This is a genomic window from Microbispora rosea (genome assembly GCF_044460045.1).
Classification (GTDB): Bacteria; Actinomycetota; Actinomycetes; order Streptosporangiales; family Streptosporangiaceae; genus Microbispora; species Microbispora rosea.
In genome coordinates this window covers 1-57,671 of record NZ_JBITJO010000020.1, presented here as the reverse complement: position 1 = coordinate 57,671, position 57,671 = coordinate 1, and the positions used below count along the sequence as shown (strand labels likewise).

Annotated in this window: 45 protein-coding genes (1 of these 45 running past the window's edge); 28 read left to right on the top strand and 17 right to left on the bottom strand. The window is 70.1% G+C overall.

Annotated features, from left to right (window positions below; all coding sequences use genetic code 11):
- From ACIBK1_RS40335 to ACIBK1_RS40325, 3 genes are all read left to right on the top strand, one after another.
- Nucleotides 1-598: the 3' end of a lectin gene (locus ACIBK1_RS40335; RefSeq protein WP_396740910.1), read on the top strand. It extends 1,835 nt beyond the left edge of the window; the window shows 598 of its 2,433 coding nt (coding positions 1,836-2,433); its start codon lies beyond the left edge, outside the window; the stop codon is at nucleotides 596-598.
- A gap of 169 nt (nucleotides 599-767) precedes the next feature.
- The gene (locus tag ACIBK1_RS40330) at nucleotides 768-3,635 is read left to right on the top strand and encodes a lectin (protein ID WP_396740908.1); all 2,868 of its coding nucleotides are present in this window, start codon (nucleotides 768-770) and stop codon (nucleotides 3,633-3,635) included.
- 114 nt (nucleotides 3,636-3,749) lie between these two features.
- Nucleotides 3,750-5,570: a lectin gene (locus ACIBK1_RS40325; protein ID WP_396740906.1), complete on the top strand. Its 1,821-nt coding sequence runs from the start codon at nucleotides 3,750-3,752 to the stop codon at nucleotides 5,568-5,570.
- Between the two features lie 128 nt (nucleotides 5,571-5,698).
- Here the strand turns inward: ACIBK1_RS40325 and ACIBK1_RS40320 are convergent, their stop codons facing one another.
- Complete coding sequence (locus tag ACIBK1_RS40320) at nucleotides 5,699-6,691, bottom strand: sugar kinase (RefSeq protein WP_051762786.1); 993 nt, start codon at nucleotides 6,689-6,691, stop codon at nucleotides 5,699-5,701.
- A 123-nt stretch (nucleotides 6,692-6,814) separates the two neighbouring features.
- Between ACIBK1_RS40320 and ACIBK1_RS40315 the strand changes: the two genes are divergently transcribed.
- Complete coding sequence (locus ACIBK1_RS40315) at nucleotides 6,815-8,809, top strand: right-handed parallel beta-helix repeat-containing protein (RefSeq protein WP_396740904.1); 1,995 nt, start codon at nucleotides 6,815-6,817, stop codon at nucleotides 8,807-8,809.
- 139 nt (nucleotides 8,810-8,948) lie between these two features.
- Here ACIBK1_RS40315 and ACIBK1_RS40310 read toward each other — a convergent pair whose 3' ends face one another.
- Both ACIBK1_RS40310 and ACIBK1_RS40305 read right to left on the bottom strand, forming a co-directional pair.
- Nucleotides 8,949-9,704, bottom strand: a complete 756-nt coding sequence (locus tag ACIBK1_RS40310) for an SDR family oxidoreductase (RefSeq protein WP_396740902.1) — start codon at nucleotides 9,702-9,704, stop codon at nucleotides 8,949-8,951.
- Entirely contained in the window at nucleotides 9,701-10,729 is a 1,029-nt protein-coding gene (locus ACIBK1_RS40305) for a zinc-dependent alcohol dehydrogenase (RefSeq protein WP_363426020.1), read from the bottom strand. The genes ACIBK1_RS40310 and ACIBK1_RS40305 overlap by 4 nt, the downstream gene beginning before the upstream one ends.
- A gap of 273 nt (nucleotides 10,730-11,002) precedes the next feature.
- On the opposite strand from ACIBK1_RS40305, the gene ACIBK1_RS40300 reads away from it, so the two are divergent.
- From ACIBK1_RS40300 to ACIBK1_RS40270, 7 genes are all read left to right on the top strand, one after another.
- The gene (locus tag ACIBK1_RS40300) at nucleotides 11,003-12,229 is read left to right on the top strand and encodes an ABC transporter substrate-binding protein (protein ID WP_197042957.1); all 1,227 of its coding nucleotides are present in this window, start codon (nucleotides 11,003-11,005) and stop codon (nucleotides 12,227-12,229) included.
- 1 nt (nucleotide 12,230) lies between these two features.
- Nucleotides 12,231-13,166, top strand: a complete 936-nt coding sequence (locus tag ACIBK1_RS40295; RefSeq protein WP_030512202.1) for a carbohydrate ABC transporter permease — start codon at nucleotides 12,231-12,233, stop codon at nucleotides 13,164-13,166.
- Between the two features lie 82 nt (nucleotides 13,167-13,248).
- A complete protein-coding gene (locus ACIBK1_RS40290) occupies nucleotides 13,249-14,100 on the top strand; it encodes a carbohydrate ABC transporter permease (RefSeq protein WP_030512203.1) in 852 nt (283 codons plus the stop codon).
- 28 nt (nucleotides 14,101-14,128) lie between these two features.
- Nucleotides 14,129-15,316, top strand: coding sequence for a mandelate racemase/muconate lactonizing enzyme family protein (locus ACIBK1_RS40285; protein WP_030512204.1), 1,188 nt, complete (start codon nucleotides 14,129-14,131; stop codon nucleotides 15,314-15,316).
- The gene (locus ACIBK1_RS40280; protein ID WP_036409248.1) at nucleotides 15,313-15,657 is read left to right on the top strand and encodes an L-rhamnose mutarotase; all 345 of its coding nucleotides are present in this window, start codon (nucleotides 15,313-15,315) and stop codon (nucleotides 15,655-15,657) included. Before ACIBK1_RS40285 ends, ACIBK1_RS40280 begins: the two co-directional genes overlap by 4 nt.
- Nucleotides 15,654-16,484: an amidohydrolase family protein gene (locus tag ACIBK1_RS40275; protein WP_396740899.1), complete on the top strand. Its 831-nt coding sequence runs from the start codon at nucleotides 15,654-15,656 to the stop codon at nucleotides 16,482-16,484. The genes ACIBK1_RS40280 and ACIBK1_RS40275 overlap by 4 nt, the downstream gene beginning before the upstream one ends.
- The gene (locus tag ACIBK1_RS40270) at nucleotides 16,481-17,482 is read left to right on the top strand and encodes an aldo/keto reductase (RefSeq protein WP_396740897.1); all 1,002 of its coding nucleotides are present in this window, start codon (nucleotides 16,481-16,483) and stop codon (nucleotides 17,480-17,482) included. Before ACIBK1_RS40275 ends, ACIBK1_RS40270 begins: the two co-directional genes overlap by 4 nt.
- Before the next feature lie 71 nt (nucleotides 17,483-17,553).
- On the opposite strand, the gene ACIBK1_RS40265 is transcribed toward ACIBK1_RS40270, so the two are convergent.
- The 5 genes from ACIBK1_RS40265 to ACIBK1_RS40245 all read right to left on the bottom strand — a co-directional run bounded on the left by ACIBK1_RS40265 (nucleotide 17,554) and on the right by ACIBK1_RS40245 (nucleotide 22,993).
- The gene (locus ACIBK1_RS40265) at nucleotides 17,554-18,348 is read right to left on the bottom strand and encodes a FadR/GntR family transcriptional regulator (protein WP_051762791.1); all 795 of its coding nucleotides are present in this window, start codon (nucleotides 18,346-18,348) and stop codon (nucleotides 17,554-17,556) included.
- Between the two features lie 135 nt (nucleotides 18,349-18,483).
- Complete coding sequence (locus tag ACIBK1_RS40260) at nucleotides 18,484-20,109, bottom strand: GH39 family glycosyl hydrolase (protein WP_030512209.1); 1,626 nt, start codon at nucleotides 20,107-20,109, stop codon at nucleotides 18,484-18,486.
- A gap of 171 nt (nucleotides 20,110-20,280) precedes the next feature.
- Complete coding sequence (locus ACIBK1_RS40255; RefSeq protein WP_396740895.1) at nucleotides 20,281-20,991, bottom strand: maleylpyruvate isomerase family mycothiol-dependent enzyme; 711 nt, start codon at nucleotides 20,989-20,991, stop codon at nucleotides 20,281-20,283.
- Nucleotides 20,991-21,839 (bottom strand): fumarylacetoacetate hydrolase family protein, encoded by an 849-nt coding sequence (locus ACIBK1_RS40250; protein WP_030512211.1) that lies wholly within the window; start codon nucleotides 21,837-21,839, stop codon nucleotides 20,991-20,993. Before ACIBK1_RS40250 ends, ACIBK1_RS40255 begins: the two co-directional genes overlap by 1 nt.
- Complete coding sequence (locus tag ACIBK1_RS40245; protein WP_396740893.1) at nucleotides 21,836-22,993, bottom strand: cupin domain-containing protein; 1,158 nt, start codon at nucleotides 22,991-22,993, stop codon at nucleotides 21,836-21,838. Before ACIBK1_RS40245 ends, ACIBK1_RS40250 begins: the two co-directional genes overlap by 4 nt.
- A gap of 66 nt (nucleotides 22,994-23,059) precedes the next feature.
- On the opposite strand from ACIBK1_RS40245, the gene ACIBK1_RS40240 reads away from it, so the two are divergent.
- Nucleotides 23,060-23,836 carry an IclR family transcriptional regulator gene (locus ACIBK1_RS40240; protein ID WP_030512213.1) on the top strand — a complete coding sequence of 259 codons (777 nt, stop codon included), beginning with the start codon at nucleotides 23,060-23,062 and terminating at the stop codon, nucleotides 23,834-23,836.
- A 68-nt stretch (nucleotides 23,837-23,904) separates the two neighbouring features.
- Here the strand turns inward: ACIBK1_RS40240 and ACIBK1_RS40235 are convergent, their stop codons facing one another.
- Nucleotides 23,905-25,485, bottom strand: a complete 1,581-nt coding sequence (locus ACIBK1_RS40235) for a carbohydrate binding domain-containing protein (protein WP_030512214.1) — start codon at nucleotides 25,483-25,485, stop codon at nucleotides 23,905-23,907.
- 425 nt (nucleotides 25,486-25,910) lie between these two features.
- On the opposite strand from ACIBK1_RS40235, the gene ACIBK1_RS40230 reads away from it, so the two are divergent.
- The 5 genes from ACIBK1_RS40230 to ACIBK1_RS40210 all read left to right on the top strand — a co-directional run bounded on the left by ACIBK1_RS40230 (nucleotide 25,911) and on the right by ACIBK1_RS40210 (nucleotide 32,353).
- On the top strand, nucleotides 25,911-26,852 hold the full coding sequence (locus ACIBK1_RS40230; RefSeq protein ID WP_197042959.1) for a carbohydrate ABC transporter permease: 942 nt from the start codon (nucleotides 25,911-25,913) through the stop codon (nucleotides 26,850-26,852).
- 23 nt (nucleotides 26,853-26,875) lie between these two features.
- A complete protein-coding gene (locus tag ACIBK1_RS40225) occupies nucleotides 26,876-27,700 on the top strand; it encodes a carbohydrate ABC transporter permease (RefSeq protein ID WP_030512216.1) in 825 nt (274 codons plus the stop codon).
- A gap of 31 nt (nucleotides 27,701-27,731) precedes the next feature.
- Nucleotides 27,732-29,069 (top strand): ABC transporter substrate-binding protein, encoded by a 1,338-nt coding sequence (locus ACIBK1_RS40220; protein WP_396740890.1) that lies wholly within the window; start codon nucleotides 27,732-27,734, stop codon nucleotides 29,067-29,069.
- 10 nt (nucleotides 29,070-29,079) lie between these two features.
- Nucleotides 29,080-30,126 (top strand): LacI family DNA-binding transcriptional regulator, encoded by a 1,047-nt coding sequence (locus ACIBK1_RS40215; protein WP_396740888.1) that lies wholly within the window; start codon nucleotides 29,080-29,082, stop codon nucleotides 30,124-30,126.
- Nucleotides 30,127-30,280: 154 nt separating this feature from the next.
- Entirely contained in the window at nucleotides 30,281-32,353 is a 2,073-nt protein-coding gene (locus ACIBK1_RS40210) for an alpha-galactosidase (protein ID WP_396740886.1), read from the top strand.
- A gap of 51 nt (nucleotides 32,354-32,404) precedes the next feature.
- Here ACIBK1_RS40210 and ACIBK1_RS40205 read toward each other — a convergent pair whose 3' ends face one another.
- The 4 genes from ACIBK1_RS40205 to ACIBK1_RS40190 form a co-directional block, all read right to left on the bottom strand.
- Nucleotides 32,405-34,129, bottom strand: coding sequence for an RICIN domain-containing protein (locus ACIBK1_RS40205; RefSeq protein WP_051762797.1), 1,725 nt, complete (start codon nucleotides 34,127-34,129; stop codon nucleotides 32,405-32,407).
- Between the two features lie 627 nt (nucleotides 34,130-34,756).
- Nucleotides 34,757-36,736 (bottom strand): alpha-L-fucosidase, encoded by a 1,980-nt coding sequence (locus ACIBK1_RS40200; protein ID WP_396724629.1) that lies wholly within the window; start codon nucleotides 36,734-36,736, stop codon nucleotides 34,757-34,759.
- A gap of 443 nt (nucleotides 36,737-37,179) precedes the next feature.
- Nucleotides 37,180-37,812 (bottom strand): hypothetical protein, encoded by a 633-nt coding sequence (locus ACIBK1_RS40195; RefSeq protein WP_396740885.1) that lies wholly within the window; start codon nucleotides 37,810-37,812, stop codon nucleotides 37,180-37,182.
- 83 nt (nucleotides 37,813-37,895) lie between these two features.
- The gene (locus ACIBK1_RS40190) at nucleotides 37,896-41,441 is read right to left on the bottom strand and encodes a glycosyl hydrolase family 95 catalytic domain-containing protein (RefSeq protein ID WP_396740883.1); all 3,546 of its coding nucleotides are present in this window, start codon (nucleotides 41,439-41,441) and stop codon (nucleotides 37,896-37,898) included.
- A 616-nt stretch (nucleotides 41,442-42,057) separates the two neighbouring features.
- Between ACIBK1_RS40190 and ACIBK1_RS40185 the strand changes: the two genes are divergently transcribed.
- Complete coding sequence (locus tag ACIBK1_RS40185) at nucleotides 42,058-42,792, top strand: FadR/GntR family transcriptional regulator (RefSeq protein ID WP_051762900.1); 735 nt, start codon at nucleotides 42,058-42,060, stop codon at nucleotides 42,790-42,792.
- Between the two features lie 83 nt (nucleotides 42,793-42,875).
- Here ACIBK1_RS40185 and ACIBK1_RS40180 read toward each other — a convergent pair whose 3' ends face one another.
- On the bottom strand, nucleotides 42,876-43,589 hold the full coding sequence (locus ACIBK1_RS40180) for a FadR/GntR family transcriptional regulator (protein WP_076443234.1): 714 nt from the start codon (nucleotides 43,587-43,589) through the stop codon (nucleotides 42,876-42,878).
- Nucleotides 43,590-44,018: 429 nt separating this feature from the next.
- On the opposite strand from ACIBK1_RS40180, the gene ACIBK1_RS40175 reads away from it, so the two are divergent.
- Genes ACIBK1_RS40175 through ACIBK1_RS40165 form a run of 3 tightly spaced genes read left to right on the top strand, consistent with a single transcriptional unit; the run spans nucleotide 44,019 to nucleotide 47,718 of the window.
- Complete coding sequence (locus ACIBK1_RS40175; protein ID WP_030512505.1) at nucleotides 44,019-45,101, top strand: sugar ABC transporter substrate-binding protein; 1,083 nt, start codon at nucleotides 44,019-44,021, stop codon at nucleotides 45,099-45,101.
- Nucleotides 45,102-45,113: 12 nt separating this feature from the next.
- Nucleotides 45,114-46,679: a sugar ABC transporter ATP-binding protein gene (locus tag ACIBK1_RS40170; protein ID WP_051762903.1), complete on the top strand. Its 1,566-nt coding sequence runs from the start codon at nucleotides 45,114-45,116 to the stop codon at nucleotides 46,677-46,679.
- Complete coding sequence (locus ACIBK1_RS40165; RefSeq protein WP_030512503.1) at nucleotides 46,672-47,718, top strand: ABC transporter permease; 1,047 nt, start codon at nucleotides 46,672-46,674, stop codon at nucleotides 47,716-47,718. The genes ACIBK1_RS40170 and ACIBK1_RS40165 overlap by 8 nt, the downstream gene beginning before the upstream one ends.
- 179 nt (nucleotides 47,719-47,897) lie before the next feature.
- Here ACIBK1_RS40165 and larE read toward each other — a convergent pair whose 3' ends face one another.
- Genes larE through ACIBK1_RS40150 form a run of 3 tightly spaced genes read right to left on the bottom strand, consistent with a single transcriptional unit; the run spans nucleotide 47,898 to nucleotide 50,776 of the window.
- A complete protein-coding gene (larE, locus tag ACIBK1_RS40160; protein ID WP_396740879.1) occupies nucleotides 47,898-48,776 on the bottom strand; it encodes an ATP-dependent sacrificial sulfur transferase LarE in 879 nt (292 codons plus the stop codon).
- On the bottom strand, nucleotides 48,769-49,482 hold the full coding sequence (locus ACIBK1_RS40155; protein ID WP_051762899.1) for a FadR/GntR family transcriptional regulator: 714 nt from the start codon (nucleotides 49,480-49,482) through the stop codon (nucleotides 48,769-48,771). The genes larE and ACIBK1_RS40155 overlap by 8 nt, the downstream gene beginning before the upstream one ends.
- Before the next feature lies 1 nt (nucleotide 49,483).
- The gene (locus ACIBK1_RS40150) at nucleotides 49,484-50,776 is read right to left on the bottom strand and encodes an L-fuconate dehydratase (protein ID WP_076443237.1); all 1,293 of its coding nucleotides are present in this window, start codon (nucleotides 50,774-50,776) and stop codon (nucleotides 49,484-49,486) included.
- Between the two features lie 167 nt (nucleotides 50,777-50,943).
- Here ACIBK1_RS40150 and ACIBK1_RS40145 point away from each other — a divergent pair, with 167 nt between their 5' ends.
- The 7 genes from ACIBK1_RS40145 (at nucleotide 50,944) to ACIBK1_RS40115 (ending at nucleotide 57,487) form a co-directional block, all read left to right on the top strand.
- Entirely contained in the window at nucleotides 50,944-51,792 is an 849-nt protein-coding gene (locus ACIBK1_RS40145; RefSeq protein ID WP_030512499.1) for a fumarylacetoacetate hydrolase family protein, read from the top strand.
- Nucleotides 51,789-52,526: an SDR family NAD(P)-dependent oxidoreductase gene (locus ACIBK1_RS40140; protein WP_030512498.1), complete on the top strand. Its 738-nt coding sequence runs from the start codon at nucleotides 51,789-51,791 to the stop codon at nucleotides 52,524-52,526. Before ACIBK1_RS40145 ends, ACIBK1_RS40140 begins: the two co-directional genes overlap by 4 nt.
- Complete coding sequence (locus ACIBK1_RS40135; protein WP_051762897.1) at nucleotides 52,523-53,458, top strand: aldo/keto reductase; 936 nt, start codon at nucleotides 52,523-52,525, stop codon at nucleotides 53,456-53,458. Before ACIBK1_RS40140 ends, ACIBK1_RS40135 begins: the two co-directional genes overlap by 4 nt.
- Complete coding sequence (larA, locus tag ACIBK1_RS40130; RefSeq protein ID WP_030512496.1) at nucleotides 53,448-54,704, top strand: nickel-dependent lactate racemase; 1,257 nt, start codon at nucleotides 53,448-53,450, stop codon at nucleotides 54,702-54,704. The genes ACIBK1_RS40135 and larA overlap by 11 nt, the downstream gene beginning before the upstream one ends.
- Before the next feature lie 82 nt (nucleotides 54,705-54,786).
- Nucleotides 54,787-55,455, top strand: coding sequence for a nickel pincer cofactor biosynthesis protein LarB (gene larB / locus ACIBK1_RS40125; RefSeq protein ID WP_030512495.1), 669 nt, complete (start codon nucleotides 54,787-54,789; stop codon nucleotides 55,453-55,455).
- Nucleotides 55,452-56,588: a nickel pincer cofactor biosynthesis protein LarC gene (gene larC / locus ACIBK1_RS40120; protein WP_036409559.1), complete on the top strand. Its 1,137-nt coding sequence runs from the start codon at nucleotides 55,452-55,454 to the stop codon at nucleotides 56,586-56,588. Before larB ends, larC begins: the two co-directional genes overlap by 4 nt.
- A gap of 44 nt (nucleotides 56,589-56,632) precedes the next feature.
- Nucleotides 56,633-57,487, top strand: a complete 855-nt coding sequence (locus ACIBK1_RS40115) for an amidohydrolase family protein (RefSeq protein ID WP_396740875.1) — start codon at nucleotides 56,633-56,635, stop codon at nucleotides 57,485-57,487.
- Nucleotides 57,488-57,671: the final 184 nt, after the last annotated feature.

Genomic DNA, 57,671 nt, shown 5'->3' with positions numbered 1-57,671 from the left:
CGGTGAGAACATGGGCAACTTCACCGTCACCGGCAACTGGTCGACCAACGGCAGCACCAACATCACCAACGGCGACCGCGGCAACGTCGTCAACAACAACGTGACCGTCTCCAACGGGCAGTGGCCGTCGGGCGCCCAGTCCGTGATGTCCTCCGCCGGGCCCCGCAACGGCACGTCGACGCCTTCCCCTTCGCCGTCGTCGCCGTCGGGGAGCACGAGTGCGCTCCGGGGTGTGGGGTCGGGGCGGTGCCTGGACGTCACCGGTGTGTCGCAGGCCAACGGCGCCGCGGCGCAGATCTGGGACTGCAACGGCCAGGCCAACCAGCAGTGGACCACCACCAGTGCGGGTGAGCTGCGCGTCTACGGCAACAAGTGCCTCGACGTCAACGGTGGCGCCACGGCCGACGGCAGCACCGTGATCATCTGGGACTGCAACGGCCAGAACAACCAGAAGTGGCGTCTCAACTCCGACGGCTCCATCACCGCCGTCGGCGCGAACAAGTGCCTCGACGTGTACGGCAACGGCACCGCCAACGGCAGCAAGGTCATCATCTGGACCTGCAACGGCCAGAACAACCAGAAGTGGACCCGAGCCTGACACCGTCCGGGCACGCGCCGTCGCCGGGGTGACCCATCGCCCCGGCGACGGCCGCACATGCCGCTCCTGCCCCACCGGCGGCACCCCTGGGCGCGGAGCAGAAATCGGGCAACAGCGCGGCGGCGCGCGCTGTTGCCCTGACCGACTTGGCCTTCCAGGAAGGATACCGATGTCCCGACGTCCGTGGCTCACAATGCTGACCACGATGGCGCTGATCTCGCCCGGAGCCCTCGCGATCACGGCCTCCCCGGCGAACGCTCTGACCATCCCCGCGTCCGACTACCAGCAGGTGTCGCTCGCCTCGGGCGGCTCCGAGCTGGGTGAGGCGATGTCGCTGGCCGTGATGCCCAACCGTTCGGTCCTCCACACGGCCCGTGACGGCACGGTGCGCGTCACCGATGTCAACGGCAACACCAAGGTGGCCGGCAGGCTCAGCGTCTACACCCACGACGAGGAGGGCCTTCAAGGTGTCGCGGTCGACCCGAACTTCGCGACGAACCGCTATGTCTGGCTCTACTACTCGCCGAAGCTGAGCACGCCGAGCGGTGACGCGCCCAGCACCGGCACGCAGTCGCAGTTCGATCAGTGGAAGGGACACCTGAACCTGTCCCGCTTCACCCTGAAGTCCGACGACACGCTCGACATGAGCAGCGAGAAGGTCGTGCTGGAGGTGCCCAACGACCGCGGGATGTGCTGTCACGTGGGCGGCGACCTCGACTTCGACGCGGCCGGCAACCTCTATCTGACGACCGGCGACGACAGCAACCCGTTCGAGTCGAGCGGCTACGCCCCGCTCGACGAGCGGACCAACCGCAACCCGCAGTACGACGCCCAGCGCACGGCGGCCAACTCCAACGACCTGCGCGGAAAGCTCCTGCGGATCAAGCCGCAGCCGGACGGCAGCTACACGATCCCCAGCGGCAATATGTTCCCGCCGGGGACGTCGAAGACCCGCCCGGAGATCTACGCGATGGGCTTCCGCAACCCGTTCCGGATGAGCGTGGACAAGGCGACCGGCGTCGTCTACCTGGGCGACTACGGTCCCGACTCGGGTGTGACCAACAGCAGCCGGGGCCCGAGCGGGCAGGTGGAGTTCAACCGCGTCACCGCTCCGGGCAACTACGGCTGGCCGTACTGCACCGGCACGAACACCACCAGCGAGACCTACAACGAGTGGGACTTCGCCTCAAACAGCACCGGGCCGAAGTACAACTGCTCGGGCGGGCCGACCAACAACTCCTTCCGCAACACCGGCCTGACCACGCTGCCCGCGGCGAAACCGGCGTGGATCAGGTACGCGGGGGACGCCGGCTCGCCACCGGAGTTCGGCTCGGGGTCCGAGTCGCCGATGGGCGGCCCGGTCTACCGTTACGACCCGAACCTGAACTCGGCCGTCAAGTTCCCCCAGGCGCTGGACGGGCGCTTCTTCGCCGGTGAGTACGGCCGCCGCTGGATCAAGGCCATCGAGGTCAAGAGCGACGGGAACTACGGGGAGATCTCCGCGTTCCCCTGGAGCGGCACCCAGGTCATGGACATGGCGTTCGGCCCCGACGGCGCCCTGTACGTGCTCGACTACGGCACCGGAAGCAACAACCAGGCGCTGTACCGGATCGAGTACATCGGCAAGGCCAACCGCAACCCGATCGCCAAGGCCGCCGCCGACAAGACCTCGGGACCGGCTCCGCTGACCGTGAGCTTCTCCTCCGCGGGCAGTTCCGACCCCGAGGGCGGCACGCTGACGTACTCGTGGAACTTCGGCGACGGCACGACCTCCACGTCGGCCAACCCGAGCAAGACGTACACGACGAACGGCACCTACACCGCCACCCTCACCGTCCGCGACCCGCAGGGGCTGACCGGAAACGCGAGCGTGATAGTGAACGTCGGCAACACCGCACCGACGGTGACGCTGACCACTCCGGCCGACGGGCAGCTGTTCTCCTTCGGAGACACCGTGCCCTTCCAGGTCACCGTCAGCGACCCGGAGGACGGCACGATCGACTGCTCGAAGGTGACCGTCACCTACTTCCTCGGCCACGACAGCCACGCGCACCAGATCACCTCCAAGAGCGGCTGCAGCGGCTCGATCAACGTGCCGGTGGACGGTGAGCACGATTCCGCAGCCAACATCTTCGGCGTCTTCGAGGCCTCCTACACCGACCAGGGCGGCCTGACCTCCACCAATGTCCGTACGCTCCAGCCGCGCCACCGGCAGGCCGAGCACTTCGGCGCCCAGCAGGGCGTCCAGACGGCCGACCACACCACCGCCGAGGGCGGCAAGACGGTCGGCTTCACCGACGACGGCGACTGGATCTCCTTCCAGCCCTACAACCTGGCCGGCGCGACGAAGATCACCGCTCGGGTGTCCTCGGCCGGCGCGGGCGGCCGGATCGAGGTGCGGACGGGCTCGGCCACGGGCACGCTGCTGGGCACGGTGAACGTCGCGAGCACCGGCAGCTGGGAAACCTTCACCGACGTCTCGGCGAACCTCAGCGGCGTGCCGTCCGGCACGACGACGCTGTACCTGGTCTTCCGCGGCGCGACAGGACAGGGCTACCTGTTCGACCTGGACGCCTTCACCTTCGGCACCGGCACGACGACCTCCCCGTCCCCCTCCCCCTCTCCATCGGCCTCCCCGTCGCCCTCGGCGAGCACGAGCGCGTTGAAGGGTGTGGCGTCGGGGCGGTGCCTGGACGTCAACGGAGCCTCGCAGGCCAACGGCGCCGCGGCGCAGATCTGGGACTGCAACGGCCAGGCCAACCAGCAGTGGACCACCACCAGCGCCGGTGAGCTGCGCGTCTACGGCAACAAGTGCCTCGACGTCAACGGTGGCGCCACGGCCGACGGCAGCACCGTGATCATCTGGGACTGCAACGGCCAGAACAACCAGAAGTGGCGCCTCAACTCCGACGGTACCATCACCGCCGTCGGCGCGAACAAGTGCCTGGACGTCTCCGGCAGCGGCACCGCCAACGGCACCAAGGCGCTGATCTGGACCTGCAACGGCCAGAACAACCAGAAGTGGAACCGCGTCTGAGGCCACCCGGCACACCACCCGGCCTCATGCCGATCACCCATTGATGCGACCGCCCGGCGCGACCCGCTTTCATCGTCGAAAGCGGCCGCGCCGGGCGGCGACGGAAGGACACCCATGCTGCGACATCTGACCCCCGCCGCGCTCGGGCGCACCGCGGGGAGCGACCGGAAGACATCCGTGCTGCGACGCCTGGCGGTGACCGCGGTGGCACTCACCGCTGCCGCCACGGCGCTCCCCGCCGTCCCCGCCCACGCCGCCGCCTTCAAGGTGCTGGTGTTCTCCAAGACGGCCGCCTTCCGGCACGACTCCATTCCCGCCGGCATCCAGGCCATCCGCGAACTGGGCGCCGCCAACGATTTCGCCGTAGACACCACGGAGGACGCGAACGCGTTCACCTCGGGCAACCTCGCGCAGTACAAGGCCGTGGTGTTCCTCAGCACCACCGGCGACGTGCTGAACGCCTCCCAGCAGACCGCCTTCCAGTCGTACATCGACGGCGGAGGCGGTTACGTGGGGGTCCACTCGGCCTCCGACACCGAGTACGACTGGCCCTACTACGGGCAGCTGATGGGGGCCTGGTTTAACAACCACCCGGCCATCCAGCAGGCCACCGTACGGAACGAGGACCGGGCGCACGCGGCCTCGGCCCATCTCGGCCAGACCTGGACGCGCACCGACGAGTGGTACAACTACCGCACCAACCCACGCGCCAACGTGCACGTGCTGCAGAGCCTGAACGAGAGCAGCTACAGCGGCGGGAACATGGGCGACCACCCGATCACCTGGTGCCACCCCCAGTCCTCCGGCCGGTCGTTCTACACCGGGTTGGGACACACCCAGGAGTCGTACGCCGACTCGAACTTCCGCACCCTGCTGCTGGGCGGGATCCGGTACGCGGCCAAGGCCGTCAACGCCGACTGCCGCCCGGAGACCGGGTACACGGCGCTGTACAACGGGTCGACGACGGGCTGGTCGCAGGTCGGGCCGGGGTCGTTCACCAACAGCGACGCCACGCTGACCTCCCAGGGCGGCATGGGGATGCTGTACTACGGCGCCAAGGAGTTCCACTCCTACTCGCTCAAGCTCGACTGGAGAATGACCGGTGACTCCAATTCGGGGGTGATCGTCGGGTTCCCGCCCACCAGCGACCCGAACACGGCGCTCAACACCGGATATGAGGTGCAGATCGACGCGACCGACACCGCGGACAAGACGACAGGGGCGATCTACGGAGTCAAGTCGGCGGACATCGCCGCACGCGACGCGGCGCTGAACCCGCCGGGTCAGTGGAACACCTATGAGCTGCTGGTGGAGGGTGAGCGGCTGCAGGTGTTCCTGAACGGCACCAAGATCAACGACTTCACCAACACCGACCCGGCCCGCTCGCTCCAGCAGGGCTACATCGGCATCCAGAACCACGGCGCCGGCAACGAGGTGGCGTATCGCAACATCCGCATCAAGGAACTGGCCGGCCCATCGCCCTCCCCGTCCCCATCGCCCTCCCCGTCCCCGTCTCCCTCCCCGTCGCCTTCTTCCTCGCCTTCGGCGGGCACGAGTGCGCTGAAGGGTGTGGCGTCGGGGCGGTGCCTGGACGTCAACGGCGCCTCGCAGGCCAACGGCGCCCTGGCGCAGATCTGGGACTGCAACGGGCAGGCCAACCAGAAGTGGACGTCGACGAGCGCCGGTGAGCTGCGGGTCTACGGCGGTAAGTGCCTGGACGTCAACGGTGGCGGCACGGCGAACGGCACGAGCGTGCTCATCTGGGACTGCAACGGTCAGAACAACCAGAAGTGGCGCCTCAACTCCGACGGTTCCATCACGGCCGTCGGTGCGAACAAGTGCCTGGACGTGTCCGGCGCCGGCACCGCCAACGGCACCAAGGTGCAGATCTACACGTGCAACGGTCAGAACAACCAGAAGTGGACCCGGGTCTGACGCCGCCTGGGCGCGCGCCTTCACCGGGGTGATGGATCACCCCGGCGAAGGCCGTCTCTCAGGAGGGTGACGCCACCGGCCGGGCGGCCGGGCGTGCGGTTCGCCGGCCGGGCGGCGCAGCGCGACGTTCACCGGCGGACCTCGCGCCCGCCGCCCCGGGCGATCTCCAGCACCTCCTCGGCGCTGAAGCGGCACTGGTCTCCCTGCACGCTCATGGCCAGGGAGGCCATCGCCGTTCCCCGGCGAAGCGCGTCCTCGGGAGAATCGTCGAGCACGCCCCACAACACGCCGGCCGCGAAGGCGTCCCCGGCACCGATCCGGTCGACCCCGGCGGTGGGCAGTGCCGGGGCCGCGAAGGACTCGCCGTCCCAGTGGGCGACAGCGCCTCCGGCCCCGGCCGTCACCACGACGCGGCCGACCGCCAGCCTCCTCGCCAGCTCGCTCGCCAGGGTCGAGGGATCGCCGGACAGGCCGAAGAGATCGCGTGCGTCCTCGGCCCGGCAGATCAGCAGGTCGACGTCGGGCGCCAGTTCGGCCGCGAACGAGGCGGCCGTCTCCGGCGAGGACAGCGCCGAACGATAGTTCACGTCGTAGACGACCAGGGCGCCGCGCTCGCGCCCCTCCCGCGCCGTTCGCAGCACGAGCGCGTCCGACCCCGGCGCGAGAGCGGCGGTGATGCCGGTCAGATGGATGATCCGCGCCTCGCACACGGCTGCCCAGTCGAGATCGTCGACGCGAAGCGAGCCGAACGCGGTGCCGGCCCTGTCGTAGAGGACGCTCGTCGGGCGGGGCGGGGAGCCGATCTCGGCGAAGTAGAGGCCGAGGCGCTCGTCGGCCACCCACCGCACGGTGTCGAGAACGACGCCGGCGCTCGACAGTGAGTCGGCGACCCGGCGCCCGAGGACCGTGTCCGGCAGCGCCGACGTCCAGCGAGCGGACACACCGACCGATGCCAGGGCGACGGCGACGTTCGCCTCGGCGCCCCCGACGTGGACACGCAACCAGCCGCAATCGCGAAGCCGCTCTCCGGCCGGGGGCGACAGCCGCACCATGGCCTCACCCAGCGTCGACACCTCGACGCGCGGGCCGCTGACGGGGCCTTCGCTCTGTTGCTCGCTCATGTCCGGGAATCACCCCTCTTGACGGACACCCTTTACTCAAGATTTCATCATACCTATTATGTGTTACATCACATGCACCAAGGGAGCCAGAGACAAGTGAGACAAGGCCATTTGGCGTCCCTCGTGGGAAGCATCTCCGTCGTTGCCGCCGGCATCGTCGTCGTCGGCGCCACTCCGGCGCTCGCCGTGCCGCCCCATCCCGGCCGGACCACGATCGTCGTCTCTCCGGACGGCGACGATCACAATCAGGGCACGCCGGGCAAGCCGCTGCGCACCCTGCCCGCGGCGCAGGCCATGGCGCGCGCCTCGGCACGCGCGGGAAGCGCCGTGACGGTCGAGCTGAGGGACGGGACCTACCGGCTCGACAAGCCGCTGCGTTTCACCGCGGAGGACTCGGGGACCAGCGCCAAGCCGGTGACCTGGACCGCCGCGAAGGGCGCGCACCCGATCATCTCGGGCGGCCGGGCCGTGACCGGATGGACGTCGTACGACGCGGGCAAGAACATCTTCGTCGCCTCGGTGCCCAAGGGGCAGGACAGCCGTCAGCTCTACAAGAACGACGCCGCGGCGCCGCGCGCGGCGATCAAAATCGCTCGCAGCGACGTGACGATCACCGAGTCCGGCATGGAGATCAAGAATCCCGCGCTGAACTACCTCGCGACGCTGCCGGACCAGAGCCGCATCGAGGTCGAGAGCCAGGGCTCCTTCACCGACCGGTACGCCCCCGTGCAGAACATCAGCGGGACGACGATCACCATGCAGCAGCCCGCGTGGCAGAACAACAACTGGGGGTACGACACCCTGGCGCGCCCGTTCGCGGGCGGTCAGCTGCTGCTCGAGAACTCCTACGCGTTCCTGCAGGAGGGGCAGTGGTACCTGGACCCGGCCGCCGGCAAGCTGTACTACCGCGCCGCCGCCGGTGAGGACCCGAACGGCGCGTCGTTCGTGCTGCCCTACCTCGAGTCGCTCGTGCAGATCGCGGGCGGCTACGCGAAGCCGGTGCACGACCTGACCTTCTCGGGCATCCAGTTCTCGCACTCGACCTGGCTGTCGCCCGGCTCGTCGATCGGCTACGCCGACCAGCAGAACGGCGCCTTCATCCCGAAGGCCTACCCGCAGCCCGCCGACTACCTGAGCAGCTGCCAGTCGGGCTGCCCGCTCTTCGAGGGCGCGCGCAACGGCTGGAACCAGATGCCGGCGGCGGTCCAGGTGGCCGCGGCCACCCGCGTGAAGTTCACCGACGACACCTTCTCCCACCTCGGGCAGGTGGGCCTCGGCATCGGCCTGGACGCCAACGCGAACGGCGCCGGGATCGGGCTCGGGGTCACCGAGACGACCGTGCACCACAACCTGTTCACCGATCTCGGTGGCGCGGGGGTCGTCGCGGGCGGCGTGCAGCCGGACGCCCACCACCCGAGCGACCCGGCGATGACCCTGCGCGACATCACGATCGACAACAACTTCGTGACCGACGTCGCGAAGGACTACAAGGAGATGTCGGGCATCCTCACCACGTACGTGGACCACGCGGTGATCGCCCACAACGAGGTCTCGAACCTGGCCTACGACGGGATCGACACCGGCTGGGGCTGGGGCGCGAACGACGCGGGCGGCAGCCAGGACTACAAGAACCGGGGCCTGTACGCCTACCAGCCGATCTACACCACGCCGACGACCCTCAAGAACACCGAGGTGACCGGCAACCTGATCCACGGTGTGAAGAAGGTCTTCCACGACGGCGGGAGCCTGTACAACCTGTCGGCCAACCCCGGCGCCGTGTTCAGCGGCAACTACATCTACGACACCAAGCGGACGGTGGGCCTCTACCTGGACGAGGGATCCCGCTACGTGACGATGAAGAACAACGTGGTCCAGGACTGCGGAGTGTGGGTGTTCACGAACTCCTACGGGACGATCAACAACACCAGCGACAACGTGCTCCAGCACAACTGGTACAACTCGGGCGGCACGCAGACGCCTGACGCCGGCGTGCACAACAACCAGCTGATCGACAACGTTCAGGTCTCGGGCACGGACTGGCCCGCCGAGGCCAAGCAGGTGATCGAGCAGGCCGGTCTCGAGCCCGCCCTGCGGACCTTCCCGGGAGTCACCCGGTAGTCGCCTGACGGCGTCCGGCCGCCGGACGACGACGAGGCGGGGAAGCCGTACGGCTTCCCCGCCTCTTCCTATAGACCCGCCCCTTGCTATAGACCCGCGTCTTGCTATGGAAGCGAACGCGTCCCTACAGGCGAGCGCGTCATCTCCCCAACCATCCGCCGTCCACCGGGATGATCGCGCCGGAGACGTAGTCGGACGCCGCCGAGCTGAGGAAGACCGCCGCCCCCGCGAGATCGTCGCCTTGGCCCCAGCGCCCGGCCGGAATCCGCTCCAGGATCGACCGCGACCGTTCGGGGTCGCCGCGGAGCGCCGCCGTGTTGTCGGTCGCGATGTAGCCCGGCGCGATGGCGTTGACGTTCACGCCCCGCCCGGCCCACTCGTTGGCGAGAGCACGGGTGAGGCCCGCGATCCCCGACTTCGCGGCGGTGTAACCGGGCACGTTGATCCCGCCCTGGAAGCTCAGCATGCTCGCCGTGAACACGATCTTGCCGCGCCCGCGCTCCAGCATCGGACGCGCGACCAGCTGGGTGAGGGCGAACTGGCTCGACAGGTCGACCTCGATCACCCGGTCCCACCACGAGAGCGGATGCTCCGCCGCGGGCGCCCGTTCGATGGTGCCCGCGTTGTTGACGAGGATGTCGGGAGCCCGTTCCGCGAGTTCGGCGCCCAGCGCCAGGACGGCGTCACGGTCCGCGAAGTCGACCGCCCGGCTCTCGAAGGACCGGCCGAGCCCGAGGATGGACTCGGCGACCTCGTCGTCGGGCCGTGACTGCGCGCTCACACCGATGATGTCCGCGCCGGCGGCGGCGAGGGCCTCCGCCATGGCGCGGCCGATGCCCCGCCGGGCGCCGGTCACGACGGCGAGACGGCCGTTGAGGTCGAACAGACCACTCATGCCCGGGCCTCCCCTGCGACGTCCACGAGGATCTTCATGGCCCGGCCCGCCGAGAGGTCGTCGATCGCGGAGGCGATCTCCTCGATCGGGACGACGCCGGAGATGAGGGCCTCCGTGGGGATCACGCCCCTGCCGAGCAGGTCGACGGCGCGCTCGAAGTCCGACCGCTGGTACACCCGGGCGCCCAGCAGTCGCAGCTCGCGCCAGAACACGCGCTGGAGGTCCAGCTCACGAGGGGCGGAGTGGATGGCCACCACGACGATCGTCCCGCGCACCTTCGCCAGGTCGGTGGCGGATCGGGCCGCGGCGGCGGCTCCCGACACCTCGAACACCACGTCGGCGCCGACGCCGTTCGTCCAGCGCCCGACCTCGGCGGCCAGGTCGGCCGAAGCGGGGTCGATCACCTCGAACCCGAGCTCGGCGACGCGGCTCCGGCGGGTCGCGTCGACCTCGGCGACCATGACATGGGCGCCGGCGTCGCGCGCGACGGTGGCGATGAGCACGCCGATGGGGCCGCCGCCGAGCACGACCGCGTGGTCGCCGACCTGGAGGCCGGAGCGCCGGACGTCATGCACCGCGACGGCGACGGGCTCGACGAGCGCCGCCGTGCGCAGGTCGAGGCCGGAAGGCAGCGGCACCGCGATCGACGCCGGCACATTCCACCGCTGCTGCAGCCCTCCGGGGGAGTCGATGCCGACGAACACGAGGTTCTGGCAGATGTGCTGATGACCGGCGAGGCAGGCCGGGCAGGTGCCGTCCCAGACCAGCGGCATGACGGTCAGAGGGTCACCGACCTTCCAGCCCTCCACGCCCGCGCCGACCGCCGCCACGGTGCCCGACGTCTCATGGCCGAACACGAGGGGTGTGCGCACCCGGGCGTCCATGTTGCCGTGCACGATGTGGAGGTCGGTCCCGCACAGTCCGCAGTACGCGACGGCGACCTGAATCTCCCCCGGACCCGGCGGCCCGACGTCGACCGAGACGGTCTCCAGACGGCCGCCGCCCACATATGCTGCACCCTTCATGGGAGTTCTCACTCTCCTTCGCACCGCACCGCACCAGCCGCGGCATCTCTTGCGCTCATCATACGTATGCCGTTACTTTTATCACCATCTCTCACCCCCCGATGTGGGAGACAGGACAAAAAGGACTCGAACATGTTCCGTTTCACACGAGCCGGACGCACGGGCCCATGGATGCGCGCGATCAGCGTTGCCGGAGCATCGGCTATCGCCCTCACCCTGGCCGGTTGCGGCGGCGATGACGGCACCTCAGCCGGTTCCTACGGTTTTCCGCAGGTGACTCAGGACGACAAGGCTCCCATCACCGTATGGGTGGATGCCGATAGAGCAAGCGCGGCCGACGCCTTCAAGAAGGCCAACCCGGACGTCAAGATCAACGTCGTCACGTACGACGGCTCGGCCAACGGCTCGAACTCGTTCCGGACGAAGGTGCAGCTCTTCGACCGGGCCGGCAGCGGCTGGCCCGACGTCGTGTTCTCGACGCAGAACAACGACGCGGCGTGGGCGAGCCAGAAGAGCAACGGCAAGCAGGCGTTCGCGGCCGTGCTCAACGGCGGGCTCGTCCAGAAGACCACGCTCGACTCCTTCACCAAGGGTTCCCTGGACCCGTGCACGGTCGAGGGCAAGGTCTACTGCCTGCGCAACGACCTCGCCCAGGTCGCGCTCTGGTACAACAAGGACCTGCTCGACAAGTTCGGCTACACCGTCCCCACGACGTGGGAGGAGTATCAGGCGCTCGGCGAGAAGGTGGCCAAGGAGCACCCCGGCTACATCGTCGGCGCCGTCGGAGACTCGTTCGCCTCGGAGATCTACTTCTGGAGCGGCAAGTGCCAGGCGAACGGCGTCACCGGTCCGAAGACGGTCACGGTCAGCACCGGCACCACGGAGTGCAAGCGCGTCGCGTCGATGCTCGACGTTCTGATCAAGAACGGCACCACGCCCAACCTGAGCGTCTTCACGCCCGAGTTCGTGAAGAAGTACACCGGTAAGGTGCTCCTGATGCCCGGCCCGGCCTGGTACGCGGGAGCCATCTTCAACAACCCGCAGTCGCTCAACGTCCCCGCGGGTCAGCTCGGCGTCGCGGCGCCGCTGACGTGGCAGGGCGACACCCCCGCGACCGGCAACGTCGGCGGCGGCACCTGGTTCGTCAGCAGCCACTCCAAGAACCTCAAGGCGGCCGAGAAGTTCGTCGAGTTCGTCACGACGGCCGACGACTACCAGGTCAACGTCGCTCCCGGTTACCCGGCCTACGCGCCGGCCGCCGAGAAGTGGCTCAAGAAGCAGGAGTCGAGCGGCTACTACGCGACCGACCTGCAGGCACTGCTCACGGCCGGGTCGCAGATCTGGAACGGATGGGGCTCCGGCGTCTTCAGCCAGGAGGCGATCTGGGCGAAGACGATCACTCCCGCGATCGCGAGCGGCAAGAACCTGGTCGACATGCTTCCCGAATGGGAGACCGCGATCAAGAACCAGGCGCAGGTCAACGGCTATACGGTCAAGTGACATGACAGTCATGAATGAGACCGGCCCGTCGGCCACGACAGCACCGCGCGGAGGGCAGGGCGAAAGGAACGACGCCGGCGAGCGGAGCGCGATGAGCTACGGCTTCGTCGCCCCCTACACAGCGCTGGTGATCGCGTTCGGGGTCCTGCCCGCCCTCTACGCAGTCTTCCTCGCGTTCACCGACAACGAGGGCGGCTTCGCGGGAATCGCCAACTTCACCAAGGTCGTGAGCGACTTCCGCTTCCTGCCCGCCGTCGCGCACGTCGCGCTCTACCTGGTGATCTGGCTGGTGGCCCTGGTGGTGCTGGTCTCGTTCCTGGCTGTCGTCGTGCACGCGGTCCGGGTGCGGTGGCTGAGCCGGACGCTCAGGTTCGTCTTCTACCTGCCGGGCGCTCTGGCGGGCGCGTCGAGTGTGCTGCTGTGGCTGTTCGTTCTCGACCCGACCGCCAGCCCGGTCAGCGGCCTGCTGCGTCTGCTGGGATTCTCCAGCTTCGTGCAGGTCATCGTGCCGGCGAACCTCCCGCCTGTGTTCGCCATCATCGCGTTCTGGACCGGCGCGGGCGGGTGGATCGTCATCATGTACGGTGCGCTCAACAACATCAGCCCCGACGTGATCGAGGCCGCGCGCATCGACGGCGCCACCGCCGTGCAGATCGCGCGGCGCATCCAGCTGCCGATGCTGCGCAAGTGGATCTCGTACATGGGCATCATGTCGCTCGCCGCCGGCACGCAGTTGTTCGTCGAGCCACAGCTGCTCTCGCAGGCGAGCAACGCGATCGTGCCCAACGACTACTCGCTCAACCAGCTCGCCTACCAGTACGCGTTCCAGCAGAACGACTTCAACGGAGCGGCGGCCATCTCCCTGCTGCTGCTCGTCATCGCCCTCGCGCTGTCGGCCGTCTTCGTGACGCGCGGCGGCCTGTTCGAGAAGGACTGAGGTCATGACGACAGTCGACGTCGGTCGCCCGGCGAGGCGACGGAACCCGGCGAGGCGACGGAACAGTGTCAGCGGCTGGAGCATGCGGACGATCATCGCGGTCGTTGTTGCGATCTTCGTGCTGTTCTTCGTGATACCCATCGTCTGGCTGCTGCTGGCGACCACGAAGTCGGCACACGCGCTCATCGTCGACAACCCGTTCCAGCCCGGCAGCTTCGGCGACCTGGCCGCCAACTGGGACCAGTTGTTCGGCTTCCAGGACGGCGCGGTGACCTCGTGGGTCGGCAACTCGGCGCTGTACGCCCTGGGTGCGCTCGTCATCACGCTCGTCGCCAGCATCCCGGCGGGCTACGCGATGGCGTTGACGGAGTTCCGCTTCCGGCGGCTGCTCCTGGTGCTGACGCTGATCGTCATGCTGATCCCGAACACCGCGCTGGTGCTGCCGATCTTCCTCGAGCTGAACGTGGTGGGGCTGATCGGCAGCCCGCTGTCGGTGATCCTGCCGATGGCGTTCTTCCCCTTCGGCGTGTACCTCACCTACATCTACTTCAACACCAGCGTCCCGCGTGACCTGCTCGCGGCGGCGCGCCTGGACGGATGCACCGAGTTCCAGGTGTTCACCAGGGTCGCGCTGCCGCTGGCCGCGCCGATCGTCGCTTTGGTGGCGTTCTTCAGCTTCGTCCAGAACTGGAACAACTTCTTCCTGCCCTTCGTGATGCTGCCGTCGAGCGAGGGGTATCCGATCCAGGTCGGCCTGACCTCCCTGCTCGCCTCGACGCCGGCGTTCAACCCCAGCTCCGCCGGCGCCCAGTCCGTCCAGCTGCCCACGCTCGCGCTCGCCACCGTCATCTCGGTGTTGCCGGTGCTGATCGTCTTTCTTTTCGCACAACGCTTCCTGGTCGCCGGCATGACGGCCGGAGGAACCAAGGAGTGAGTCGCATTTCCGTAATGAAGGAGCAACCGTGAAGGTCACCGGCTATCGCAGCCTGACCACTGCGCACGACTGGGGCCGGCTGATCGGCGACGCCAACGGCGTCATGCCCGAGCCGCGCACCGACGTGCACGTGCTGATCCTCGAGACCGACAGCGGTCTCGAGGGCGTCGGGCTCGGAGCGCACGGCGACATCGAACGCGTCTTCGGCGCCGTCGAGGGCGAGGACCCGCGGGCCGTTTCCGCGATCTACGACCGGATGCTCGACCGGGTCTTCAAGACCGGTCACTCCGGCGCCACCTTCGGCGCGATCGGCGCGATCGACATGGCGCTCTGGGACCTCAAGGCGAAGGCGGCCGGCGAGCCGCTCTGGCGCACTCTCGGCGGCCGTGACCGGTTCGTTCCGGGCTACGCCTCCGGACTGGACATCGCACTCGACGATGACGCCCTCGTACGCCTCTACGAGCGCTTCGCGGAGCGGGGCTTCAGCGGCGCCAAGCTTAAGGGCGGCCGCAACCTCGAGCACGACCTGCGCCGTCTCAAGGCGCTGCGGGACGTCTTCGCGCGCAACTCGGCCGAACCCGCCCTCATGCTCGACGCCAACGAGTCGTGGAACCGCTCGCAGGCCGTGCGCTACATCGCGGCACTGGAGCAGGAGGTGGACCTCACCTGGGTGGAGGAGCCGGTGCGCAGGTGGGACGCCGCCGGGCTCGCCTCGGTCCGGCGGGGCATCCGCGCCGGGGTGGCGACCGGCGAGAACCTCACCGGTCTCGAGCAGTACCGGCCGCTCCTGGACGCCGACGCCGTCGACATCGTCCAGGTGGGCAACGTGTGGGGCATCACGCACTTCCTGCGGGTGGCCGCGGTGGCGCACAGCCGTGACCTGCCCGTCAGCCCGGTGGCCTACCACACCAACCCGGTCGCGCACGCCGCCGTGGCCGTGCCGAACCACCTGGCCTTCGAGGTCCAGGACCTCTCGGCCCCCATCGGACTCCACGTCGACCAGGAATTCGAGGACGGCGGGATCGTCCTCGGCGACGAGCCGGGCATCGGCATCCGGGTGGACGAGGAGCACATCAACGCGGTGCGGGCCGCCGATCCCCCGGCCGCGATCGACGGGCCCCATGTCCGCCCCAAGCGGGCGGGCCTGCGCCTCGTCCCGGACTCTGGTCAGGGCGACCGCAACGGCGCGCGCGCCGGAGAGCGGGTGGGATCGTGAGCGCCCAGCCTCGCATCCAACGTCACGCCTTCGTCGTCGGCGTCCGGCCGGAGCGCCGGGAGGAGTACCTCGAGCTGCACAGCAACGTCTGGCCGCAGGTCGAGCAGACCCTGCGCGACGCGAACGTCACGAACTACTCGATCTTCATCGTCGGCGACACGCTGTTCGCCTACTACGAGTACGTCGGCGACGACCACGCCGCCGACATGGCCCGCATCGCCGAGGACCCGGTGACGCGCGAGTGGTGGACGCACACCGACCCCTGCCAGGTGCGGATCGTCGAGGAACGCGATCCCGGCGCCCTGTGGCAGCCGCTCGACGAAGTCTGGCACCTGTCGTGATCCGTTCCGTCGACGCGCACGTGCATCTCTGGAACCGGGCCACCGATCCGCAGCCGTGGATCGACCCGGTGACGATGGCGGCGATCGACAGAGACTTCGCGCACGGCGACCTCGAGCGGATGCTCGATTCGACCGGCGTGGAGGTCACCGTCGTCGTGCAGTCGATCAACAGCGCCGCCGAGACGAGGCGGCTGCTGACCCAGCCGGGCCCGCGCGTCGCGGGCGTGGTGGGCTGGGCCGACCTCACGGGCGACGTCGCGGCGCAGCTCGACGAGCTCGACGCCGCGGCGCGCCGGAGGCTGGTCGGGATCCGTCACCTGGTCCATGTCGACCCCGATCCCGACTGGCTCGGACGACCCGACGTGGGAGCGGCGCTCGATCGGCTGGCCGCCGCCGGCCTCGGCTTCGACCTGGTGGTGCGGTCGTGGCAGCTGCCGCTGGCCGCGACCGTCGCGGCCGCGCATCCCGGCGTGCGCTTCGTCGTCGACCACCTCGGCGGGCTCGCCGAAGCGGACGACGACGACGGCTGGGAGGCCGGCCTGCGCGAGCTCGCCGCACGGCCGAACACCTGCGCGAAGATCTCCGGGCTGGCCGGGCTGGTGAGCCGCGGCGAGGGAGCCCGGCTGCGCCGGGCGGTCGGCGTGGCGCTGGAGGCGTTCGGCCCGGACCGGCTCATGTACGGCTCCGACTGGCCGCTCGCCGAGCTGGGGGCCGGCCCGGTCGCGTGGCGAGGAGCGGTGGACGAGCTGATCGGCGAGCTGAGCCCGGCCGAGCGCCAGGCGGTCGTGTCCGGCACCGCGTCGGCCTTCTATCGGCTCGGCACATGACGGCACAGGTCGCGGAGCTGCTGAAGCGGGCGCGGTCGAGGCACGGCGTCATCGGCCTCGGCGGATCGCCGCTCGGCAACTTCGCCAGCCCCATGACCGACGACGAGGCCGCCCTGACGATGCGCCGGGCGTGGGATCGCGGCATCCGCTACTTCGACACCGCGCCGCACTACGGCCTCGGGCTCTCCGAGCGCCGCATCGGCGCGGAGCTGCGCCGCCGCCCTCGCGACGAGTTCGTCCTGTCCACCAAGGTCGGTCGCCTGATCGTGCCCAACCCCCGGCCCCGGGAACGGGACGACGACGGGTTCGCCGTTCCCGGTGACCTGACACGGCAGTGGGACTTCTCGGCGGCGGGCGTCGAACGCTCGCTCAGGGAGAGCCTGGAGCGCCTCGGGCTCGAGTCGGTGGACATCCTCTACCTGCACGATCCCGACCAGGCGTGGGAGGGCGCGGCCGCGGAGGGGCTCTCGGCGCTGGCGCGGCTGAAGGCCGACGGCGTCGTGAAGGCCATCGGCATCGGGACCAACTCCACCGCCGGGCTCGCCGGGATCACCGAGGACGGGCTCGTCGACGTGATCATGCTGGCCAACCGCTACTCGCTGCTCGACCACACCGCGCTCGACTCGGTGCTCGTGCCGGCCCACCGCTTCGGTGTCGCCGTGGTGGCCGTCGGTGTCTTCGCCACCGGCCTGCTCTCCACCGCCCGCCCCGCGCCCGGCTCGACGTACGAGTATCGCGCCCCCGGCGCGGACGTGCTCGGGCGCGCCGAGCGCATCGCGTCGGTCTGCGAGGACCACGGCGTCGAGCTCCCCGCCGCCGCGCTGGCCTTCCCCCTGCTGCACCCCGCGGTCTCCGCGATCGCCGTCGGCATGCGCTCACCGGTCGAGGTGGACGAGAACCTCGGGCGGTTCGAGACCGACATCCCCGACGGGCTCTGGGACGACCTGATCGCCGAAGGTCTGATTCCGCCCGGCGCCGTGCGGACGCACGAATCCTGAGCCCGGGCGGAGCGTGAGCTCCGGCCCCACCGTGACGCCGGCTTCGGCGGGCGTCACGGTGGGCGGCACTCTCAGGAGCCGGCCTCCTGGCCCATCGCTCCGCGTACGCCGGGGCGGCGCCTGGCCCACGAGCCCAGTATGTGGACGCGCATCGCGGCCGCGGCGCCCTGAGCGTCTCCCTGGAGGATCATCGACTCGATCTGCCGGTGCTCGGCGAGCGACTGGAGGTGCTCCTCCCTGCTCGGGTCGCCGTTGTACCGGCTCGACAGCCGCGCCTTGGCATGGATGCCGTGGATGATCGCGTGACCGAGACGGTTGCCGGAGAAAACCATGATCATCTCATGGAAGGCGACGTCCTCCCTGCCGTAGCGATCCGCGTCGTGCAGGCTCTCCGCGAGGACGTTCGCCTGCTTCTTCAGCGCCTCGACCTGATCCGGTGTGATCACGCGGGCACACTGCGCCGCCATGTCGCACTCGAGGGCCGCCCGGACGTTGATGAGGTCGTCGAGGATGGACAGGTTGCTGTCGTGCCGGATCTGCGCCTCGAGGACGAGGGGGTCCAGCAGGTTCCAGCCGATGGGCTCGAGAACCCGGGTCCCCCGGCCCGGCGTCGCCTTGACCAGGCCCTTCGCCTCCAGAAGTTTGATCGACTCGCGCACCACGGTGCGGGAGACGCCGAACTCCTGGCACAGCTCGGGCTCCGTCGGGAGTACGGTGTCGACCGGATAGGCCCCCGAAACGATGCGGTCGACCAGATGCGTGACAACGGTGTCGCCCAGACGCCTGGGGCGTCGGTAGCTGGGCGGCTCCAGCGAGGCGTGGGAGGTGCTCCCGGTCGGACCGGAATGAGAGGACGCGGCAGTCACTGGGCCTCCAGGAGGAATATCACCAGCCCAGTATACGCGTCTGCACATATGTAATTCATATGATGTAACCGATCTCACTCCGCGCTACCTGGGTGATGCGCCGCCGCGCGGTCACGCGCGCGGTCGCTTGCATGGTCACGCCGACTGCCGCAACGACATCACGGCCCACGGCGCGAGTTCGACGTCGAGGTCGAGCACACCGGTGGCGGGCACGGTCAGTGTGAACCTGAGGAGCGAGTCGGCGACCCTGCGCAGGTGCTCGCTCTCGGCCCGCGACGGGTTGAGGGGGGACCCGAGCCGATACCACGCCTCGGCGACGTTCCCGTGCTCCCAGTCCACGACCTCGACGAGAAACGTGGTGCCCGGCTCCAGCCCGCCGATCGAGTGCCGGATCCTCCGGCTCGGCCCGATCTCGGCCAGCGCGCGTGTCGCGTCGTACGAGTTCTGCGCCCGGACACCCTTCTTGCCCATGTCCTCCGGGTAGTTGAAGAACACCGCCGACACGGCCGACGTCCGGCTGTCCCGGGTCACGACCCCGTCGGACGTCGTGAGCAGCAGCCGGTCACCGAGCCTCTCCAGCATCGTGAACGCGTGGAACGTGGGCTTGTGAATCCCGGACTCGTTCACGAGGCCGAATCCGCCGTGAAACGGTCCGATCCCGGCGCCTCCCTCCTCGAACACGTCGGTGAAGGTCCAGTAGGAGATCGAGTCGGCGAGGGTGGCGCACTGCAGGTACGACCGCGTGATGGAGGTCGCCGCGAACACCGTGTCGTGGATGAAGTCACGGGATGACGGCGACGTCGACCACTCCGTGATGTGGATCTCCGCTTCGGGGTACGCGCTGTTGCTCACGAGCTTGCGAAGCAGGGTCAGGTCGTCGAACGTCGCGTCGGCGTACCGGGTGATGTGCACGGCCTCGCCGTCGGCGGCGAACGCGAAGTCGGTGGGGTAGGTGTGCGTCGAGATGAAGTCGATCGGAAGTCCGCGCTCCGCGCACCAGGCGATGAAGTCCTCGATCCACACCGGGCGCCAGTCGAGCGCGTCCACGTCGGCCGCGCCGGCCGTCTCGTGCGTGGCGGCACGGTCCTCGACCTCGCCCTTGTAGCGTTCGTCGGGCACGAAGACGCTCGTCGCCGGCCCGCCCACCTTCAGCTCGGGATCGATTCTCTTGATGGCCGTGACGGTCTGCTCGTAAAGCTCGAAGTATTCGGTCTTCGTCCCGGTCCAGAAGTGCGGCACCAGGTTCGGCTCGTTCCACACCTCGAACCGCCACTCCCGCACCTCGTCGAGGCCGTACCGGTCGATCCAGTGCTCGACCGACCGCGTCACCAGCTCGACCCAGCGCGCCATGTCCTTGGGCGGGCTGCAATGAGCACCCCACCAGAACACCGTCTCCGTCTGCGTGGCCAGCTCGCGCGGCATGAAGCCCAGCTCGACGAAGGGACGGACACCGCATTTCAGGATGAAGTCGAACACCTTGTCCACGTAGCTGAACGTGTACACGGGCGAGTCAAGGGGTGCGTCCGGGCCGAAACCGCCGCCGTAGCTCTCCCGATAAACGAACATGTCGTCGTGGAAGACGCCGTGAAAACGGATGTACTGCACTCCGCATGCGTCGGCGACCTCCGCGAACTGCCGTTGCCAGTCCGCGCGCAGCGCCTCGTTCGCCCGCCCGGCACCGATGCATCTGCTCCACGCATGGGGGAACACACTGTCGTCGCACGGCTTGCCGTCGATACTGAACCGGGACTCGCTTGTCATGGTTCACTTCTCTCACAAATGGCCCACGGGCGGGAGATGGCCGGCGAAAGAGCGCTGCCGTCCCGCGATGGCGCCCAGCCCGCCTCCCGGCACCTCCAGCCGGCGACGACCCTCAGCGTCCGCGACTCGACGGGCCCGGTCCCGCCGTCCTGAGCCGGCCGCGGACACCCATCACAGCCACGCGGTGAGGAGCGGCGCGAGGGAGCCGTCGGAAGCGGCCAGCGCCTGCGGGCGGCCGGAGAGGTAGGCCGCCACCTCGGCGATCGGGCCCTGGACGGTGACGGGCTCGCCCTCGCCGGGCAGCTCCCAGCGGTCGCCGGTGTCGGTGGCGGTCAGGACGACCGCGGGGCCTGCGGCGCCGCCGCGCTTGGCGACGATGTCGTCGGCGAGGGCGGTCAGGAGTCCGGCGGGCAGGGCCGAGAACGCGACGCCGGAGGCCAGGTCGACGGCGTGGACGCAGACCTCGCGGGAGCGCAGCCACGGGATCTCCGTCGCGGGGACGGTGCGCCCCTGGGCGGTGACGACCTCGGCGTTCCACTGGTCGTCGGTGAGCCCGGCGATGCCCGCGGCGAGCCGCTCGGCGGACGAGGTCAGCCAGGCGGCCAGCTCCGCGGCCGGTCTGCGGGCGCCGGCCTCGATGTCGGCGTCGCGCTGCTGCGGCGAGGAGTACATCGGGGTCTTCTCACCGGTGGCGGCCCAGCGCACCAGGTTGCCCAGCGCGTCGGCGTTCGCCGCCACGTGGGCCACCAGGTGCTTGCGGGTCCAGCCGGGGAGCCCGGACGGGGCGAGGTAGTCCTCCTCGCCCCACCCGGCGACGGCGGCGAAGAACAGTTCGGTGCCCGTCGCGCACCAGTTCAGGGCGTCGCCGAGGGTACGGCGCATCAGGCCGCCCCGTCCTCGGCCACGGTGTTCTCCAGCCGGCCGATGCCCTGGATCTCGGCGACGACGCGCTCGCCGCCGGTCAGGTAGCGCTTGGGGGTGCGGGCGTGGCCGACGCCGCCGGGGGTGCCGGTGGCGATGACGTCGCCGGGGTTGAGGCGCACGATGGTCGAGACGTACTCCACCAGCGCGACCGGGTCGAAGAGCAGGTCGCCGGTGTTGTCGCGCTGCATGACCTCACCGTCGACGCTGAGGACGACCCCGAGCTCGGGGCGTACGCCGCCGGGGAGTTCGTCGGGGGTGACGAGGCAGGGGCCGACGGGGGTGGAGGAGTCCCACATCTTGCCCTGCAGCCACTCGCGGGTGCGGAACTGCCAGTCGCGGCAGGTGATGTCGTTGAGCACGGTGAAGCCGGCGATCGCGGCCTCGGCCTCGGCGCCCTTGGCGCGACGGGCCTGCTTCCCGATCACGACGGCGAGTTCGACCTCCCAGTCGAACTCCTCGGTCTCCTCGGGACGGGCGATGTCGTCGCCGGCGCCGATGAGGCAGTCGGCGAACTTGGCGAACAGGGTCGGGTACTCCGGCAGGTCGCGGCCCATCTCCTGGATGTGGTTCTTGTAGTTCAGGCCCACGCAGACGACCTTCGAAGGCCGCGGGACGACCGGCGCGAAGTCGGCGCCCTCGGCGGGATAGGTCGTAGCGGCGTCCGCGTCGACGGCGGCGGCCCTGGTGGCCCAGTCGTCGTGCGAGAGGAGCTCGCCGAGGTCGGCGGCGCCGAGGTCGACCAGCCGGTCGCCGTCGAGCCGTACCGCGCGGGTCGAGCCGTCGACGCGGAGGGTGGCGAGCTTCATCGGGTGGTCCCTTCGATACGGGTGCGGTTGAGCTGCAGGGCTTCGAAAACCGGGGAGTCGCTGAACCGGAACAGGTCCAGCGCGCCGGAGTCGGAGTCGGTGGAGCCGGCCTCGGACCGGGCCGAGAAGGGCTGCCAGGACGGGACGGCGAACAGGTCGCCGCGGGTGACCGTCCAGGTCCTGTCGCCGACGGTCACGGTGCCCGAGCCGTCGAAGACCTGGTAGACCGACGAGCCGGTCTCTCGGACCGGGGCGGTCTCGGCGCCGCGCGCGATGCGGTGCATCTCGGCGCGGAGCGTGGGCAGCACGTCGGCGCCGGTGGCCGGGTTGGTGTAGCGGACGGCGGCGTGGCCGGGTTCGACGGTGCCGCCGAAGCCCTCGGCCTCCAGGGCGAGCTGGTCGGCCAGGGCGCGGTCGGTGAATTCCCACTTGTAGGACAGCAGCGGGGTGCCCGGGGTGAGCTCGCCGACCGACAGCGGGCGCAGGCCGGGGTGGCCCCACAGCCGCTCGGAACGGGACCGCTCGGGGGTGATCCGCTCGTCTTCGCCGATCTCGTCGCGGCCGAGCTCGAAGAACTGCGCCTCGGTGACGTACTGGAAGGGGATGTCCAAGCCGTCGATCCAGGCCATCGGCTCGCCGGTCGCGTTGTGGTGGGCATGCCAGTTCCAGCCGGCCTGCGGGAGGAAGTCACCGCGGCGCATCGGGACCGCGTCGCCGCCGACGACCGTCCACACGCCCTCGCCCTCCACGACGAAGCGGAAGGCGTGCTGGGTGTGGCGATGCTCGGGAGCGTCCTCCCCCGGCATCAGGTATTGGATCGCGGCCCACAACGTGGGCGTCGCGAAGGGCCGGCCGCCCAGCCCGGGGTTGGCCAGAGCGATCGCCCGCCGCTCTCCCCCGCGGCCGACCGGGACCAGCTCGCCGGCCTGCGCGGCGAGCCGCCGCAGGGTCTCCCAGCGCCACAGGTGCGGCACCGCGCGGGAACGGGGATGCGCCGGCATCAGGTCGCCGATCTCCGTCCACAGCGGCACCAGCAGCTCCTGCTCGAAACCGCGGTAGAGGTCTTCGAGCGCGGGGGTGACGTCGGGCTGGTCCGGTGCGTCGACCGCACGGAGTCGCACCGGGGACTTCGGCGTGGTCACAGGGGTGCTCATAGGGCTAATGTTGGTGCGATAGCTCAATGAAGAACGCGAAATTCTGCTTTGCAGAATCGAGGGGCCGTGAGCAAGCCGCTGAAGAATCCGCCGACCTACATGATCAACAGCGTGGACCACGCGCTGCGGGTCGCCGCGATGCTGCAGCTGGAGGGCGAGCTGACCCTCTCGGAGGTCGCCGAGAGGCTGGGCGTGGCCCGCTCCACCGCGCACCGGCTGCTCGCGATGCTGGTCTACCGGGACTTCGCGGTCCAGGACGACCGGCGCCTCTACCGGGCCGGTCCGGTCCTGGAGCTCGCGGCCCACTCCCCCTCGGCCGCGTCCCGGCTGCGGGCGGCCGCCCTGCCGCACCTGCACCGGGTGGTCGGCGTGCTCGACGAGTCCGCCAACGTCGTGGTGCGCACCGGGGACACGGTCCGGTTCATCGCCAGCGTCGAGTGCTCCCAGGCCCTGCGGGTGGGTTCCCGCGAGGGCATGGTGTTCCCCGCCCACCGCACCACGGCGGGACTGCTGCTGCTCGCGGAGCTGACCGACGAGGAACTCGAGGCCGTCTACCCGCCCGAGCGATACGCCGGCCGCCCCACGGAGAGACCCGACCTCGCCCGGCTGCGGACCGAGCTGGCCCGGGTGCGGCGCAAGGGGTTCGCCGTCAACCAGGGCCGTTCCGAGCGCGGCGTGGTGGCGGTCGGCGTGCCCATCAGGGACCCGGACGGGAACGCCCTCGCCAGCCTGTCGGTGTCGATGCCGAGCGGACGCTACGACAAGCACCGGCTGCCGTCCCTGGTCGACACCCTCACCCGCGCCGCGGGCGCCGTCGAGGCCGATCTCGCCCAGTCCCCCTGAACAGGTGGGCCGAGGCCCATCGCGAAGCCGGTCTCGGACGGCGCCGTGAAGCGCGGAAGTTGTTTGCCCTAACGCCCCTGGAGCGCCCTGGCGTTGTCGCCGAAGGTCCAGCCCTTCGACCCGTCCCAGTTGATGGACCAGGTCATCAGGCCCTTGAGCCGGCCGTCGAAGCTGTTCCAGCTCTGGCTCACCAGGGACGGCGACATGTAGCCGCCTCCGGCGCCGGCCTGGGCGGGCAGGCCGGGGACCTGCTTGTCGTAGGGAACCCTGATCGTGGTGCCCTGGATGACCAGGCCCGTGTCCAGGCAGGTGGTCTGGGCGACGAACCCCTGGACCGTCCCGGCGGAGTAGGAGTCGCCCGAGCAGCCGTACATGCTTCCGTTGTAGTACTGCATGTTCAGCCACCACAGGCGGCCGTTGTCCACGTACTTCTTGATGATCGGCAGGTAGGCGCCCCAGATCGAGCCGTAGGTGACGCCGCCTCCGGTGACGTACGCCGTCTCGGGGGCCATGGTGAGGCCGAAGCCGGCGGGCATCTGGGCGAGCACGCCGTCGATGATGCGGATGAGGTTGGACTGGGAGGCGGACAGCTGGGTGATGCTGCCGCTGCCGCTGAGACCGGTCTCGATGTCGATGTCGATGCCGTCGAAGTTGTACTTCTTGAGAATCGGCACGATGGTCGCGACGAAGCGATCGGCGACGCTGCCGGAGCTGAGATCGATGCCGGCGGTGGCCCCGCCGATGGACATCAGGATCGTCGCGCCGCCGGCCTTGGCCTGGCACATCTCAGCGGGCGTCGGGACCTTGACGGTGCTGTCCATGCCGTCTTCCCACAGGACCGTGCCGTCCGAGCGGATGACCGGGAACGCCGCATTGATCACGTTGTAGCCGTGCTGCCGGATGCGGGCGTCGCCGATCGGCGTCCAGCCGAACGGCGGGTGGACGCCGTTGGATGATCCGTCCCAGTTCTCCCAGTATCCCTGGAGGACCTTGCCGGTCGGCCGTCCCTTCACCGGGCACGTCGTGTCTCCCGGCGACGGCGAGGAGGAAGGGGAAGGCGACGGCGACCGCGGCGGGGACGGCGACGGGGAGGGTGACCTCGACGGCGAGGGGGACGGGGACGGGGAAGGTGACCTCGACGGAGAGGGCGAAGGAGACGGGCCGCCAGGGCCGTCGAAACCGATGTCGTCGGCGTAGTAGGTGCCCTGGCCGTACCAGCCGTGCAGGTAGACCGTCGCGCTCGTCTGGTTGGCGCCGCTGGTGAAGGACACGCGGAGCTGAGTGTAGGCGGACGGCGACGTGGTCCAGGTGGACGGTCCGCCGTTCACGCCGAGGTACACGTAGCTTCCGCGGACCCATGCGCTCAGGGTGTAGGCGGTGTTCGGCTGCACGGACACGGTCTGCGTGCACTGGGCGTTGTCCGAGTCGCCGGCCGCGCCGGCCAGCGCCCTGCCGCCGGTGTGGACAGGGGAGGCGACCACCGATCCCAGGCCGCCCGTGCAGGACCAGGGAGAGAGGCTTCCGGACTCGAAGCCGGAGTTCGCCAGCAGGTTGGCCGCACTGGCCGGTGCCTGTGTGAGGACGACGCCCGTGGCCGCCAGCAGCAGCGACGCTGCCGGGGTCAGCAGGCGGAGTGTGCGCTTTCGCATGGAGGTCTCCTGAACCAGGAGTGATCGGAGCCGGCGCGCCGATCGCGGGGGGTGACGGCGTGCCGGCGACCTCACCGGTGGGTGGGTTCACCGGCGAGCCGCTGGACAGTACGGATCCGTGATCCCATGGTCGGGACCGTCCCCCTATCTGTCAAGATTGTTAACAGATAACTCTCCTACCAGCGGTTATGCCACTTTCTTCGGAAGGGCGAGCGCGGCCGAACGCCCGGCGCGGTCACGGGGAGGCGGCCGGACGGAGCCGTGCACGCGGTCGGCGGCGGCGGGCGGTCCCGGCATCCTCCGGATGCCTCCGGATCGCCCGGTCACCGTGGATCGACGGGCACTTGACGTTCCGGATGTTATCGGTAACTCTTCTCTGCATCACCGGAATCCTCCGGATCCCTGGTGGCTCATGGAGAGAGAATGTGATCGATAACATTACCTACGACGGTTCCGTGCGGGGGCACCGCCGGGCGGAGCACCGGCTCAGGGCGCGGGTCCGCACCGTCGCCGAGGCGTACGCCCTGCTCGCCCCGAGCCTCGCCGGCTTCCTGCTCTTCCTGGTGGCGCCCATCTTCGGCGTGGCGGCGCTGAGCCTGTTCGACTGGAACCTGATGGGCGCGCCGTCGTTCGTCGGACTGGACAACTACCGCGAACTCGCCGCCGATCCCGAGGTGTGGCGGGCCGTGCTCAACACCATCTACTACGTGGTGCTCAACATCCCGGCGCAGACCGTGCTGGCACTGCTGCTGGCGCTGGCGCTGAACCGGCGGATGCGCGGCGGCAAGGTGCTCCGGGTCGTCTTCGTGCTGCCCTGGATGGCCATGCCGGTGGCGCTCGGCATCATCTGGTCGTGGGTGTTCGACCCGAGGTACGGCGTGGTCAACCAGGTGCTCGGCACGGTGGGAATCGACGGTCCCAACTGGCTCACCGACCCCGCGTGGGCCATGCCGGTGATCGCCTCGGTGAACGTCTGGCAGTACACGGGCTACACGATGCTCATCCTGCTGGCCGGGCTGCAGGCGATTCCGCACACGCTGTACGAGGCCGCGGCGATCGACGGCACCACGCCGGTGCAGCGGTTCTTCACGATCACTCTGCCGCTGCTGCGGCCGTCGCTGTTCTTCGTGCTGGTGACGAACACGATCGGGTCGTTCCAGATCTTCGACACGGTCTTCGTGATGACCCAGGGCGGCCCCGGCGGCGCCACCGACGTGCTGAACTTCCACATCTACCAGCAGGGGTTCCAGCTCTTCCGGTCCGGCTACGCCTCGGCGCTGGCGATGGTGCTGTTCGCGCTGATCCTGCTGGTCACCGCGGCGCAGTTCCTCTACTTCCGCAAGCGCACCGTCTACGACTTCTCCTGATGACACCCATGAAGAGGACCCGGATGAAGAGGACACCGATCACGAGGATCGCTCTGTATCTCGTGCTCTTCGCGGGCGCCGTGGTCTCGGTCGCGCCCTACCTGATGACGCTGAACTCGGCGTTCAAGGAACCCGCGCAGGTGCTCACCACCCCCGCCTGGCAGCCCGCCTTCCCCGTCACGTTCGACAACTTCGCCCAGGTCTGGTCGGAGTACGACATGGCCGGCTTCCTGCTGCACTCATTGATCTACGCCGGGGTCGTCACGGCCGGCCAGGTCGTCTTCAGCACGATGGCCGCCTACGCCTTCGGCCGGATGTCGTTCCCCGGCCGCGACGCGCTGTTCTGGGGCTACCTCGCGACGATGATGGTGCCGCAGATCGTCACCCTGGTCCCGCTTTTCCTGATCATGCGGGAGTTCGGGCTGATCGACACCTATCTCGGGCTGATCCTGCCCACCGCGTTCGGCACGCCGTACGGGATCTTCCTGGTGCGGCAGTACTTCCGCACGATCCCCAGGGACCTGGAGTCGGCCGCGCGCATCGACGGCGCGGGCACGCTGACCGTGCTCGTCCGGGTGCTGCTCCCGCTGAGCCGGCCGATCCTGGCCACCCTCGCGACAATCACGTTCATCACGACCTGGAACACGCTGCTGTGGCCGCTGATCGTCACGAACGGCGACGCGACCCGGGTGGTCACGCTCGGCATCTCGGCGCTGAAGGGTCAGTACTCCTCCCAATATCACCTGATCCTGGCGGCCGCCGCCCTCGCGCTGCTGCCGCTCATCGTGATCTTCCTGCTGTTCCAGCGGCACATCGTCCGTTCGATCGCTCTCACCGGACTGAAGTAACCACCCCCCAAAGAGAGAAGGGCATACACATATGTCCAGAAAAATCGCCTTATCTGCCGTCGCGGCGGCCGCCCTGCTGTCCCTCGCCGCGTGCGGCGGCGCGGACGACGCGGACTCCACCGGCGGCGCCGTCACCCTCAGGTACGCGATGTGGGACGAGGTGCAGAAGCCGCCGATCGAGCAGTCGATCCGCGAGTTCGAGAAGGCGCACCCGACCATCAAGGTGCAGATCGAGCTGAACAACTGGAACGACTACTGGAGCAAGCTGCAGACCCAGCTCGCCGGGCGCTCGGCCCCCGACGTGTTCTGGGACCACGTCTCCTACTTCCCCAAGTTCAGCAAGGAGGGCGTGCTCACCGACCTGGCGCCGCTCATCGCCCAGGACAAGGTGGACACCTCGATCTACGATTCCAAGCTCGCCGAGGGCTGGAAGGTGGACGGCAAGGTCTACGGCCTGCCCAAGGACTGGGACACCATCGGGCTCTTCTACAGCACCAAGGCGCTCAAGGACGCCGGGCTCACCCCCGCCGACCTCGACGGCCTCACCTGGAACCCCGGCGACGGCGGCACTTTCGTCAAGACGCTGCAGAAGCTCACGGTCGACGAGAACGGCAAGCACCCCGACGAGGCCGGCTTCGACCCCAAGAAGGTCAAGCAGTACGGCCTGGCCATGCAGGCCCCGACCGGTCAGCAGGACTGGTGGAACTTCGCGCTGCAGAACGGCTGCACGCTCCAGGACAAGCCGTGGGGCCGGTGGACCATCGACCAGCCGGCCTGCGTGCAGGCCATCCAGTTCGTCCAGGACCTGCGGTTGAAGTATCACGTCGCAGTGCCCGCCACGGTCACCAACCCGCCCAACGGCCCGTCCCTCGACCAGGTGGTCGGGCGCGGCGAGGCGGCCACCGCGATGGACGGAAGCTGGATGCTGCGCGCGTTCGACACCGCGCTGCCCAACGGCGGTTTCGGCGTCGCCGACCTCCCCGCGGGCCCGGTCGGCAAGGGCAGCGTCTACAACGGCCTGACCGAGGCCGTCTACGCCGGCACCAAGCACCCGAAGGAAGCGTGGGAGCTGCTCAAGTGGCTGACGTCCGAACACCATCAGAAGGCCGTCGCCCAGGCGGGCTCCGTCTGGCCGGGCATCACCTCGCTCAACGACGTCTTCGCCGACGCGTGGAAGGCCAAGGGCGTCGACGTCACCGGCTTCAAGAAGGCCGCCGAGGGCACCACGATGGGCTACCCGCTGACCGAGGCGGCCGACGTCTACAACGTCAAAGCGCTCGACATCTTCAATCAGGTCTGGCTGGGCCAGCTGTCGCCGCAGGACGCCGCCCAGAAGATCAACACCGAGGCCAACGCCGCCATCAAGTAAGGTCTGACTCATGGAAGTTACCGGTCACATGCCTGCCCAGGACGCTCCCCGGACGCGCTCGGCGAGCATCTGGGACGTCGCCCGGGTGGCCGGTGTCTCCCAGCAGACCGTCAGCCGCGTCATCAACGGCAAGGCCCGGGTCAGCGAGACGACCCGGGCCAGGGTCCTCCAGGTCATCGCCGAGCTCGGCTACCGGCCCAACCGGCTGGCCCAGGCGCTGGCCGGAGGGCCGGTCCGCTCGGTCACCGTCCTCACCTCCGACACCGCCCTGTACGGCGCCGCCGCCACCCTGCGCGGCATGGAGGAGGCGGCCAGGACCGCCGGGTTCTCCGTCGGCATCAGCGTGCTGGAGCGGGACTCCGGCCAGGCGGACATCGCCCTGCGGCTGAACCGGCCCGGGGAGGCGGTCATGGTGATCGCCTTCGACGACGCGGGCGTGCGCGCGCTGCGGGCGCTGCCCGCGGACGTCCCGGTCACGGCGGCCGTCGAGCGGCGGCCCGACGACGGTCCCGACGACCCGTGGCAGATCTGGCTGGACGACCGGGCGGCGGCCGCCCACGCGACCCGCTACCTGCTGAGCCTGGGGCACCAGACCGTCCACTACGTGGCCATCCCCTCCTCCACCAGCGCGCTGCCGCAGCGCACCCAGGGCTGGCAGGACGCGCTGCACGCCGCCGGCCGGCCGCTGCCCGAGCCGCTGCCCGGCGGCTGGAGCCCCCGATCCGGCTACCTCGCCGTACGCTCCCTGCTCGCGGACCGCTCGGTCACCGCGATCCTGTGCGGCAACGACGACCTGGCGCTGGGCGTCATGCGGGCCGCGCGCGAGGCCGGGCGGGACATCCCCGGCGACCTCAGCGTGGTCGGCTTCGACGACTCCCCGCCCTCGGCCTACCTCAATCCCGCGCTCACCACGGTGCGGCTCGACTTCGAGGGTCTCGGCCGGGCCTGCTTCGGCCTGCTGAACCGCAGGCTGGACCCGCAGAACGCCGCGGCCGTCCCGGCCTGGAGCGAGCCCGAACTCATCGTGCGGGAGAGCAGCGGCCCCGCGCCTGCCTGACCCCGCGCCTGCCTGACCCCGCGCCCGCCCGACCCCGCGCCGCCTGACCCCGAGCCCTCCTGACCCCGCGCCACCGCAGTCCTCCGCCACGCCGATGCGGGCGGAGCGTTCCGCATGCCATGCCGCCCTTCCCCTTCGCCGTCGAAAGGCTGAGATGATCCATCACGACTCCGAACACCGCCTGTGGGTGCTGTCCGGGCCGTCCTCCTCCTATGTGCTGCACCTCGACGATGCCGACCGGCCGCGCGTCCTGCACTGGGGACCGCGGTTCACCCCCGAGCAGGCGGCCTCTCTCCTGCTACGGCTGCCGGCGCTGGGCTTCCGGCCGGTGGAGGACCCGCTGGAGGGCTCCTTCGACCTGGTCGCAACCGGAGGCCTGTGCTACGGGAGCGCCGGCCTGCAGGTGCGCTTCGCCGACGGCACCCGCGACCTGGAGCTCGTCTACACCGGACAACGCCGCGCCGATCGGGAGCTGGTGCTGGCGTACGCCGACCGTCACTACCCGCTGGCCGTGGAGTGCCACTACCGCCTGCACGGCGACGTGATCGAGCGCCACCTGGTGCTGCGCAACGAGGGCGAGCCGGTCACCGTCGTGCGCGCGGACTCCGCGACCTGGGTGCTCCCCCGCTTGAACGGCTACCGGCTCAGCTCCGTACGCGGCCAGTGGGGCGCCGAGACCCGGGTGCACCGCACCGAGCTGCCGTACGGCGAGACCGTCATGACCAGCCGCAGGGGTGTGACCAGCCACCAGGCCAACCCCTGGGCGATGGTCGACGACGGCACGGCGGGCGAGGAGCACGGCGCGGTCTACTCCTGCGCGCTGGCGTGGAGCGGGAGCTGGCGGCTCACCGCACAGCGCCTGCCCACCGAGCGGGTGACGCTGTCGGCGGGATTCGGGCACGACCCCGTGACCTGGGAGCTGGGCACCGGGGAGGAGCTGGTCACGCCGGTGTGCGCCGGGCTGTACACCGAGGGCGGCTTCGGCGCCGCCAGCCGCGCCTGGCACGACCACCAGCTCCGGCATGTCCTGCCGCATGCCGGAGAGCTGCGGCCGGTGCTCTACAACTCCTGGGAGGCGACGGGCTTCGACGTCTCGCTGGACGGGCAGATCCGGCTGGCGGAGTCGGCCGCCCGGATGGGCGTGGAGCTGTTCGTGGTGGACGACGGCTGGTTCGGCGCCCGCACCCACGACGCCGCCGGGCTCGGCGACTGGTATCCCAACCCGCGCCGGTTCCCCGACGGGCTCGGGCCGCTGATCGACCGGGTGCACGAGCTGGGCATGCTGTTCGGGCTGTGGGTGGAGCCGGAGATGGTCAACCCCGACAGCGACCTCTACCGCGCCCACCCCGACTGGGTGATCCACCGGCCGCACCGGCGGCGCACCGAGCACCGCAACCAGCTCGTGCTCGACCTGTCCCGGCCGGAGGTCGGGGACTGGCTGTTCCGGACACTGGACGAGTTGCTGGCCAAGAACGCCATCGACTTCCTCAAGTGGGACATGAACCGCCCCTTCACCGAGGCCGGCCCGGACGAGCGGCTGTGGCTGGGCCACGTGCAGACCCTGTACGACGTGCTCGACCGGCTCCGCGCCGCCCACCCGCACGTGCGGATCGAGTCGTGCAGCAGCGGCGGCGGCCGGGTGGACCTCGGCATCCTGCGCCGCACCGACCAGGTGTGGACCTCCGACAACACCGACGCCCTCGACCGGCTGGACATCCAGCACGGCTTCTCGCAGCTTTACCCGGCCCGGGTGATGGGCGCGTGGGTCACCGACAGCCCCAACCCCTACACCGGCCGGGAGATCCCCCTCGACTTCCGTTTCCACGTGGCCATGGCCGGGCTGCTCTCGATCGGCGGGGCCCTGACCGAGTGGAGCCAGGCCGAGCTGGATCGGGCGGCCGAGCTCGTCGCCGACTACAAGCGGATCCGGCCACTGGTCCAGCACGGCCGCCAGCACCGCCTGCTGCCGCCGGGCGGCGAGCTGTCGGCCGTGCAGTACCTCGCCTCCGACGGCGCCGAGACCGCCGTGCTCGTCTTCCGCCGCGCCCGCCGGTTCGGGCACGCCGATCCGGGGATCCCGCTGCGCGCCCTCGACCCGCGGGCGTGCTACCGCGACACGGCCACGGGAGAGGTCCACCACGGGGCCGTGCTGCTCGCCCACGGACTGTTCCCCGAGCTGGCTTCCGGCGACTACGCCAGCGCCCTGATCCACCTGATCAGGGAATAGGCGTGCGGGAAAGAGGAGGCCCACCGGGCGCCCGGTGGGCCTCCTCGCCCGTCATCTGGGCGTCAGGACCAGGCGGTAGGCGCCGTTGGCGTCCTGGTTGGCGATCGGGATCGTGACGCTGCCGTTGGTGACGGTGTAGGCGTTCGACCACACCCGGGTCGCCGCCGCCACGTTCGTCTTGCGTCCGGAGCCCGGAACGTACTCCAGGGTCGCGGTGACCGAGGAGCCCAGCCCGCCGACCCCGTCGACGCGGATCGAGTTGTTGCCGGCCTGGCCGCCGAAGACCAGGCTGAACGTCCTGCCGTCGTAGGCGGCCACGCCGTCGTTGTACGTGGTCGGGGTCACCTTGACGACGTTGCCGGTCTGGTCGGCGTACCACTTGTACATCCAGTACGACGCCGTCGGCTGGCCGTTGTACAGCAGGCCGTTGAGCGTGCCGGCCTCGTACCAGAACGCCCGCTCGGCGTCGCGCACGCCCTCGCGCTCGAACTGGGCGACGTAGTGGTTGACGCTGCTCGGCACGTCGATCTCGCCGGTCGTGGCGTACTCGTTGATGGAGATGGGCCGCGGCGAGATGCCCAGCTCGCGCTCCAGCGCGCGGTAGGCCCGGACGTTCGCGCTGACCTGCTGCCATCCGCTCAGCTCGTGCCATGAGACCACCTCGGGCAGGGTGTTCGTGGCCTTCGCGTTGGTGAGGAAGGAGCGCATCCGGTTGAGGTCCAGGTAAGAGTAGCTCGGGCCCATGATGGCCTTGTTCGGCTCGCTCTGCCGGATCCGCTGGTAGGTGCGCACCCACCCCTCGTTGAAGGAGACGCCCGACGCCGACGGCCAGGTCCAGTCCGGCTCGTTCCACGGCTCCCAGGCGTCGATGTTGCTGACGCCCGCCGACTTCGCCGCCGCGATCATCTTGTCGATCCGGCTGTACCAGTCGTTCCAGTTCGTCCAGTTGTAGGGGAAGCCGTCGAAGCTGTCGGCCATGTCGACCGTGATCACCGCGCCGACGGCGGCGGCGTTGCGCCAGACGTTCAGCGTGTCACCGATCGGCACCGGGGAGCCGTTCGGCCGGTGCTCGTGCAGCGGCGGCGGCTGCCGGAGCTGGTGCAGCTTCAGCGGCTGCATCATCGACACCGGCGGGGTGTTCGCGTCGGACAGGCCGTAGAGGGTGCCCGACGCGACGCGGGTGACCGGGCGCACGACGCTGCTCGCGTCGACCACGAGGGCGCTGCCGCCGCCGGTCGTGGCGCCCCACTTCTGGTTGCTCTGCCCGTTGCAGGTCCACAGGATGACGGCGGTGCCGTTGGCGGTGCCGGCGTGGTCCACGTCGAGGCACAGGCCCGACTGCGTCCCCGCGACCGACCCGTCGGAGTTCTGCCGCCACTTCTGGTTGGCCTGGCCGTTGCAGGACCAGATGATCACCTGGGTGCCCGGCGAGGTCTGGTTGTTGTAGGCGTCCACGCAGCGGGTGCCGTTCATCGTGCGCAGTTCGCCGGCCGAGGTGAACTCGAAGCCCTGGTTGGCCTGGCCGTTGCAGTCCCAGATGTCCAGCGCGGTGCCGAGCGTGTCGACGTTGCCCTTCACGTCGAGGCACCGGCCGGAGGAGGCGCTCACCAGCGGCGCGGGGGCGGCGGATGCCGGCGCCGTCCAGGTGAGCGCGGTGGCCGCCAGGGTGACGAGCACCGTGAACAGGCCCATGAGCGGGCCCATGAGCGGGTGCCGGGCGACGGCGCCCGGCGGCCGTCGCCGCCCGGCCGCCGGGTGGACGGGTAAGTCGTGCATGGTTCTTCTCCTCGTCGGGGGCGTGAGGGCGGGAACGGCGGAGGCGCGCGGAAGCCGGGCTCCCCGCCGCTCGGCGTCACGGGATCGGCGACGCCCTATCGGAGTTATCGGTAACATCACGGTGTAGAGCGTGCCGATGACGGTGTCAAGCCCCGGTCACAGGACAGGGCGCCCCACTGGGCCGGAGAACGGAGTGAAGCCGCAGATCAGAGCGGCTTGATCCGGCTTGGAAAGACACCGGGGAGGACGTGGAAGATTCACCTTCGCACAGCGTCTTCCTTGACGGTCATCAGTGATAGCGGTAACACTTGCGCCACCCAGACGCCACGCCCGACTCTCGAGGAGTGCCCATGGACCGGCAAGCGACCATCGACGCGCGGGTGTCGTCGCGCGGGCGCGGAGGCGGCCGGTGGCGCCGACGCCGGCCGAGGGTGTCGTGGGAAAGAGACGGCCAGGTCCCTGATCACAGAGACCTGGCCTGGTGAACTTCTCCCGTCCGGGACGAGCTGCCCCGGCGGCTCCGCGACGCCGGCGGCACGGCCGGTCGTCACGCGGGTCCTTCATCCCGTCCTGGTCGCCGGCGTGGGCGGAGGCGTCCTCCGCATCCGGGCCGCGCGACGGCGGTGGTCAGACAGCGATGACGGTCCACTGGTTGTTGGCGTTGTTGTTCGGCGTCCACATGCCGACGGCGGAGCCGGCGGTGGTGTAGCCCATGCCGTCGAGGGCGGTGCCGGTGCCCCGGTTGACGATCTGGTAGCGGCCGTTGCCGAGGTCGTTCAGGCGCCACTGCTGGTTGTTGCCGCCGTTCCAGGCCGCCTGCCTGGCGTTGGCGCCGTTGGCGGTGTCACCCCAGCTGTCGGCCACCATGCCGTTGGTGCGGTTGACGATCCGATACCAGCCGCCGCCCAGGTCGACGAGCTGCCACTGGAGGTTCGTGCTGCCGTCCCAGTTCCACTGCTTGAGGTTCGACCCCGACGCCACGTTGCCGCCGCTGTCCAGCACCAGGCCGGTGGAGGCGTTGGCGATCCGCACGTAGCCGGTGGGGGTGCCGCCGGAGCCCAGGGAGGGGATCTGGCCGTTGAAGGTCAGCTTGACCACGTACGCCGGGGCGCTGAAGGGGGCGTTGGACGAGGGCATCGAGATGTGCAGCCCCGAGCCGTCCTGCGTGCGGTTGGGCAGGGTGGTGTACTGGCCCGCCGAAGAGCCGAGGAGCTGCACCGTGGCCAGGTTGCTCAGGTTGATCCGGTTGGCGCCCAGGGTCGTGATGTGCAGGGTGCTGCCCGGCCAGCCCAGCACGGTGGCGTACAGCACAGTGTTGTCCTTGCTGCGGGTGAAGCGGATGTCGGTGTTGGTGCCCGCACGCGGCGTGGTGAAGGAACCGCCGCCCATCTGGGTGGGGCCCTCGCCGAAGGTCGCCCAGGCGCGGGTGGAGTAGATGGACTCGCCGAACCGCTTGAGGTAGTCCCCGATGCCCAGCAGGATCGACCGCTGCCCGGACGGGATGGTGCCGTCGGCCATGGGAGCGATGTTCAGGAGCATGTTGCCGTTCTTGCTGACCCGGTCGATCAGCGAGTGCAGCATGGCGTTGAGCGAGTAGTAGCCGATGCCGACGGTGTAGCACCAGCTGGAGCTGGAGATGCTGTCGTCGGTCAGCCAGTAGGGGTTCTGGAGGGCGGCCGGGCCGCCGCGCTCGTAGTCGAAGACCTCTCCCCTGGTGTTGAACCCGTCCTTGTAGGTCGCGACGACGTCCCTGTTCCAGGCGACCGCCTGGTTGTAGTAGTACGCCAGGAAGGCCAGCCGCCGGGACTCGTCGAGCCTGCTGAGGTTGAAGTCCTGCCAGATGACGTCGGGCTGGTAACCGTCGATGACCTCCTTGAGCTTGTCGTACCAGAGCTGCTGTTCGTCGGCGAAGCTGAGCTGGCCGTACAGCTTCTTGAGGGAGGTCGTCGACTGGGCCGGCGCCCACTGGTAGAAGCCGGTGAAGTTGTAGGTGTGGTGCATGGCCACGAGCAGTTTGAGGCCCTTGGCCCGGATGGCGTCGGCGTGCAGCCGCAGCAGGTCGAGCCTGGGCCCGGTGGCGACCGAGTTCCACTCGTTCACCCTGCTGTTCCACATGGAGTAGCCGTCGTGGTGCTCGGCCACCGGCCCGGCGAACCTGGCGCCCGCGTCGGCGAACAGCTGCGCCCACTCGTTCGGGTCGAAGTTGCCCCCGGCCGACTTCAGCTTCGGCGCGAACTGCACCCAGTTGCCGGCCTTGTCCCGGGCGCCGTTGATGAAGTTGTGGTACGGCCACGCCGAGGGGTCGCCATAGACGCTCTTGTGGTGGTTGTTCTCGTTCGACCCGTTGTTGTACATGTTGCGCGGATACCACTCGTTGGCGAACGCGGGGACGCTGAACACGCCCCAGTGGTAGTAGATGCCGAACTTCGCGTCCTGGAACCACTCGGCGGCCGGCGGGTGCTGGTCCACCGACGACCAGCTCGGGCTGTAGCTCTGCGGACCGGCGTTCGCCCAGGCGGGCCCGGCTTTCAACAGGCCGGCGGCCGTGGCGGCCCCGGCCGCCAGGAACAGTTGCCGGCGGCTGAACTGGAACGAGGGTGCGGACATGGCGAGGACCTCTCGCGATCGGGGGGATTCTGCGGGGCGCCGGACGCCGACGGCCGGCGCGGCGATCCCGTGAGGATCAGCTCGGCCACGACGGCCCTGGCCCGACGACGGTACGCATGGACACGATCCCTTGGATGTTTCTCGGAGATGAGCAGACGGTCACCACAGAGACATTGGATGTCGTTGTATGTCAGGCAGAGCGATCTGTCCATACTCCCCCGCCGCCGGGCCCGCGCGTCACGCACTCCGCGGCTACGAGGCCTTGTCCGTTCGACCACTGGAAACGAGGCCCGGGCAGACGAATCCGCACGTCGACGGATGCCGCATCGGCGTTGCCGCTACTCGCCTCGCACCGCGTGCGGTCAGCGCATGTCCGCCAAGGGCACCACCCCTGATTCCGTCGATTAATGGGATGTCTGAAAGTTTCACTCTGGGCTGGGGGCTCAGGACTGGTTGAACAGCGACAGGGTGATGGTGGAGTGGTATTCGCCGGCGGCGACGTCGGCGGGGGTGCGCAGGGCGAGGTCGGCGTTGACCTGCGAGGTGCCGATCTCCTCGGTGGAGTTGGCCGAGGAGACCAGCAGTTCCTGGCCCTTCAGACCCACCTCGGGGGCCCCGGTGCCGTCGGAGACGACACTGGAGACCGGCTCACCGGCGGCGACCGCGCCGGTGGAGGAGTCGCTGATCAGGTGCGGCTTCCAGCCCAGGTATTCGGGGCCGATGGTCTTGGCCGGGTCGTCGGCGGCGACGAACTGGCTGGCCTGGCCGACGACGGCCCAGTACTCGCCGGCGGGGATCTCCTCGGGGGTGCGGGTGTCGGTGACGGTGACGGTGGGCAGGGTGCCGGTGAACTGGCGGGCGGCGGCGTCGGAGCCGTTCTCCTCCAGGGACACCCCGTTGTTGTCGGCCACGGTCATCGACAGCTGGCCGGGAGTGGTGGTGGGCTGGATGTTCACCGACACATCGACGCCGCCGGTGGCGGGGTCGTCGTCGGCCAGCGCGGGACCGGCCACGCCGGCCCCGGCGAGGGCCAGGCCGAGCACCGACGCGGCGAGTATCCGGGTGGTCATTCTCATGGGAATCGCTCCATCTATGGGGGCGGGGCCGGCCGGCTGGTCGGCCGGCCGGCCCCGGGTTGCGCTACCGCGGTGGTGGCGGCTCAGCCGCAGCTTGCCGCGCTGTAGTCGACGTCGTAGGACGAGGTGACCTGCTTGCCGCCGATCGTGGCGGTCGCCTTCACAGTGACCGTGCCGGCGTCGATCTGGGCGGCGCGGGTGTTGAAGGACTGGTAGGCCTGCTTGCCCGGAGCCACGTCGGCCACCGTCTTGGAACCGTAGGGAGTGGTCAGCGTGATCGTCGCCGGAACGTCGGAGTCGTTGACGGCGGTGACCGCAACGTACGCCGAGGTGCCGATGCAGCGGGAGGAGGCGGTGACGGTCAGCTTGACCTCGGGTGCGGGCGGCGTGACGGAGTCGAGCGCGACGGCGAAGATGTGCATCGTCGCGACCCCGTTCGCCGCCCCCGCGCTGATGTTGGGCAGGTCGACGCGGGAGATCTCCTTGTTCTGCAGAGCAACGCCGGAGTAGTAGATGGTGGCGGGGGTGTTCTGCCGCTGATTGTTCGGCCGGTTCTGGTAGGGGGCCACGGCGGCAGCGGCGCTCCCCGAACTCGGCGCGCCGTACCAGTCGGGCGAGCTGAGGGTGAAGGTCTGCCGCGTGCCGTCCTTGTAGACGACGGTGGCCGGCCCGGACACCGCGCCGTAGGTCCCGGTCAGCAGGAAGCCGAGCGTCTTGCCGGTGCCGGTCACCTTGAGGGACTGCCCGGAGGCGATGGCGTTGTCGGGGGTGCCCACCGTGACGTCGGGCCAGGTGAAGTTCAGCCCGTTCACGGTGACGGTGGCCCCGGGGGTGACACCGACCGACGCCAGCGCCTGTGCGGAGATGCTGGCGCCGTTGCCGTCGAAGTTCCCGGGAGCGGTGTTGGTGTCGTCGGTGACCGCGACGTTGCTGAAGAGCTCCTCCAGCGGCTTCTCCCCGCCGCCCCACACCTGCACCGTGGCCTGGGTGGACACGCTCCAGTCCTCGCCCGCCTCGGTGCCGCCGACGACGGCGGTGATGACCGCGGTGCCGGTGGCCGCGCCCTCGGCGGGAGTGAAGGTGAACTCCACCTTGGCCGTGGCGTCCGCCGCCAGTGGCCCCACGTTGGCCTGCTCGGGGGTGACGGTCCACCCCTCAGGCACCGTGAGGGACACCGTCGCCGACGCCAGCGACTCCTCGATCGCCTTGACGGTGACCTCGGCCTTCGCCTCGTCACCCGGCGTGACCTCGACCGGTGCGGTCACCGTGACCTTCTGCAGCGCGAACGCCCGGTAGGTGTGACCGGCCTGCGCCGTGATCTCGACGGCGTCGGGCTCGGTCTTCTCCACCTTGACCGTGCCGCTGCCGGTGACGTCGCGGACCTTGTGGCGGCCGGCGAAGATGCCGCCGCGTACCTTGACGACACCGTCGCGGTCGGGCGTGATGAGGTACTCGTCGGCCTGCCCGTCGCTCCACTCCGCGCCGACGGTGTGGCCGCCGCGGCCCCGCAGGCCCTGCACCTTCCCGTCCGGCCACGCCGAGGGCAGCGCGGGCAGCACGTGCAGCTCGCCGGTGTGGCTCTGCAGCAGCATCTCGGCGATGCCGGAGGTGGCGCCGAAGTTGCCGTCGATCTGGAACGGCGGGTGCAGGTCGAACATGTTCGGCGCGAGCCTCGCCGGCGTGACCAGGAGGCGGACCAGGTCGTGCGCCCGCTTGCCCTCCTCCATCCGCGCCCAGTAGTTGATCTTCCAGGCCAGCGACCAGCCGGTGCCGTCGTCGCCGCGCAGTTCGAGGGTCCGCCGCGCCGCGTTGTACAGCTCCGGGGTGCCGCGCTTGGTGATCTGGTGGCTGGGGTGCAGGCCGTACAGGTGCGAGATGTGCCGGTGGTTCCGCTCGGTCTCCACCCAGTCGTACAGCCACTCCTGGATGTTGCCGCGCGAGCCGATCTTCATCGGAGGGAGCCGGTCCTTGGCGGCCAGGACCTGCGCCCGGAAGCTCGCGTCCACGCCGAGGACCTCGCTGGCCTCCGCGCAGCCGTCGAACAGGTCGCGCAGGATCTGGTTGTCCATGGTGGGACCGGCGGCCACGCTGACGTTCGCATGGTGGGGAAGTTCAGGGGAGTTCGACGGGTTCGTGACCAGATACCCGAGCTTCGGCTCCTCCACGAGGGTGTCGAGGAAGAACTGCGCCGAGCCCTTCATCGCCGGGTAGTTCTTCCTCAGGAACTCGACGTCCCCGGTGAACCGGTAGTGGTCCCAGATCATCGTGGCCAGCCACGCGCCACCGCTCTGCCACATGCCCCAGAGCGCGCCGTCGACGACCGAGGTCGCCCGCCACGCGTCGGTGTTGTGGTGGGTGACCCAGCCGCCGGCGCCGTACTGCACCTGGGCCGTGCGGGCGCCGGTCACGGTGAGGTCCTGGATCATGCTGAACACCGGCTCGAAGCACTCCGACAGGTTCGTGGTGTCGGCGGGCCAGTAGTTCATCGGCAGGTTGGCGTTGATGGTGTACTTCGAGTCCCACTGCGGGCTCATCGAGTCGTTCCAGATGCCCTGCAGGTTGGCCGGCTGGGTCCCCGGCCGCGAGGAGCTGATCAGCAGGTAGCGGCCGAACTGGAAGAGCAGCGCGGAGAACTGCGGGTCGTCGACGGCCCCGTGCTGGGTGATCCGCACGTCGGTCGGCTGGTCGGCCGCGTCGGTGCGGCCGAGGTCGAGCGTCGTCCGGTTGAACAGCTCCTGGTAGTCGGCCACGTGCCGGCTGCGCAGCGTGTCGTAGGCCTTGCCCTTGGCGTCGTCGAGGTGCCCCCGCGCGATGCCCTGGTAGTCGCCGCTGACGTCCTTGTAGTTGACGTAGCTGGAGCCGATGGAGACCAGCAGCGTCACGCTGTCGGCGGCGGACACTTGGAGCGTTCCGCCGGAACTGGTGACGGTGCCGCCCTCGGCGACGGCCTTGGCCAGCGCCAGGAACTTGACCTGGCCGGTGATGCCCTCGAAGTTGCCCGACACGCCGTCGAGCGCCACTGTCGAGCTGTCCGGGCTGGTGAGCGTCGTGCGCTGTGGGCTGTCGAACGTCGCGCTGAAGGTGATCGAGCCGGGCTTGTCGGCCGTGAGGCGAACGACGATGACCTGGTCGGGCGCGCTGGCGAACACCTCGCGCTTGTACCGCACGCCGTTCAGCAGGTAGTTGACGGACGTGACGGCGGTGGTGAGGTCGAGCTGGCGGTTGTACTCCGTGAACCCGCTGGTGCCGGGGAAGGCCAGCCTGATGTTGCCGACCGTCTGGTAGGCGAGCTGGCCCGCGGGCTTGCCCAGCATGTTCTGGTCGATCAGGGTCTGGGCCTGGCTCCACTGGTCTTCGAAGACCAGGCGCCGGATCTCCGGCAGCGCCGCCAGGCCCTTGGTGTTGCTCTGGTCGTACGGCCCGCCGCCCCAGACGGTGTCCTCGTTGAGCTGCAGGCGCTCGGTGTCGACGTTGCCGAACACCATGGCGCCGAGGCGGCCGTTGCCGATGGGGAGGGCGCGGAGCCAGTCCGTGCCGGCGCCTCTGTCGTACCAGAGCGCCAGGTCGTTGGCGGCGCGTACCTCCGAGGGTGCCACCGATCCGGCTCGGGCGACCGCTGTCCATTGCATCGGCAGCATCAGAGCCCCGGCTCCGACCGTGCCGATCTTCATCAATTGCCTTCGCGTCAGATCTGGCATTCGCTCTCCAAGCGCACTGCGGCCTTGCCGGCGGCCGGCGCCGCGCCAATGGCTGCGATCCCGACATCGAGGAGACTGGCGGGGTTCGGCGGGACCGGCTGCGTGACGAGGCTGTGTAGGGGGTGATGGCAAAGCTACAAAGATTTGATGTATCGGTCAACGATTGCTATAGAAAAGCCCATAAGGCGGTCATCTGGCGCATCCATCGCCGCGAAACATCTAACCTTTGGCCTGTCCCTGCCCTCAGGGCACACTGATCCAGGTCGGGGCGGGTGGGACGTGGGCGACGGAGGGGAAACCGGGCGTCGCGGGCGGCCACGAGAGGACGGTTGCCCGCACCACCGGGCGGCAGGCCCGCGCGGGACGGCGGCGGGGCAGGCCGCACCCGCCGGGTAGCGGTGGGCGGTCGCGTGCTGTATCCGTAGAGCGGCACCAATTCCCCGACGAGCACGGGCGACGACGCGCGGGCAGGCCGCATCCGCCCTCTGACTGCCCGTGGTGACGGGGAAATCCCCCGCTCCGTCCGGACTTTGGAAACCTACCTGCCATGTCACGCACAGACGATGTAGTGGACAGCATCAAGCGGATGATCCTCGACGGCGTCCTGCGGCCCGGCGACCGCCTGCCCGTCGAGAAGGACCTCGCCGAGTCGCTGGGCGTCTCACGCGGGGCGTTGCGCGAAGGGGTCTCGGCGCTGTCGATCCTCGGCATCGTCAGCACCCGGCAGGGCGACGGGACGTACGTGACGAACCTCGACGCGACGCAGTTGCTGGCTCCGATGGGCTTCGTCGTCGACCTGCACGGCCAGGGCGATCCGCGGCACGTCTACACCGTCCGGCGTCTGCTGGAGTCGGACGCGGCACGGCTGGCCGCGACCGGCATCACCGATGAGGCGCTGTGCCAGGCCAGGGCCCTGCTCGCCGAGTCGGCCCGGATCGTCGGTCAGGCACCCCACGACCACGAGCGTCTCATCGAGATCGACATCGCCTTCCACCGCATCATCGCCGCCAACACCGGCAACCCGGTCATGATCGGCCTGATCGAGGCGTTCGCCCGGCGCACGGTCCGCGGCCGGCTGTGGCGAAGCCTGCACGAGGAGGGCGCGGACCGGCGCACCCACGACGAGCACGTGGCGATCCTGGCGGCGCTCGCGGCGCGCGATCCCGAACGGGCGCGCATCCGGATGGCCAACCATCTCATCGGGGTCGAGGAGTCCCTGCACCGGCTGCCCGACGACGACGCGCCGTCCGGCCCCGTGGCCGACTGCTCTGTGGTGGACTGAGCTGGGTCCAGCCGGAGGCGACGCGGGGTGCCATTCCGGGGCGCGGGGTGACATCCCGGGGCAGGGTGCGATGCCCGCCGTGGTCACCGCACCGGATCCGGGTCCGCGCCGGACCGCGAACGGCCGAGGTTCTCCCGCAGCCAGGTCTCCGTGGTGCTGACGTGCACGAGCGCGGCCGCCTGGGCGAGAGGGGCGTCGCCGGCCGCGAGCGCGCGATAGATGGCTGCGTGCTCGGCGATCGTGCGGCCGGCCGCGTTCTCCTCGACGAGCCCGCGCCAGACACGCGCCCGGAGGGTCCGGCTGGCGATGCCGCCGAGCAGGGCGGACAGGGACTTGTTGCCCGTCGCCTCGAAAACGGCCCGGTGGAAGGCGTCGTCGTGATGGTTGAGCGCTTCGATGTCGTTCTGCGCCGCGATCATGGCGTTGAGATGCCGTTCGACGTCCGCGAGCTGGCCGGCGGTGATCCGGGCGGCGGCCAGACCCGTCGCCACCGGCTCGAACAGGCGCCGCACCTCGGTGATCTCGAGCAGATCGTCGCCCCGCATCATCTCGACGGCGAGACCGACGCCTTCGAGCAGCAGCTCCGGCGAAAGACTCGTGACGTAGGTGCCGTCGCCCCTGCGCACCTCCAGCACGCGTGTGGTCACGAGGGAGCGGACGGCCTCCCTGAGCAGGTTGCGGGACAGGCCGAGCTCGGCTGCCAGCTCCTGTTCTGGAGGCAGCCGGGCGCCCGGGGGAAGCGTCCCGTCCTTGATGCGCTTCCTGATGCGTTCGATCGCCTGCTCGGTCAACGACATACCTGCATTTTGGTATGCCAGGACAGCGGACCTCTACACGGTCCCTCCCGGCGTACGGGGATGCGCCCGGAACCGGCCGCGCCTTCGCCCGACGGGGCGCGTGGCATGGGCGGCCTGGCAGCGAACCCGTCGTGCCGCGCCTTCCAGCAGGGACAGACATGCGATGTGTCCGGGTCTTCCCGCCCCGACGTGGCCAGTCGATACGTCGGATCCCTTGCCGCCGGAAGCCGCGCGAATAACGGAATATCACCATCCTTCCTCAAGGTCTGGACACTGGAGCGGTTTTGAGCATAGAAAGACATCCCATGTCCTGTCGTGATTAGCCCGCTCACGACGAACCTCGCCCATACCCCCCACAGCGGCGCGGACGTCACCCGAGCGTGGCGGTCAGCGAAGGCATGCAGCCGTGGTGCTTCAGAAGGAGAGACGATGGTACGCAGACGGTTCGCACTCGCCGCGGCCTTAGCCATATCTGGGTGCCTCGCCGCGGCATGCGGCGGGAACAGCGGTACGGGAGACGACAGCTCCGGCGGCGGGAACGGCGCGGCGGCGAAGCCGGTCATCGGCGTCGACTACCCGCGTTCCGACACGGACTTCTGGAACTCCTACATCAGCTACGTGCCGAAGTTCGCCGGCGACCTGGGTGCGGAGGTCAAGACCACCAACTCCCAGAACGACATCGCCAAGCTCACCGCGAACGTGCAGACCCTGATGAGTCAGGGTGTGAAGGGCGTGGTGATGGCCCCGCAGGACACCGCGGCGGTGGCCCCCACGCTGCAGCAGCTCGAGAACAAGAAGATCCCCGCCGTGCTGGTGGACACCCGGCCCGACACGGGGAACGCCTTCATGGTCGTACGGGCCGACAACCGCGCGTACGGGGAGAAGGCCTGCAAGTTCCTGGGCGAGAAGCTCGGTGGCAAGGGCAAGGTGGTCATGCTGGAGGGCGACCTGGCCTCCATCAACGGCCGGGACCGCACCGAGGCGTTCAACGACTGCATGAAGCAGAACTATCCCGGCATCACGGTGTTCGGCGAGGCGACGAACTGGGACGGCGCCGTGGCCTCGCAGAAGCTCTCCACCGTCATGACGGCGAACCCCGACGTCAAGGGCGTCTACATGCAGTCGAGCTTCGCCCTCGCCGGCACGCTGCAGGTTCTCAAGCAGCGCGACCTCCTCGTGCCGCCGGACGACCCCAAGCACGTCTTCGTCGTCTCCAACGACGGCATCCCGCAGGAGCTCAAGGACATCGCCGCCGGGAACATCGACGCCACCGTCTCCCAGCCCGCGGACCTGTACGCCAAGTGGGCGCTGTCGTACGCCCAGGCCGCGATCGAGGGCAAGACCTTCCAGCCGGGCAAGACCGATCACGACAGCACCATCATCGAAGTGCGGCCCGGCCTGCTGGAGGACCAGCTGTCCGCGCCGCTCGTCACCGCCGACGGCGGCACCTACGGCGGAATCGCCAGCGTCAAGCACGACGACAAGTCGCTGTGGGGCAACAACCTGAGCTGAGAGGGCGTGGTCATGGAAGAGTTCGCGGGAGGGCCCGCGAGCCCTCCACCCGCCCGTGACGACGGGCAGGTCCGTGCGGACCCGCCCGTCGCCGAGGCGGAGCACATCACCAAGAGGTACGGCGAGACGACGGCGCTGGACAGTGCCCGCATCACGATCAGACCCGGAGAGGCGCACGCACTGGTCGGGCGCAACGGTGCGGGCAAGTCGACCCTGGTCTCCATCCTGACCGGGCTGCAGGCGCCGGACGAGGGCGAGGTCCGCTTCGCCGGCTCCCCCGCGCCGCGGCTGTCCGACCGTGACGCCTGGCGGGAACGGGTCGCCTGCGTCTACCAGAAGTCCACGATCATCCCTGAGCTGACCGTGGCGGAGAACCTCTACCTGAACCGGCACGACCGCAACCGGCTGGGACTGGTCGGCTGGAAGGGCCTGTGGCGGAAGGCGGCCGAGCTGCTGGAGGCGTGGTCGGTGGACGTCGACGTCCGCCGGCCTGCCGGGGAGCTCGGGGTGGAGCAGCGGCAGTTCGTGGAGATCGCCCGCGCGCTGTCGTTCGGCGCGAGGTTCATCATCCTGGACGAGCCCACCGCCCAGCTGGACGGCGCGGCGATCTCCCGCCTCTTCGAGCGGATGCGGGCGATGCGGGAGCAGGGAGTCACCTTCCTGTTCATCAGTCATCACCTGCAGGAGATCTATGAGATCTGCGACACGGTCACGGTGTTCCGGGACGCCCGGCACATCCTCACCGCGCCGGTGGCGGACCTGCCGCAGGGCGAGCTGGTGGCGGCGATGACCGGCGAGGCCGCCGGGCTGCGGGAGCACGCCGTGCGCCCGCCGGTCCCGGCGGAGGCCCCGGTGGTCCTCGACGTCCGGGGCCTGCGCGACGGCGACGTCTACCAGGACGTCGACCTCCGGGTCCGGGCCGGAGAGATCGTGGGGCTGGCGGGTCTGGGCGGCAGCGGGAAGACCGAGCTCGCCGAGACCATCGCCGGGCTGCGCGCTCCCAAGGACGGCACCCTCGAGGTGGCCGGGAGCCGCCCGCGTCCCGGAAGTGTGCCGGCGTCGCTGGCCGCCGGAGTGGGCTTCGTGCCCCGCGACCGTCACCATCAGGGGCTCGTCCCCCTGATGTCCATCGCCGACAACACCACGATGACCGTGCCCGAGCGGCTCGGTCAGGCGGGGTTCGTCAGCGGCCGGCGTAAGGACGCGCTGGCCCGCGAGATGATCACGAATCTCGCGATCAAGACACCCGGCCCGGAACTCCCCGTTTCCGGGCTGTCCGGCGGCAACCAGCAGAAGGTCGTGATGGCCCGCGCCCTGGCCAGCGACCCGCGCCTGCTCGTACTGATCACGCCGACGGCCGGAGTCGACGTCCGGTCGAAGGAGTTCCTGCTCGGCAAGGTCGAGGAGATCGCCGGCAACGGAACAGGCGTCGTGATCGCCTCCGATGAACTTGACGACCTGCGGCTGTGCAACCGGGTGCTTGTGATGTTCCACGGCCGCGTCGTCGCGGAACTGGCCGCCGGCTGGCACGATCACGAGATGGTGGCCGCCATGGAAGGAGTCGACCTCGATGCCTGACAGCACCACCGCTCCCGCCACGACGGGACACCCGCCGAGCCCGTCGGCGCCGGAGGAGGCGGGAAGACGCCGTTCGCCGATCCCCCTGGCGCGGCTGCGGGACTTCGCGCTCGTTCCCGCGATCATCGTGATCGCGATCGTCGGGCAGATCGTCAACCCGATCTTCCTGCAGAGCGACAACCTGATCAACATCCTGCAGACCATGTCGGAGATCTCGCTCCTCGTCCTGGCGCAGACCCTCGTGCTGATCGCCGGCAGGATGGACCTGTCGCTCGAGTCGACCTTCGGGCTCGCCCCCGGCGTGGCCGCATGGCTGACGGTCGCCGCCGGCACGGGACCGGGGCTCGGGCTGCTGCCCGGCGCCTGGGGAATCCCCGTCACCCTCGCGGTGGGAGTGCTCATCGGGGCGGTGAACGCGCTGTTCATCGTCCGCTTCGGGCTCAACGGCTTCATCGTCACCCTGGGCATGCTCATCGTGCTGCGCGGCCTCCTCACGGGCATCTCCGGTGGGCAGACCTTCTTCAACCTGCCGGATTCGATGACCTACTTCGGCTCGGCCATGTGGCTCGGCGTGCCCGCGTCCATCTGGATATGCCTGCTGCTGTTCGCCGTGGGCATCGTGGTCATGGGATTCACCCGGTTCGGCCGGGCGCTGTACGCGATCGGCGGGAACGTCGACGCCGCCAAGGCGGCCGGAATCCGCACCGACCGGGTGCTGTGGATCGTGCTGATCTCCGCGAGCCTGCTGGCCGCGATCGGCGGTCTCCTGCTGACGGGCCGGCTCGCCTCCGTGGCCGCCGCCCAGGGCGACGGCGCGATCTTCACGGTGTTCGCCGCGGCCGTCATCGGCGGAGTCAGCCTCAACGGCGGCAAGGGCACCGTGTTCGGCGCGTTCACCGGCATCCTGCTGCTCTACATGATTCAGAACGTCCTCACTCTCGCGGGCGTCCCCGCGCAGTGGATCCAGGCGCTCAACGGGGCGATCATCCTCACCGCGCTCGCGATCTCCCGCCTCACCGGCGGCAAGTCGCAGGAATGACGAGCAGGGGAGGCCGGATCGCGACGCCGGTCTCCCCTGCTCGTCGCCGCGTACGCCTCCGGGGCGTGAGACGCGAAAAGGCCGGGTGGTTCCCGCTTCGAACGAAGTGGGAATCACCCGGCCTTCTTGGTCCTGGCGCCTTCCGGCTCAGGCCCCTCCCGGTTCCGGCAGGAGGCGCGTCATGAGGGGAGCAGCGGCAGCAGGGCGTTGAGGCGCCCGGACGCGAAACCGGACAGGTCCAGCGAGCAGAAGGTGAATCCCGCGCCGCGGACCGCGGCATCGACGCGCTCGCGCAGCTCGCACGCCCGCGGGATCTCGGTGGCCGGGACCTCGACCCGGGCGAGCGTGCCGCCGGCGTGGGCGCGCACCCGGCACACCGGGAAGCCGAGATCGCGCAGCGCGCCCTCGGCGGTCTCGATCCTGCGCAGGACCTCCGGCGTGACCGGGTCGCCGTAGCTGACCCGTGAGGCGAGGCAGGGCGCGGCGGGCTTGTCCGCGGTGACCAGGCCGAGGCTCCGGCTGACCGCGCGGACGTCGGCCTTGGTGAACCCGGCCTCCACCAGCGGCGCGATGGCCCCGCGCTCGGCCGCGGCCCGCTGCCCTGGGCGGTGGTCGCCGAGGTCGTCGAGGTTGGTGCCGAGCGCGATCCGGGCGCCCATGGCGGCCGCCAGCGGAGTGAGCGCGTCGAACAGCGCCGACTTGCAGTGGTAGCAGCGGTCGGCGCCGTTGGCGGCGTACTCGGGCCTGTCGGCCTCGTCCGTGCACACCTCCAGATGGGCCAGGCCGTGGGCGCGCGCGAAGTCACGCGCCGTGGCCCGCTCCGAGGCGGCCAGACTCGGGGAGACGGCGGTGACGGCCAGTGCGCGCCCGCCGTGCACTCGGGCGGCGGCGAAGGCGAGCAACGCGGAGTCCGCGCCGCCGGAGTAGGCGACGACGACGGCGTCCTCACGGCGCAATCGGGCCATCAGCCGGTCCATGGCGTCGCCCGCAGCGCCCGCCGTGTCCACTCGGCCGGCGTCCGCCGCCGCGTCTCCCCCGGAAGCGGGACGCTCAGCCACGGGCGGCCTCGCCCGCGAAGGCGCCCGAGCCGGTGAGGCTCTCCTCGACGCCGAGGACGTGCAGGGCGGCGTGGAGCCTGGCCCGTTCCGAGTCCCGCGCCAGCAGAGCCCGATAGACGGCCCGGTGCTCCCTGAGGGTGCGATGAACGGCCTCGGGGTCGCTCATGCCCCGCCAGACGCGGGCTCGTACGGTGCGGCCGGACATGTTGTGGGTGACGGCGGCGAGGACGGCGTTGCCGCAATGGGAGGCGATGAGGGCGTGGAAGTCCTGGTCGAGCGCGACGAGTTTCTCGTGGTCGACGGGATCGCAGGCGGCCACCGTCTCGGCCTCGTCGAGCAGGTCGCCCAGGTGGACGAGGTCGGCGTCCGGGATGCGCGTGGCCGCCAGCGCGGTCGCCTCCGCCTCCAGGATCCTGCGCACATGCAGGAACTCCCCCGCCCCGGCGTCGAGATGTATGTCGGCGACGAAGCTCATCCCGTCGAGCAGCAGGTCGGGAGAGAGGCTGGTGACGTAGGTGCCGTCGCCCTGCCGCGTCTGCAGCACCCTCATGGCGACCAGCGCGCGCACGGCCTCGCGCAGCGTGTTGCGGGCGACACCGAGTTGTTCGGCCAGATTCTTCTCGACGGGGAGCTTCTGCCCGGGGCGCAGCTCCCCATCGATGATCATCTGCTTGATCGTGTCGATCGCCGTCTCGATGACGCCCACGTCAGCCTCCCCATTGGTGACCATCAGGGTAGCGGTACGCATCGATCGACTCAGAGTGCATACGAGCGCTGTAACCAGGCTTTTCGGGCAGCAGATAACGGCCGCGCTCGATGCGGACGGGGTCGGTGAAGTGCTCGTGCAGGTGGTCGACGTACTCCAGGACCCGGCCCTCCAGGCTCCCGCTCACGCACACGTAGTCGACCACGGCCATGTGCTGGACCAGCTCGCACAGGCCGACGCCGCCCGCGTGGGGGCAGACGGGCACGCCGAACTTGGCGGCCATGAGCAGCACCGGCACGATCTCGTTGACCGACGCGAGCCGGCAGGAGTCGATCTGGCAGAAGTCGATCGCGCCCGCCTGCAGGAGCTGCTTGAACATGACCCTGTTGTGGCAATGCTCGCCGGTGGCGACACCGACGGGGGCGATCGCCTTGCGGATGGCCGCGTGGCCGAGGACGTCGTCGGGGCTGGTCGGCTCCTCGATCCACAGCGGCTCGTACGGCGCGAGCCGATTGACCCACTCAATCGCCTGGGGCACGTCCCACACCTGGTTGGCGTCGATCATGAGCGTGCGGTCGCCGAGCTCCTCCCGCGCGATCGCCAGCCGGCGGACGTCGTCCTCGACGTTGGCGCCGACCTTGAGCTTGACGTGGGTCCAGCCCTCGGCGACGGCCTCGCGGCACAGCCGGCGCAGTTTGCCGTCGTCGTAGCCGAGCCAGCCCGGAGAGGTGTTGTAGGCCGGGTAGCCGTGCTCGGCCAGCTCGGCGATCCGCTCCGCACGCGTGGGGGCGAGCCGGGCCAGCATCTCGACGGCCTCGGCGGGGGTCAGCACGTCGGACAGGTAACGGAAGTCGCAGGCCGCGACCAGCTCCTCGGGCGTCATGTCGGCGACGAAGCGCCACAGGGGTTTGCCGGCCCGGCGGGCCACAAGGTCCCACGCCGCGTTGAGGACGCCCGCGGCCGACAGGTGCACCACGCCCTTCTCCGGCCCGAGCCAGCGCATCTGGCTGTCGGCCATGATCTCGCGGTAGAGACCGCCGAGGTCGCCGGCCAGCTCGTCCACGTCGCGTCCGGCCAGCCGCGCACCGATCTGCCGGGCGGCGGCCACACACAGGTCGTTGCCCCGCCCGATCGTGAACGTGAGGCCGTGCCCCGCCAGGTCGCCGTCGTCGGTCTCCAGCACCACGTACGCCGCGGAGTAGTCGCCGTCCGGGTTCATGGCGTCCGAGCCGTCGAGCGTCGCGGAGGTCGGAAACCTGATGTCGATCACGTTCACAGAGGTGATCGTCGGCATGGGCGAACTCCAATTGATCCGATGAATATGAATGGAACAGTAGGATCACACCGGGCAAAGGTCAAGGCAAGTCCACCCATATCCGATCAAAGCCTTTACTTCAACCCGATGAATCTGACAGGCTCGGCTCGGCGTATGGCCCTGAGAACCAGCGGAGAGGCAAGATCGTGAAGCTGTTGCGAGTGGGCCCGGCGGGCGAGGAGCGACCCTGCGTGCTCACGCCCGACGGGCGGGTGTTCGACGTGTCGTCGTTGACGGCCGACATCGATGGCGCCTTCCTCTCCGGGGGAGGCGTCGAACGGGTGCGGTCGGCTCTGGCGGAGGGCGGACTCCCGGAGGCGGGGCCGTACGAGCGGATAGGCGCGCCGATTGCCAGGCCGGGCAAAGTGGTGTGTATCGGATTGAACTACTCCGATCATGCGGAGGAGACGGGGGCGGCGATCCCGGCGGAGCCGGTGGTCTTCATGAAGGCGTCGAACACGGTGGTCGGCCCCGATGACGAGGTGCTGGTGCCGCGCCGGAGCGTGAAGACCGACTACGAGGTCGAACTGGCCGTGATCCTGGGCCGTACGGCGCGCTACCTGGAGTCCCCTGAGGCGGCGGCGGAGGTGATCGCGGGGTATGCGGTCTCCAACGACGTGTCGGAGCGGGAGTTCCAGAACGAGCGCGGCGGCCAGTGGGACAAGGGCAAGTCGTGTGAGACGTTCAATCCGCTGGGTCCGTGGCTGGTGACGGCCGACGAGGTCGGCGATCCGCAGGCGCTGGGGTTGCGGCTGTGGGTCAACGGGGAGCTGCGGCAGAACGGCGGCACCAAGAACCAGATCTTCGGCGTGCATCACGTGATCTGGTATCTCAGCCAGTTCATGGTGCTGGAGCCGGGCGACGTGGTGAACACCGGCACCCCGGCGGGTGTGGCGCTCGGCCGTGGCCCGCAGGCCTTCCTGCGGGAGGGTGACGTGGTCGAGCTGGAGATCGACGGTCTCGGCCGTCAGCGCCAGCGGATGGGTCAGGCATGACCCCAGAGTTCGACGGCCTGGTGGCGATCGTCACCGGCGGGGCGTCGGGCATCGGCCGGGCGGTCGCCGAGGAGCTGACCGCCCGCGGCGCCCGCGTCGCCGTCCTGGACCTGAAGGACACCGAGTTCGCCTGTGACGTGACCGACGACGTCGCCGTACGTGCGGCTGTCACGGCGGTCGCGGAGGCGTACGGCCGGATCGACGTGCTGGTGAACAACGCGGGCATCGGCGCGCTGGGCACGGTGGCCGACAACGACGACGCCGAGTGGCTGCGGGTGCTCGACGTGAACGTGGTGGGGGTCGCCCGGGTCACCCGGGCGGCGCTGCCCCACCTGCGCCGGTCCCCGCACGCCGCGATCGTCAACACCTGCTCGATCGCCGCGACGGCGGGCCTGCCGCAGCGGGCGTTGTATTCGGCGTCCAAGGGAGCGGTGCTGGCGTTGACCCGCGCGATGGCGGCCGACCACATCCGCGAGGGCATCCGGGTCAACTGCGTCACTCCCGGCACCGTGGACACCCCCTGGGTCGGCCGGCTGCTGGGCGCCGCGCCCGATCCCCAGGCCGAGCGGGCGGCGCTGGCCGCCCGGCAGCCGCACGGCCGCCTGGTGACGCCGGAGGAGGTCGCCCACGCGGTGGCCTACCTGGCGAGCCCGCGGGCGGGATCCACGACCGGGGTCGAGCTGGCCGTTGACGGCGGGATGTCGGGCCTGCGTCCGAGGCCGGTGACGTCGTGACGGCCGCCGCCGGCGGCCTGGCGGGCAGGCTGGGACGTTACGCGCTCGGCACGGCGCCGCTGGGCGGGCTGTTCGCGCCGGTGAGTGAGGAGGAGGCCGGGCAGACGCTGGCCGCCGCCTGGGAGGCGGGGATCCGCTACTTCGACACCGCGCCGCATTACGGCAGCGGGCTGGCCGAGGAGCGTCTCGGACGGTTCCTGCGCGCCCTGCCGGAGGCCGCCGCCGCCGAGGCGGTCGTCTCCACGAAGGTGGGCCGGGTGCTGGTGCCCGGACAAGGCGAGGAGGAGGGGTTCCCCGGCCGCACCGGTTTCGTGCGGGTGCGGGACTACAGCCGCGACGGCGTGCTGCGCTCGCTGGACGACAGCCTGAACCGCACCGGGCTCGACCACTTCGACCTGGTGTTCATCCACGACCCGGACGACCACTGGGAGCAGGCCGCCGGTCAGGCGTATCCGGCGCTGGCGGAGTTACGCGACCAGGGGGTGATCGGCGCCGTCGGCGCCGGGATGAACCAGGCCGAGATGCTGACCCGGTTCGTCCGCGAGACCGACCTGGACGCCGTTTTGGTCGCGGGACGCTACACGCTGCTCGACCGCTCCGCCGCGGAGGAACTGCTGCCCGAGTGCGAGCGGCGGGGTGTGGCCGTGATCGCCGGAGGTGTGTTCAACAGCGGGATCCTGGCCGGCGGCACCACCTTCGACTACGACGCCGCCCCGCCCGCCGTGCTGGAGCGAGCGCGCGAGCTCGGACGCGTCTGCGCGTCCCACGGCGTGCCGCTGCCCGCCGCGGCCCTGCGCTTCCCCCACCGCCACCCGGCCGTCGCCAACGTCCTGATCGGCGCGCGCAGCGCGGAGGAGATCACCGAGGATCTGGCCCTGGCGGCCTCGGACATCCCGGACGCGCTCTGGGAGGACCTGGACCATGCGGGTTGATCTCGCCTACGGCACCGGCGGCCTGGTCGTGGACCTGCCGGACGACCGGACCACGGTCATCGCCCCGGTCGCCCGGCCCGCCGTGACGGACGAGGCCGCCGAACTGCGCCGGGCCCTGCGCGAACCCGTCGCGGGCCCGCCGCTGCGTGAGCGGGTGCGCCCCGGCCAGACCGTGGCGATCTCCGCCTGCGACGGCACGCGGCCCCAGCCGCGGCACCTGATGATCCCGGCGATCCTGGACGAACTGGACGGGATCGCCGACATCGGCGACGTCGTGATCCTCGTGGCCACCGGCACCCACCGCGGCAACAGCGACGCCGAACTACGCGCCATGTTCGGCGACCAGATCGTGGACAGCGTACGGATCGTCAACCACGACGCGCGCGACGCGTCGTCGCTGAGGTGGATGGGACGCCACGGCAAGGACGTGCCGGTCTGGCTCAACGGGGAGTGGACCGACGCCGATGTGCGGATCACGACCGGCTTCGTCGAGCCGCACTTCTTCGCCGGGTTCTCCGGCGGCCCCAAGCTGGTCGCGCCCGGGCTCGCCGCCCTGGAGACCGTGCTCACGCTGCACGACGCCGCCCGCATCGGCGACCCCCGGGCCACCTGGGGCGTCATCCAGGGAAACCCCGTCCACGACGACGTCCGCGCCATCGCCGCCGCGACCGGCGTCACCTTCGCCCTCGACGTCGTGCTCAACCGCGAGCAGCGGATCGTGCGGGCGTTCGGCGGCGACCTGCTCGCGATGCACACCGCCGCCACGGCCGCCGCCCGCGCCGCCGCGATGCGCCCGGTTCGCGAGCCCTTCGACGTGGTGGTGACGACGAACGCGGGTTTCCCGCTCGACCAGAACCTGTACCAGTCGGTGAAGGGGATGAGCGCCGCCGCCCAGGTCGTCAGGCCCGGCGGCACCATCGTCTGCGCCGCCGAGTGCCGGGACGGCTTCCCCGACCACGGCTCCTATCGGGACGTGCTCACCTCCGCCGCCTCTCCGGAGGCGCTGTTCGAGGAGATCTCCCGCCGCACCGAGACCGTGCCCGACCAGTGGCAGGTGCAGATCCAGGCCCGCATCCAGCGACACGCCAACGTGATCATGCACACGTCGCATCTGAGCGACGCCGACCTGGCCGCCGCCCACCTGGAGCAGACCGGCGACATCGCCGCCACGGTCCGCGCCCTGCCCGGACGGGTCTGCGTCCTGCCGGAAGGCCCCATGACGATCCCCTACCTCGCAGGAGAGTGACCGTGCTCCGCTTCGCCGTGGCGACCGGCGACGACCGGCTCCACGCCACCCCGCCGCTGACCGCCGGACCCGTCGTGCCGGCATGAGCGAGGCACTCGACCTCGGCTTCGCCCGCGTGGATCTCGGCCGCGAGGCGCGCCAGGGGCTGCCTGAGATCGTGTACGGTCCGGGTAAGCGCGTGAGCGAGATCGCCGGGATCGTCACCGCCCTGCTCGGCCGGAACACCGGGCCTGTCCTGGTGACGCGGGTCGAACCCGGCACAGCCGGCGAGGTGCGCGCGCTCGTCGCCGGCGGTGCGTACGACCCGGACGCCCGGCTGCTGGTCTGGCGTCCGGCGCGGCCGGTCGAGCACACCGTGGCCGTGGTCACGGCGGGAACGGCGGACGGCCCCGTCGCGGCTGAGGCGGCGGCCGTCGCCTCCGCGCTCGGCCTGCGGACCGTCGTGGTCAGAGACGTCGGCGTGGCCGGGCTGCACCGCGTGCTCGCCGCCGCCGACGACCTGCGCGCGGCCGACAGCGTGATCGTCGTCGCCGGCATGGAGGGCGCGCTGGCCAGCGTCGTCGGCGGCCTCGTCGAGACACCGGTGATCGCGGTGCCCACCTCCACCGGATACGGCGCGGCGCTGGAGGGCGTGACGGCCCTGCTGGCCATGCTGACCTCCTGCGCCGCCGGGCTGACCGTGGTGAACATCGACTCCGGATTCGGCGCCGCCCTCGCGGCCTACCGCCTCACGAGGAGGACCTGCCGGTGATCCTCTCCCTGAACCCCTTCACCGGACTCGCGGGCGACATGCTGCTCGGCGCGCTGCTCGACGCCGGGGCCTCGCTCGACGCCGTACGGCAGGCGGTCGCCGCGACCGGGCTCACCGGCTGGCGGCTCGACGCCGCACGGGTGCGCACGGGGGCGCTGACCGCCACCCGCGTTCATATCGAGGTCGACGACGACGCCACCGAGCGCCCGGCCGCACAGCTGATCACGATGGCGGCCCGGACCGGTCTGACCGTGGCGGAGACGGCGCTGACCGCGATCGCCGAGGTGGAAGGCGCACTGCACGGCGTCCCGCCCGCCGACGTCCACCTGCACGAACTCGGCGGGCACGACACCCTGATCGACATCGTCGGATGCGCGGCGGCATTGCGCGATCTCCGGGTGACGCGCGTGCACTCCGCGCCGCTGCCGCTGGGCGGGGGCACGGTGCACACCCGCCACGGCGTGCTGCCCGTTCCCGCTCCCGCCACGCTCGCGCTGCTGAAGGGGGCGCGGGTGCGGGGCGGGGAGGCGGGAGAGGCGGTCACGCCCACCGGGGCGGCCCTGCTGCAGGCGATGGGCACCGCGTACGGCCCGGCTCCGGAGATGGCCCTGCGCGCCACCGGGTATGGCGCGGGCGGCCGCGTGCTGCCCGACCGGCCCAACGTGACCGTGGCCATGCTCGGAGAGCCGGTGGCCATGCCCGGAGAGCCCGGGGCCGGGGAAGGCACGCAGATCGTCCTGTCGACGAACCTCGACGACGTGACCGGGGAGGTTCTCGGGCACGTCATCGACCGCGCCCTCGCGGCGGGCGCGGCGGACGCCTGGGTCACGCCCGCCGTCATGAAGAAGGGGCGCCCCGCGCACGTCCTGCACGTCCTCACGGCCCCCGAGCTGGCCGACGACCTGCAGACCCTGGTCTTCGCCGAGACGGGGAGCCTGGGCCTGCGGCGCGGCATGGTGGAGAAGGTCGCCCTCCCCCGGCACTTCGAGACCGTACGCCTGCACGGCCGGGACGTCCGCATGAAGCACGGGCCGTGGGGGGTCAAACCCGAGTACGACGACCTGGCCGCGTTGGCCCAGGCGACCGGCAGACCCTTGAGGGAACTGACACGAGAGGCATTCGACGCGCTGTGACTTCCGATGCGACTCCCCCTGCGACTCCCCCGGCGGCTCCGGCTGTGACCCGCATCGACGCCCACCACCACCTGTGGGATCTCTCCGTGCGCCCGCAGACGTGGCTGGACCCCCCGGAGATGGCTCCCATCCGCCGCGACTTCGCCCTCTCCGACCACGCCTCCGCCACGGCCGGAACGGGCATCGGCCGCTCCGTGCTCGTGCAGGTGCTCGGCGACGCGGAGGAGACGCGCGAGTTCCTGGCGCTGGCGGCGCGGTCGCAGACCATCGCCGCGGTGGTGGGATGGGCCGACCTGACCCGGCCCGATCTCGCCGACGAACTCGCCGCCCTGGCCGCCTCGCCCGGTGGCGCCCTGCTACGCGGGATCCGCCACCTGGTGCAGGGCGAGTCCGACCCGCGCTGGCTGACCCGCGACGACGTGCGCCGCGGGCTGCGGCAGGTCGCGGACGCCGGACTCGCCTACGACCTGCTCGTCCTGCCGCACCAGCTGCCGGCCGCGATCGAGACCGTACGCGCCCTGCCCGAGCTGACCTTCGTCCTGGACCACCTCGCGAAACCGCCGATCGCGTCCGGAGAGCTCGACCCCTGGGCGGGCCTCATCCGTGAGCTCGCCGCGGAGCCCAACGTGACGGCCAAGCTCTCCGGCCTGATCACCGAGGCGGCGTGGGACGACTGGAACGCCGGCGCGCTGCGCCCGTACGTCGACGTGGCGCTCGACGCGTTCGGCCCGTCTCGTCTCATGTTCGGCTCGGACTGGCCCGTCTGCCTCCTCGCCGGCTCTCTGCCCCTCTGGGCCGAGACCGTCTCGGCGCTGCTCACGGATGCCGGGCTGACGGCCGCCGAGCAGGATGCCGTCTTCCGGGACACGGCGACACGGGTCTACCGCTTGGAGGGGTGAGCGCCCGGGACGCCGGCCGGACCGCCTGAGGCGTCCGGCCGGCGTCGGTGGGGTCAGGGCTTCGTGGGGTCAGGGCTTCCTGGTCAGGCTGTGGTGAGGTCGAAGCGGTTGACGGTGACCGCGCCGCCGAGGGATTGGGTGGCGTAGTTGAAGATGGCGAATCGGTAGCCCATGAAGAACTGCC

Bases quoted from the DNA above. Each gene is read 5' to 3' on its own strand.
- ACIBK1_RS40330 (WP_396740908.1), top strand. From the start codon at position 768: ATGTCCCGACGTCCGTGGCTCACAATGCTGACCACGATGGCGCTGATC.
- ACIBK1_RS40325 (WP_396740906.1), top strand. From the start codon at position 3,750: ATGCTGCGACATCTGACCCCCGCCGCGCTCGGGCGCACCGCGGGGAGC.
- ACIBK1_RS40320 (WP_051762786.1), bottom strand. From the start codon at position 6,691: ATGAGCGAGCAACAGAGCGAAGGCCCCGTCAGCGGCCCGCGCGTCGAG.
- ACIBK1_RS40310 (WP_396740902.1), bottom strand. From the start codon at position 9,704: ATGAGTGGTCTGTTCGACCTCAACGGCCGTCTCGCCGTCGTGACCGGC.
- ACIBK1_RS40305 (WP_363426020.1), bottom strand. From the start codon at position 10,729: ATGAAGGGTGCAGCATATGTGGGCGGCGGCCGTCTGGAGACCGTCTCG.
- ACIBK1_RS40295 (WP_030512202.1), top strand. From the start codon at position 12,231: ATGACAGTCATGAATGAGACCGGCCCGTCGGCCACGACAGCACCGCGC.
- ACIBK1_RS40290 (WP_030512203.1), top strand. From the start codon at position 13,249: ATGCGGACGATCATCGCGGTCGTTGTTGCGATCTTCGTGCTGTTCTTC.
- ACIBK1_RS40270 (WP_396740897.1), top strand. From the start codon at position 16,481: ATGACGGCACAGGTCGCGGAGCTGCTGAAGCGGGCGCGGTCGAGGCAC.
- ACIBK1_RS40260 (WP_030512209.1), bottom strand. From the start codon at position 20,109: ATGACAAGCGAGTCCCGGTTCAGTATCGACGGCAAGCCGTGCGACGAC.
- ACIBK1_RS40255 (WP_396740895.1), bottom strand. From the start codon at position 20,991: ATGCGCCGTACCCTCGGCGACGCCCTGAACTGGTGCGCGACGGGCACC.
- ACIBK1_RS40250 (WP_030512211.1), bottom strand. From the start codon at position 21,839: ATGAAGCTCGCCACCCTCCGCGTCGACGGCTCGACCCGCGCGGTACGG.
- ACIBK1_RS40245 (WP_396740893.1), bottom strand. From the start codon at position 22,993: ATGAGCACCCCTGTGACCACGCCGAAGTCCCCGGTGCGACTCCGTGCG.
- ACIBK1_RS40235 (WP_030512214.1), bottom strand. From the start codon at position 25,485: ATGCGAAAGCGCACACTCCGCCTGCTGACCCCGGCAGCGTCGCTGCTG.
- ACIBK1_RS40225 (WP_030512216.1), top strand. From the start codon at position 26,876: ATGAAGAGGACACCGATCACGAGGATCGCTCTGTATCTCGTGCTCTTC.
- ACIBK1_RS40220 (WP_396740890.1), top strand. From the start codon at position 27,732: ATGTCCAGAAAAATCGCCTTATCTGCCGTCGCGGCGGCCGCCCTGCTG.
- ACIBK1_RS40215 (WP_396740888.1), top strand. From the start codon at position 29,080: ATGGAAGTTACCGGTCACATGCCTGCCCAGGACGCTCCCCGGACGCGC.
- ACIBK1_RS40210 (WP_396740886.1), top strand. From the start codon at position 30,281: ATGATCCATCACGACTCCGAACACCGCCTGTGGGTGCTGTCCGGGCCG.
- ACIBK1_RS40205 (WP_051762797.1), bottom strand. From the start codon at position 34,129: ATGCACGACTTACCCGTCCACCCGGCGGCCGGGCGGCGACGGCCGCCG.
- ACIBK1_RS40200 (WP_396724629.1), bottom strand. From the start codon at position 36,736: ATGTCCGCACCCTCGTTCCAGTTCAGCCGCCGGCAACTGTTCCTGGCG.
- ACIBK1_RS40195 (WP_396740885.1), bottom strand. From the start codon at position 37,812: ATGAGAATGACCACCCGGATACTCGCCGCGTCGGTGCTCGGCCTGGCC.
- ACIBK1_RS40190 (WP_396740883.1), bottom strand. From the start codon at position 41,441: ATGCAATGGACAGCGGTCGCCCGAGCCGGATCGGTGGCACCCTCGGAG.
- ACIBK1_RS40185 (WP_051762900.1), top strand. From the start codon at position 42,058: ATGTCACGCACAGACGATGTAGTGGACAGCATCAAGCGGATGATCCTC.
- ACIBK1_RS40180 (WP_076443234.1), bottom strand. From the start codon at position 43,589: ATGTCGTTGACCGAGCAGGCGATCGAACGCATCAGGAAGCGCATCAAG.
- ACIBK1_RS40175 (WP_030512505.1), top strand. From the start codon at position 44,019: ATGGTACGCAGACGGTTCGCACTCGCCGCGGCCTTAGCCATATCTGGG.
- ACIBK1_RS40170 (WP_051762903.1), top strand. From the start codon at position 45,114: ATGGAAGAGTTCGCGGGAGGGCCCGCGAGCCCTCCACCCGCCCGTGAC.
- ACIBK1_RS40165 (WP_030512503.1), top strand. From the start codon at position 46,672: ATGCCTGACAGCACCACCGCTCCCGCCACGACGGGACACCCGCCGAGC.
- ACIBK1_RS40150 (WP_076443237.1), bottom strand. From the start codon at position 50,776: ATGCCGACGATCACCTCTGTGAACGTGATCGACATCAGGTTTCCGACC.
- ACIBK1_RS40140 (WP_030512498.1), top strand. From the start codon at position 51,789: ATGACCCCAGAGTTCGACGGCCTGGTGGCGATCGTCACCGGCGGGGCG.
- larA (WP_030512496.1), top strand. From the start codon at position 53,448: ATGCGGGTTGATCTCGCCTACGGCACCGGCGGCCTGGTCGTGGACCTG.
- larB (WP_030512495.1), top strand. From the start codon at position 54,787: ATGAGCGAGGCACTCGACCTCGGCTTCGCCCGCGTGGATCTCGGCCGC.